A 56,570-nucleotide genomic window follows, 5' to 3' on the forward strand; every position below is an offset into this window, starting at 1 on the left:
AACTTCCCAGTCCCCCAAGGTGTAGGCCTGGGGAACTGGGTAGTGCATGACTGAGCCGGGGTCGTAGTCGGTCTTTACCAGGCCGACGTCGTCACGTGTGCCGATCATTTCCTCCATGACGTGCTGGTGCGTCCAGCCGGGCATCGCGGTGACGCTTTTCAGCACTTCGGGCAGGTTCCAGGGAATGTTTGCGCCAGGGTGCTGATGTTCGTGCTCCGCGCCCAGGGCGTGGCCGAATTCATGCAGCACGACGTGTTCGAAACTTGCCTGCGCCGGTACAACGTTCAGGTTCATGGTTTCGCCCCTGGTTGTCAGCGCGTCTGTGCCCACGAGCGATTCGTTGTGTATCAGCGATGGGTGGGCACGTACACGGATCTGTGCACGTGGGTCGTCATCCAGCGCAAGGTCGAGCGAGAGGTTGGCGTCGGATTCGTCCAGCCATTGGCTGGCCAGGTCGAAGATATCGGTTTTCAGGCGCCGGTCAGTCGAGCCTAGGAACGAGACCCAAAGGGTACGGCCCGGACGCCAGAGCTTGCCATGCACGCCAAGGGCGCGTTTACGGCGGTTGGCCAACGGTGCATTGCCAGCGTTGCGAGGGTTTTCGGCGATCGCCAGGGCATGTGCTTGGCGCATGTCCAGAGGTGCGCGCCGACGAGGAAAGATCAATGAGGTCAAGGGAAAAGCTCCGCTAGGTCAAAGATGCAGAGCTTTTCCTGTTGCCGGTGGCTATGTGCGGTACTTATTGCTCACCGACAGTTCGCTGCCCGACCCGCCGCCTCTCAGCGAGTCAGGAAGGCGCGAATCCGTTCTGCCGCCTCGATGCACTCGGCCAACGGTGCGACCAGCGCCATGCGCACGCGGCCAGCGCCAGGGTTGACCCCGTCCACCTCACGAGACAGATAGGAGCCTGGCACCACAGTCACATGCTCGGCTTCGAACAGGTCGCGGGTGAAGTCGGCATCGCAGCCGGGCACCTTGGCCCACAGGTAGAAGCTGCCGTCGGGACGCTGAACGTCCATCACCGGCTGGAGAATGTCCAGCACCGCGTCGTACTTGGCCCGGTACTGGTCGCGGTTCTCGCGCACGTGGGCTTCGTCCTGCCAGGCCGCCACGCTCGCCAGTTGGGTCTGCACCGGCATGGCACAGCCGTGGTAGGTGCGATAGAGCAGGAATGGCTTGATGATCTTGGCATCGCCCGCCACGAAACCGGAGCGCAGGCCCGGCAGGTTGGAGCGTTTGGACAGGCTGTGGAACACCACGCAGCGGGCGAAGTCGCTGCGGCCCAGCTCGGCACAGGCGCTGAGCAGACCGGGTGGCGGCGCCTCTTCGTCGAAGTACAGCTCGCTGTAGCACTCGTCCGCGGCAATCACGAAGTCATGCTCGTCGGCCAAGGCAATCAGCTTTTTCAGGGTCTCCATTGGCACCAGGGCGCCGGTGGGATTGCCGGGCGAGCACAGGAAGAGGATTTGGCAACGCTTCCAGACCTCGACCGGCACAGCGTCGAAGTCAGGGTTGAAACCGTTGCTTTCCAGGCATGGCAGGTAATGCGGCGTAGCGCCCGCCAGCAGGGCCGCGCCTTCGTAGATCTGGTAGAACGGGTTGGGGCTGACCACCAGGCCGTCATCGGCGCGGTTGACCACGGCTTGGGTGAAGGCGAACAACGCCTCGCGAGTACCATTGACCGGCAGGATATGACGGTCGGCATCGAGCCAGCCGGCCGGTACACCGAAGCGTCGCTCGCACCACTGGCCGATGGCCTGGCGCAGGGCTGGCAGGCCGATCGTACTTGGATACACCGCCAGCTTGTCGAGGTTGTCGGCCATGGCCTGGGCGACGAACGCCGGCGATTCGTGCTTCGGCTCGCCGATCGACAGGGCGATGGCACGCTTGTCCGCCGCAGGCTTCACGCTGCCCAGCAGGGCGCGGAGTTTTTCGAACGGGTAGGGCTGAAGCTGGGTCAGGGCATGGTTCATCGGCGCAAGGTCTCGTCAATCTAATCGTTAAAAGGTCACGCGGGTCGGGCTGGCGTCGCTGGCTTGGCCAGCCTGCAACTGCTTGATGATGGCCTCCTGCAGACGAAGGCACAGTTGCGGGTCGGACAGCGGCTGGTTGTCGGCATCGGTAATGAAGAACACGTCTTCCACGCGTTCGCCCAGTGTGGCGATCTTGGCGTTCTGCAGCGACAGGTCGAACTCCAGGAAGATCCTGCCGACCCTGGCCAGCAGGCCAGGTCGATCGGGCGCGGTGATCTCGAGGATGGTCACCGGCCGCTGGGCGTCATTGTGGATGGTCACCTGGGGAGCGAAGGTGAAGTGCTTGAGTTGTCGTGGCACCCGACGCTGGATGATGGTCGGGTAGTCCTCAGGGTTGCGCAGGGCTTCGGTCAGGCCATCGCGGATCTGCTTGACCCGCTGCGGGTTGTCGCCGATCGAGCCGCCGTCGTTGTCCAGGACGATATAGGTATCGAGGGTGAACTGGCTGCTGGAGGTGATGATCCGCGCATCGTGAATGTTCAAGTTGAGCTGGGACATCGCGGCTACGGTCACGGCGAAGAAGTCGTGCTGGTCCGGCGCATAGATGAAGATTTGCGTGCCGCCTTCGAACTCGCGCTGGGTGGTTTCCTTGATCAGTACCAGGGGGCCGCCATCGGCTGGCTGCTGGAGGATCGCGTCGCTGTGCCAGGCGACGTCTGCGGCGGTGTGGCGCAGGAAGTAGTCGTCGCCCAACTGAGCCCAGAGCTGCTCCACGTCGTCCGGGTCGGTGCCTTCGCGGACCAGGATATCCAACGCCGCGGTCTGCGTCTGGCGGATCTGCTCCTCGCGGTCCAGCGGGTTTTCCAGGCCCCGGCGCAGGGCGCGCTTGGTCTCGGTGTAGAGCTGGCGCAGCAGGCTGGCGCGCCAGGAGTTCCACAGGCTGGGGTTGGTGGCGTTGATATCGGCCACGGTCAGTACGTAGAGGTAATCCAGGCGCGTCTCGTCGCCCACCAGCAGGGCGAAGTCGTTGATCACCTGCGGGTCCGAGAGGTCCTTGCGCTGGGCGGTGGTGGACATCACCAGGTGCTGCTGCACCAGCCAGACGATCAGTTTGCTGTCCCACGCCGGCAATTGGTGGCGCTTGCAGAACGCCTGGGCATCTACCGCGCCCAGCTCTGAATGGTCGCCCTGGCGTCCCTTGCCGATGTCGTGATACAGGCCGGCGAGGTAGATCAGCTCGGGTTTGGGCAGGCGGCCCATGAGCTTGCTGGCCAGCGGGAATTTCTCCGACACCGGGGTGTACTGGAGTTTGCGCAAGTGCTTGATCAGGTTGAGGGTATGGGCATCGACTGTATAGATGTGGAACAGGTCGTGCTGCATCTGCCCGACGATCAGGCCGAATTCCGGCAGGTAGCGGCCCAGAATGCCGTAGCGGTTCATGCGCCGCAGGTTGCGATGGATGCCGATTTCGCACTTGAACAGCTCGATGAACAGGCTGGTGTTGCGGATATCGTTGCGGAACTTGTCATTGATCAGGTGACGGTGTTCGCGCAACTGGCGCACGGTGTCGGCGCGCACGCCCTTGATCTCCGGGTGCTGTGCCATCAGCACGAAGATCTCCAGCATGGCGAACGGCGTGCGTTTGAACACGTTCGGGTTGACCGCTTCGATGTAGCCATCGTGCAGGCGGAAGCGAGCATTGAGCGGCTGGGTGGTGCCGCTGTCTTCGTCAGCGAGGATGACTTCCTCGAAGTGCTGGATGATGAGGTCGCACAGCTGGCTGATGCTCATCACCACCCGGTAGTACTGCTGCATGAACTGTTCGATGGCCCGCTTGGGGTTCTCGTCGCTGTAACCGAGCAGAGCGGCGACGCTGCGCTGATGGTCGAACAGCAGGCGGTCCTCGGCGCGCCCTGCAAGCATGTGCAGGGCATAGCGCACGCGCCACAGGAACGCCTGGGACGAAGCCAGCAGCTCGTTCTCGCTTTCCAGCAGGAAATCTTCGCCGGCCAGGGCATGAAGGTTCAGGGTGCCGTACTGGCGGCGGGCCACCCAGAGGACGGTCTGGATGTCGCGCAGACCGCCCGGAGAGCCTTTGACGTTGGGCTCGAGGTTGTATTCGGTGTCGTTGTACTTGTGGTGACGGGCCTTGAGTTCGGCGCGCTTGGCCAGGAAGAACTCCTTGCTCGGCCACATGTGCTCGGTGCTGGTTACATCCAGCATGCGCTGGCGCAGGGCTTCAGGGCCGGCGATGGTGCGGCTTTCCATCAGGTTGGTGATGACCGTCAGGTCGGCGCGGGCCTGTTCGGCGCATTCATCGACCGTCCGTACGCTCTGGCCGACCTCCAACCCGATGTCCCAGAGCAGCGTCAGGAAGCGCTCGATGGCGTCGCGGTACTGCTCATGCTCGGCGCTGTCGAGCAGGATCAGCAGGTCGATGTCCGACCAGGGGTGCAGCTCGCCACGGCCGTAGCCGCCGACGGCCACCAGGGCGATGCCGGCCTGGTCGCGCCAGTCGAACTGGTTCCAGGCCTGTTGCAGGATGTTGTCGACGAACCAGGCGCGCGCCTCGATGAGAGGGCGGATCTCGCAGCCTTCCCGAAAGCGCCGGTCGAGCACCGTGCCCGCCTGGCGGATGGCCTTCTTGAAGGCAGCGATGGGGCTAGCCTTGAGGGCCAGTTCCGCCTGGAACTGGCCGCGGTCGAACAGCTCGGGATCCACCTGGGTCATCGAGTCGCGTTCCTGTGTGATTGGCCCCGTCAGGCCGAGGTGCGCGGGAGGGTGTCGTCCTTGCGCAGGGTGAAGATCTCGTAGCCGGTAGCGGTCACCAGAATGGTGTGTTCCCACTGTGCCGAGAGCTTGCGGTCCTTGGTGATGGCGGTCCAGCCGTCGCCCAGTACCTTGGTGTCGGCCTTGCCCTGGTTGATCATCGGTTCGATGGTGAAGGTCATGCCTTCCTTGAGTTCCATGCCGGTGCCGGCGCGGCCGTAGTGCAGCACTTGCGGCTCTTCATGGAACACCTTGCCGATGCCATGACCGCAGAACTCGCGGACCACGGAGAAGCCATTCTTCTCGGCGTGCTTCTGGATGACCTCGCCGATGTCGCCCAGGCGGCAACCCGGCTTGACCAGCTCGATGGCCTTGTACATGCACTCCTGGGTCACCTTGGACAGACGCTCGGCCCACGGGGCGACGGTGCCGACATGGAACATACGGCTGGTATCGCCGTGGTAGCCATCCTTGATCACGGTGACGTCGATGTTGATGGTGTCACCGTCCTTGAGCGGCTTCTCGTTGGGGATTCCGTGGCAGACGACGTGATTGATCGAGGTGCAGATCGACTTGGGGAAGCCTTTGTAGTTGAGCGGTGCCGGAATGGCCTGCTGGACATTGACGATGTAGTCGTGGCAGATGCGGTCCAGTTCTTCGGTGGTGACACCGGGCTTGACGTGTTCCTCGATCATCTCGAGGACTTCGGCGGCCAGGCGGCCGGCGATGCGCATCTTCTCGATGTCTTCTGCGGTCTTGATGGTGACGGTCATTACGGGCTCTCTACGGCGCCGCGAGGGCGCGAACAAACGGGAAAGGCCATATTCTATCAGAGGGTGGCTTCAAACCTAGCATTGAGCTGCAAGCTGCAGCCGTCTGCATGCGATTTGCTTTTGCTTGTCGCTTGTCGATTCGAACTGTTCTGACTGGGTTCCGTTCGCTCGCGGTCTGTGGTATAAAATGCGCCGCTTTCGGGGGAGGTCCTCCGGAAGCTCAAACCCACACACGTGTCGACACGATGGCCTGGGTGCTCCGAGTCCGATGGGCTCGTGGGTTGGTCATTGGGATACGTGGAGGCCCAACCCGACTTATCAAGGAACTATCATGTCCCAAGTCAACATGCGCGATATGCTGAAGGCCGGTGTGCACTTCGGCCACCAGACCCGTTACTGGAACCCGAAAATGGGCAAGTTCATTTTCGGCGCGCGTAACAAGATCCACATCATCAACCTGGAAAAAACCCTGCCGATGTTCAACGACGCTCTGTCGTTCGTAGAGCGCCTGGCCCAGGGCAAGAACAAGATCCTGTTCGTCGGCACCAAGCGTTCCGCTGGCAAGATCGTCGCCGAGCAAGCTGCTCGTTGCGGTTCGCCATACGTTGACCACCGCTGGTTGGGCGGCATGCTGACCAACTACAAGACCATCCGCGCTTCGATCAAGCGTCTGCGCGACCTGGAAACCCAGGCCGAAGACGGCACTTTCGCCAAGCTGACCAAGAAAGAAGCCCTGATGCGCTCCCGCGACCTGGAAAAGCTGGATCGCAGCCTGGGCGGCATCAAGGACATGGGCGGTCTGCCTGACGCACTGTTCGTCATCGACGTTGATCACGAGCGCATCGCGATCACCGAAGCCAACAAGCTGGGCATCCCGGTCATCGGCGTTGTCGATACCAACAGCAGCCCTGAAGGTGTTGATTACATCATCCCAGGTAACGATGACGCCATCCGCGCCATCGAGCTGTACATGACTTCGATGGCTGACGCCGTCATCCGTGGCCGCAACAACGTTGCTGGCGGCACCGAAGTCTACGCTGAAGAAGCGGCGGCACCAGCTGCCGAGTAATTGACGCCTGCGTCTACTTGGCACGCAAAAAGGGGGCTTGGCCCCCTTTTTGCCACCTGAAATCCTCCTGTCAGCATCCCGTCGCATCCTGTAGTGCGCTGACATCAAGACAGTGGATTTCCAGAATTGAACGCCCGTGATGAGCGGGTGGAATGGTTGAAAAACTTTCCAAGAGGATTTTGAAATGGCAGCAATTACTGCAGCGCTGGTAAAAGAACTGCGTGAGCGTACTGGCGAAGGCATGATGGATTGCAAGAAGGCCCTGGAAAAGGCCGGCGGCGACATCGAGAAAGCCATTGATGACATGCGCGCTTCGGGCGCCATCAAGGCTGCCAAGAAGGCTGGTAACGTTGCCGCTGAAGGCGCTATCGCCGTCAAGACCGACGGCAAATCCGCCGTCCTGCTGGAAGTGAACTCGCAGACCGACTTCCTGGCTCTGCAAGACGACTTCAAGAACTTCGTTGCTGAAAGCATCGAAGAAGCCTTCGCCCAGAAGCTGACCGACGCAGCCCCGCTGATCGCCTCGCGCGAAGCCGCTCGTGAAGCCCTGGTCGCCAAGTGCGGCGAGAACGTCAACATCCGTCGCCTGGCGCGCGTTGAAGGTGACGTTGTCGGTGCTTACCTGCACGGCAACAAGATCGGTGCCGCTGTCGTCCTGAAAGGCGGCGACGTCGAGCTGGCCAAGAACATCGCCATGCACGTTGCAGCTTCGAACCCAGAGTTCCTGCTGCCGTCGGAAGTCTCGGCCGAAGCCATCGAGCGCGAGAAGGGCGTCTTCCTGCAGCTGAACGCTGACAAGATCGCTGGCAAGCCAGAAAACATCGTCGAGAACATGATCAAAGGTCGTATCTCGAAGTTCCTGGCCGAAGCCTCGCTGGTCGAGCAGGCGTTCGTCATGAACCCGGAAGTCAAAGTCGGCGAGCTGGCCAAGAAGGCCGGTGCTGAAATCGTTTCCTTCACCTACTTCAAGGTCGGCGAAGGCATCGAGAAGCCTGTCGACAACTTCGCTGAAGAAGTTGCCGCCCAGGTAGCTGCCGCCAAGCAGTAAGACGGACTCGTCTGTCGCCCCAAAGAGGCTGCCCGCTCACGCGCGCAGCCTCTTTGTCAAACCGGAGCCGGGTTTATCCGGCCAGGCTCCGCTGGCGCTGAAGCAGTGCCACGCTACAGTTAGCAGGCTGTTACCCAGCCCGCGCAGAATTTACTTAAGACGCCGCAGGAGAGACTCGCAATGGCCCAGCAGGTGAGTGGTCGCCAACCTCGCTATAAACGCATTTTGCTCAAACTTAGCGGCGAGGCCCTGATGGGCTCGGAAGAATTCGGGATCGACCCGAAAGTACTTGATCGCATGGCCCTGGAAGTCGGTCAGCTGGTCGGTATCGGTGTCCAGGTCGGCCTGGTGATCGGTGGGGGCAACCTGTTCCGCGGCGCAGCGCTCAGCGCAGCCGGCATGGACCGCGTCACCGGTGACCACATGGGGATGCTGGCGACCGTGATGAACGCCCTGGCCATGCGCGACGCGCTGGAGCGCTCGAACATCCCGGCCTTGGTCATGTCCGCCATTTCCATGGTCGGTGTCACCGATCATTACGACCGTCGCAAAGCTATTCGTCACCTCAACTCCGGGGATGTGGTAATTTTCTCCGCCGGTACCGGCAACCCGTTCTTCACCACCGACTCCGCAGCCTGCCTGCGTGCCATCGAAATCGATGCTGATGTGGTGCTGAAGGCGACCAAGGTCGATGGTGTCTACACTGCCGATCCATTCAAGGACCCGCACGCCGAGAAGTTCGATCACCTGACCTACGATGAGGTCCTGGATCGCAAGCTCGGTGTCATGGACCTGACCGCAATCTGCCTGTGCCGCGACCACAAGATGCCATTGCGGGTATTCAACATGAACAAGCCTGGCGCCCTGCTGAACATCGTGGTGGGTGGCGCTGAAGGTACTCTGATCGAGGAAGGCGAAGCATGATCAACGACATCAAGAAAGACGCTCAGGAGCGCATGGGCAAGTCCATCGAGGCCCTGGGCCGCAACCTGGCGGCGATCCGCACCGGTCGCGCCCACCCGAGCATCCTGGATAGCGTCAAGGTGCCGGCCTGGGGTAGCGAGATGCCGCTGAACCAGGTGGCTGCTATCACCGTCGAGGACGCCCGTACCCTGAAGATCGTGGCCCACGACAAGAACCTCAGCGCCGCCATCGAGAAGGCCATCCTGACTTCCGACCTGGGCCTGAACCCGTCGAGCGCTGGCACCACCATTCGTGTGCCGATGCCAGCCCTGACCGAGGAAACCCGTAAGGGTTACACCAAACAGGCCCGTGGCGTTGCCGAAGATGCCAAGGTTTCGGTGCGTAACGTGCGTCGCGATGCCCTGGCCGATCTCAAGAAGCTGGCCAAGGACAAGGAAATCAGCGAAGACGAAGAGCGTCGCGCCGCCGACGAGCTGCAGAAGCTGACCGACAAATTCATCGCTGAAGTCGACAAGGCTCTGGAAATCAAGGAGAAGGACCTGATGGCCGTTTGAGGCCAGGGGTTTCTCTCATGGAAAAGACCAAGTCAGCGGCATCGCCTTCGGTGCCGCGTCACGTCGCGATCATCATGGATGGCAACAATCGCTGGGCGAAGCGACGCCTGCTGCCCGGCGTCGCCGGGCACAAGGCTGGCGTGGATGCCGTGCGTGCGGTGATCGAAGTCTGTGCCGAGGCCGGGGTCGAGGTGCTGACCTTGTTCGCTTTCTCCAGTGAGAACTGGCAGCGTCCGGCCGATGAAGTCGGTGCGCTGATGGAGCTGTTCTTCACGGCCCTGCGCCGTGAAGCCAAGCGCCTCAACGAGAACAAGATCAGTTTGCGGATCATTGGCGATCGTTCGCGCTTCCATCCTGAGTTGCAGGCTGCAATGCGCGAAGCCGAGGCCCTGACCGCCGGCAATGACCGCTTCATCCTGCAGGTCGCCGCCAACTACGGCGGCCAGTGGGACATCGCCCAGGCTGCGCAGCGCCTGGCGCGTGAAGTCCAGGCGGGCCATCTGCGCCCCGAGGACATCACGCCCGATCTGCTGCAGACGTGCCTGGCCACCGGTGATCTGCCGCTACCCGACTTGTGCATCCGCACCGGGGGCGAGCATCGCATCAGCAACTTCCTGCTGTGGCAGCTGGCTTATGCCGAGCTGTACTTCTCCGACCTGTACTGGCCGGACTTCAAACACGAGGCCATGCGCAACGCCCTGGCCGATTTCGCTTCGCGCCAGCGCCGCTTCGGTAAGACCAGCGAGCAGGTCGAGGCTGGAGCTCGTGCTTAATGCTTAAACAACGCATCATTACCGCGCTGATCCTGCTGCCGATCGCGCTGGGTGGTTTCTTCCTGCTCAACGGTGGGGAGTTCGCCTTGTTCATCGGCCTGGTGGTGACCATTGGCGCCTGGGAGTGGGCGCGGCTGGCAGGGCTGGTGGCCCAACCGCTGCGCCTGGCTTATGCCGCTGTGGTGGCCGGGGCGTTGATGCTGCTCTATCTGATGCCGGATCTCGCACCCTGGGTCTTGGGGGCGTCGGTGATCTGGTGGGCGCTGGCCACCTGGCTGGTCCTTACCTATCCTCGTACCAGCGACTTGTGGGCCAGTGCCGCCTGTCGCCTGCTGATCGGGCTGCTGGTGTTGTTGCCGGCCTGGCAGGGGTTGGTGCTGCTCAAACATTGGCAGCTGGGCAACTGGCTGATCCTGGCGGTGATGGTTCTGGTCTGGGCGGCTGATATCGGGGCCTACTTCGCCGGGCGTGCTTTCGGCAAGCGCAAGCTGGCGCCGCAGGTCAGTCCGGGCAAGAGCTGGGAAGGTGTCTATGGCGGTATGACCGTCAGCCTGCTGATCGCCCTTGCAGTGGGGCTGGTTCGCGACTGGAGCTTCGGGCAAGTACTGCTTGGGCTGCTGGGCGCCGTCGTCGTGGTGATGTCTTCGGTGATCGGTGATCTGACCGAGAGCATGTTCAAGCGCCGCGAAGGCATCAAGGACAGCAGCAACCTGCTGCCGGGGCACGGTGGCGTGCTTGATCGCATCGATAGCCTGACCGCGGCGATCCCCATGTTCGCCGTGCTGCTCTGGGCGGCCGAATGGGGTGTCATGTGAGTCGTCCGCAACGTATCACAGTGCTGGGAGCCACCGGGTCGATCGGTCTCAGTACACTGGATGTCATCGCGCGTCATCCTCAGCGTTACCAGGTATTCGCCCTGAGCGGCTACTCCCGTCTCGATGAGCTGCTAGCTCTTTGTGTGCGGCATCGCCCGGCCTATGCGGTGGTGCCCAGCGCTGATGCTGCTGCGCGCCTGCGTGATGGTCTGAGCGCTGCCGGTTGCCCCACCGAAGTGTTGGAAGGGGAGGCGGGTCTTTGTCAGGTCGCCTGTGCATCTGAAGTGGATGCCGTGATGGCGGCCATCGTCGGCGCTGCGGGCCTGCGCCCGACCCTGGCTGCCGTGGAGGCGGGCAAGAAGGTATTGCTGGCCAACAAGGAAGCGCTGGTGATGTCCGGTGCGCTGTTCATGGATGCGGTGCGGCGCAGCGGCGCCGTGCTATTGCCGATTGACAGCGAGCACAATGCGATCTTTCAGTGCCTGCCGACCGACCATGGACGGGGCCTGGCCCAAGTGGGCGTGCGTCGTATCCTGCTGACCGCCTCGGGCGGGCCGTTCCGCGAAACGCCGGTCGCCGCGCTGGCGGATGTCACTCCCGAGCAGGCCTGCGCCCATCCCAACTGGTCCATGGGGCGCAAGATCTCTGTCGACTCGGCGAGCATGATGAACAAAGGGCTGGAACTCATCGAAGCCTGCTGGTTGTTCGATGCAGCTCCGGCCAAAGTGGAAGTGGTGGTCCATCCACAGAGCGTCATCCACTCCCTGGTGGATTACGTCGATGGTTCGGTGCTTGCCCAGCTGGGCAATCCGGACATGCGTACGCCGATCGCCAATGCCCTGGCTTGGCCTGAACGTATCGATTCCGGTGTCGCGCCGTTGGATCTGTTCGCGATCGCCCGTCTGGACTTCCAGGCCCCCGACGAACAGCGCTTCCCCTGCCTGCGTCTGGCGCGTCAGGCTGCCGAGGCCGGCAACAGTGCCCCTGCCGTGCTCAATGCCGCCAACGAAGTGGCTGTGGAGGCATTTCTCCAGCGGCGTATCCGCTTCCCCGAGATCGCGGGTATGATCGAACAGGTGCTTGACCAGGAGCCGGTGGTGGCGCTGCCAACGCTGGATGCGGTATTCGCCGCCGACCAGCGGGCCCGGGAGCTTTCCCGGGAATGGTTGAGGCGCCACGGTTACTGATGCTGGTGGCCTGCATGCTCACGCCTTGCAGGCCACGAGTTCCAGGGATGGGCTGAACGTCATTCGGAGATGGTTATGACAGCGCTCTACATGATAATCGGCACCCTGGTAGCCCTGGGTGTATTGGTCACTTTCCATGAATTCGGCCATTTCTGGGTCGCCCGGCGCTGCGGCGTCAAGGTGTTGCGGTTCTCCGTAGGTTTCGGTACGCCGCTGGTGCGCTGGCACGACCGCCATGGCACCGAGTTCGTGGTGGCGGCGATTCCCCTGGGTGGTTACGTCAAGATGCTCGATGAGCGTGAGGGAGAGGTACCCCCTGCGCTGCTTGGTCAATCCTTCAACCGCAAGCCGGTTGGCCAGCGCATCGCTATCGTCGCGGCGGGCCCCATCGCCAACTTCCTCCTGGCGATCCTGTTCTTCTGGGTCGTGGCGCTGCTCGGAACCCAGCAAGTCCGTCCGGTCATCGGTGCGGTGGAGTCGGGCAGCCTGGCGGCTTCCGCTGGGCTGGTCGCGGGCCAGGAAGTGGTGTCGATCGACGGCAAGCCGACCAACGGCTGGTCAGCCGTCAATTTGCAGTTGGTGCGCCGCCTTGGTGAGACCGGCACCTTGCGGGTCGGCGTGCGCGATGAAGGCGCTACCCTCGAGCGTCAGCATGAAATCAATCTCGATCACTGGCTCAAGGGCGTCGACGAGCCGGACCCGATCCAGTCCCTTGGCCTGCGCCCCTGGCGTCCAGCCATCCCTCCCGTTCTCGCCGAGATCGACCCCAAGGGGCCTGCGGCTGCGGCCGGGCTCAAGACCGGCGACACGTTGCTTGCGCTGGACGGAGTTGCTCTGGCGGACTGGCAGCAGGTCGTGGACAGCGTTCGCGCACGTCCCGAGGCCAAGGTGCAGTTGCGCGTCGAGCGTGATGGTGCACAGCTGGAGGTCCCGGTAACCCTTGCGCGGCGCGGGGAAGGGCAGGCCTCTGGGGGTTACCTCGGGGCTGGCGTCAAGGGAGTCGAATGGCCTGCCGAAATGCTGCGCGAAGTGAGCTTCGGGCCGTTGGAGGCGGTGGGCGAGAGCCTCTCTCGCACCTGGAGCATGAGCGTCCTGACCCTTGAATCGCTGAAGAAAATGCTGTTCGGGGAGCTCTCGGTAAAAAACTTGAGCGGACCGATAACCATTGCTAAAGTGGCGGGCGCTTCAGCCCAGTCGGGCGTGGGGGATTTCCTGAATTTCCTGGCCTACCTGAGCATAAGCCTGGGGGTTCTTAACCTGCTGCCCATTCCAGTACTGGATGGGGGGCATTTGCTGTTTTACCTGATCGAGCTGGCGCGCGGTCGTCCGCTCTCGGATCGGGTGCAAGGTTGGGGGGTCCAGATCGGTATCAGTTTGGTCATCGGGGTGATGTTGCTCGCCCTGATCAACGATCTGGGTCGACTATAAAAAGCTTCGCTCAATTGCGAACGAACCTGCCGCCTTATCGCGGCGGGTTGTTTATTGCCAGTTGGAATAAAAGGACTTCATGAAACGTCTGCTGCTAACTGCGGTCCTCTCCGCACTGATGATCGCTGAAGTTCACGCCGAGTCCTTCACCATCTCCGATATTCGCGTCAATGGTCTGCAGCGGGTCTCCGCGGGCAGCGTGTTCGGTGCCTTGCCCTTGAACGTGGGTGACCAGGCCGACGATCGCCGCCTGGTCGAGTCCACGCGCTCCCTGTTCAAGACCGGCTTCTTCCAGGACATCCAGCTGAGCCGCGACGGCAATGTCCTGATCATCAACGTGGTCGAGCGCCCATCGGTTTCGAGCATCGAGATCGAAGGCAACAAGGCGATCAGCACCGAAGACCTGATGAAGGGCCTGAAACAGTCCGGCCTGGCCGAAGGTGAAATCTTCCAGCGCGCCACCCTCGAAGGTGTGCGTAACGAACTGCAGCGCCAGTACGTGGCCCAGGGCCGCTACTCGGCCGAAGTCGACGCTGAAGTGGTACCGCAACCACGCAACCGTGTCGGCCTGAAGATCAAGATCAACGAAGGCACCGTCGCTGCCATCCAGCACATCAACATCGTTGGCAACAATGTCTTCGATGACGAGGAACTGAGCCAGCTGTTCGAGCTCAAGACCACCAACTGGCTGTCCTTCTTCAAGAACGACGACAAGTATGCCCGCGAGAAGCTCTCCGGTGACCTGGAGCGTCTGCGCTCCTACTACCTGGACCGCGGCTACATCAACATGGACATCGCTTCCACCCAGGTGTCCATCACCCCGGACAAGAAGCACGTCTACATCACCGTCAACATCAACGAAGGCGAGAAGTACACCGTACGCGACGTGAAGCTCTCCGGTGACCTCAAGGTGCCGGAAGACCAGGTCAAGTCGCTGTTGCTGGTGCAGCCAGGCCAGGTGTTCTCGCGCAAGGTGATGACCACCACCTCCGACCTGATCACCCGTCGTCTGGGTAACGAAGGCTACACCTTCGCCAACGTCAACGGCGTGCCGCAGCCGCACGACGAAGACCATACCGTCGACATCATGTTCGTGGTCGATCCGGGCAAGCGTGCCTACGTCAACCGTATCAACTACCGCGGCAACACCAAGACCGAAGACGAAGTGCTGCGTCGCGAAATGCGCCAGATGGAAGGCGGCTGGGCCTCGACCTACCTGATCGACCAGTCCAAGACCCGTCTGGAGCGCCTGGGCTTCTTCAAGGAAGTTAACGTCGAGACCCCGCCGGTGCCGGGCACCGACGACCAGGTCGACGTCAACTACAGCGTTGAAGAGCAGGCCTCCGGCTCGATCACCGCCAGCGTCGGTTTCGCCCAGAGCGCAGGCCTGATCCTGGGTGGTTCGATCAGCCAGAGCAACTTCCTGGGTACCGGTAACAAGGTTTCCGTTGGTCTGACCCGTTCGGAATACCAGACCCGCTACAACTTCGGCTTCGTAGACCCCTACTGGACCGCCGACGGCGTCAGCCTGGGTTACAACGCCTTCTACCGCAGCACCGACTATGACGACCTCGATGTCGACGTGGCCAGCTATGCGGTGGACAGCCTGGGCGCTGGCGTCAGCGTCGGTTACCCGATCAGCGAAACCTCGCGCCTGACCTTCGGCCTGAACGTACAGCAGGACAAGATCAAGACCGGCAAGTACACCGTCGACGAGATCTTCGACTTCCTGGATAAGGAAGGCGATGACAGCTTCCTGAACTTCAAGGCTTCGGCGGGCTGGTCGGAATCGACCCTCAACAAGGGCGTGCTGGCGACCCGTGGTCATTCCCAGAGCCTGAGCGCCGAGGTAACCACTCCAGGCAGCGACCTGTCGTTCTTCAAGATCGACTACCGCGGCCAGCTGTTCAAGCCAATCACCAACGACTACACCCTGCGCTTGCACACCGAATTGGGCTATGGTGATGGTTTCGGCTCCACCGACGGCCTGCCGTTCTACGAGAACTACTTCGCGGGTGGCTTCAACTCGGTGCGTGGCTTCAAGGACAGCAGTCTGGGTCCCCGCAGTACGCCGAGCCAGGGCACCAAGCCGGGCACCATCAAGGACCCGGACCAGGATCCGCTGCCATTCGGTGGTAACGTCCTTGTCCAGGGCGGTGCCGAGTTGCTGTTCCCGCTGCCGTTCGTCAAAGACCAGCGCTCCCTGCGTACTTCCGTGTTTTGGGACGTGGGTAACGTGTTCGACACCAATTGCGGCAACAAGCCTGATTGCGAAAAGGTCGGTTTCTCGGGCATGGCAAGCTCTGTCGGTCTGGGCGTCACCTGGATCACTGCGCTGGGTCCGCTGAGCTTCAGCCTGGCGATGCCGGTGAAGAAGCCGGACGACGCCGATACCCAGGTGTTCCAATTCTCTCTGGGCCAGACCTTCTAAGGTCGGCCCTTGCTTAACGACAACGGTTTATCCAGGAGTGCATCGTGCGTAAGTTGACCCAACTGGCCGTGATGGCCGCGGCGCTGGTCGCCACCCCGGCTTTCGCCGAAATGAAGGTCGCCGTGCTGAACTATCAGATGGCGCTGCTCGAATCCGACGCGGCCAAGAAGTACGCCGTCGATGCCGAGAAGAAGTTCGGTCCACAACTGACCAAGCTCAAGAACCTGGAAAGCAGTGCCAAAGGCATCCAGGACCGCCTGATCAAGGGTGGCGACAAGATGCAGCAGCAAGAGCGTGAGCGTCTGGAGCTCGAGTTCAAGCAAAAGGCCCGCGACTTCCAGTTCCAGTCCAAGGAGCTGAACGAAGCCAAGGCCGTTGCTGACCGTGACATGCTCAAGCAGCTCAAGCCCAAGCTGGATGGTGCTGTCGAGGAAGTGATCAAGAAAGGTGGCTATGACCTGGTGCTCGAGCGCGGCGCGGTAATCGATGTCAAGCCGCAGTACGACATCACCCGCCAGGTCATCGAGCGCATGAACCAAGCCCGTTGATATGACCGTGACCATGACGCTCGGCCAATTGGCCGAGGCCCTCGGGGCGCAGCTCAAAGGCCCAGAGGCGCTGCAAATCACCGGATTGGCCACCTTGCAGGAGGCCACCGCCGGGCAGCTGAGCTTCCTTGCCAACAAGCAGTACCGCAAGTACCTGGACGATTCCCAGGCAGGCGCGGTGTTGCTCAAGGCCGAGGACGCCGAAGGCTTCGCCGGCAACGCTCTGATCGTGGCGGACCCATACCTTGCGTATGCCCGCATTTCGCACCTGTTCGATCCAAAGCCCAAGGCTGTGGCGGGAATTCATCCCAGCGCCGTGGTACATGAGAATGCACAGGTCGATGCCAGCGCCAGCATTGGCCCGTTCGCCGTGATCGAAAGCGGCGCGCGGATTGGCGCGAACGTGACGGTCGGCGCCCATTGTTTTATTGGCGCACGTTGCGTGATCGGTGAGGGTGGTTGGCTCGCTCCGCGGGTCACGCTGTACCACGACGTGACCATCGGCGAGCGGGTGGTGATCCAGTCCGGTGCTGTGATCGGTGGGGAAGGCTTTGGCTTTGCCAACGAGAAGGGCGTCTGGCAGAAGATCGCCCAGATCGGCGGTGTGACGCTGGGTGACGACGTTGAGATCGGTGTGAACACCGCCGTTGACCGCGGTGCACTGTCGGACACTCGTATCGGCAATGGCGTCAAGCTCGACAACCAGATCCAGATCGCCCACAACGTGCAGGTCGGTGACCACACGGCAATGGCGGCCTGTGTCGGGATCTCCGGCAGCACGCGCATCGGCAAGCATTGCATGATCGCCGGTGGCGTCGGCATGGTGGGTCACATCGATGTCTGCGACAACGTATTCGTTTCCGGTATGACCATGGTCACCCGTTCGATCACCGAGCCGGGCGGCTATTCTTCCGGCACGGCCATGCAGCCTCTGGCTGAATGGCGCAAGAGCGCCGCGCGTATCCGCCAGTTGGATGAAATGTCCAAGCGTCTCCAGCAGTTGGAAAAACGTGTCGATACCGTGACCTCAGGTGGCCAGCCGACATCAGAAGGCTGATACCATTCCCTGAGCAAGAGTGAACAGACGCTAGCTGGCTCCTCTTTGGATTGCAAAAGGAGCGTGTGGTCAGCACCTGCGCTCCCTATTCTTATTACAGGCTTCCCCCCGAAATGATGGACATCAACGAGATTCGCGAATACCTGCCTCACCGTTACCCGTTCCTGCTGGTGGACCGGGTCACGGATCTGGATTTCGAGGCCCAGAGCATTCGTGCCTACAAGAATGTCAGCATCAACGAGCCGTTCTTCAATGGCCACTTCCCGGCGCATCCAATCATGCCGGGCGTGCTGATCATCGAGGCGATGGCCCAGGCGGCCGGGATTCTCGGATTCAAGATGCTCGATGCCAAGCCGGCGGACGGCACTCTTTACTATTTCGTCGGCTCCGACAAGCTGCGCTTCCGCCAGCCGGTGCTGCCAGGCGACCAGCTGGTGCTGGAAGCCAAGTTCCTCAGCCGTAAGAGCATGATCTGGAAGTTCGAGTGCCGCGCCCTGGTCGACGGCAAGCCGGTCTGCTCGGCAGAGATCACTTGCGCGGAACGCTCCCTATGAGTTCGATTGATCCTCGGGCGATCATCGATCCGTCGGCCAAGATTGCCGACGGTGTCGAGGTGGGCCCCTGGTCGATCGTAGGCCCAGGCGTGGAGATTGGCGAGGGCACCGTCATCGGACCTCATGTGGTGCTCAAAGGTCCGACCCGCATCGGCAAGCACAACCGTATCTTCCAGTTCTCTTCCATCGGCGAAGATACCCCTGACCTCAAGTACAAGGGCGAACCCACGCGTCTGGTGATCGGGGACCACAATGTGATCCGCGAAGGCGTGACCATTCACCGAGGCACCATTCAGGACCGCTCGGAAACCACGCTGGGCGACCACAACCTGATCATGGCCTATGCCCATATCGGGCATGACAGCGTCATCGGCAACCACTGCATCCTGGTCAACAACACTGCGTTGGCCGGCCATGTGCACGTGGGTGACTGGGCGATCCTGTCCGGCTATACCCTGGTCCATCAGTACTGCCATATCGGTGCCCATGCCTTCTCTGGCATGGGGACGGCCATCGGCAAGGACGTGCCAGCTTTCGTCACGGTGTTCGGCAGCCCTGCCGAGGCACGCAGCATGAACTTCGAGGGCATGCGCCGTCGGGGCTTCAGTGACGAAGTCATCCACGCCCTGCGCCGCGCCTACAAGATCGTCTATCGCCACGGCCTGACCGTGGAAGATGCGCTCAACGAGCTGGGCGAGCTTGCTTCCCAATACCCCGAGGTCGAACTGTTCCGTCAGTCGATTCTCAGTTCCGCCCGCGGCATCACCCGCTGACATGGCCCAGCTTTGCGTGGCGCTGGTCGCGGGTGAGGCCAGCGGCGATATTCTCGGCTCCGGTCTGATGCGCGCGCTAAAGGCGCGCCATCCCGATGTTCGTTTCATTGGCGTCGGCGGTCCCTTGATGGAGGCCGAGGGTCTGGTGTCCTACTTCCCCATGGAGCGCCTGGCGGTCATGGGGTTGGTCGAGGTGCTCGGGCGCTTGCGCGAGCTGCTCAAGCGCCGCAAGGAACTGATCAGCACCCTCATCGCCGAAAAGCCCGACGTGTTCATCGGCATCGATGCGCCGGATTTCACTCTCAATATCGAACTGAAGCTGCGTCAGGCCGGGATCAAGACCGTGCATTACGTCAGCCCTTCTGTCTGGGCCTGGCGGCAGAAGCGTGTGCTCAAGATCCGCGAAGGCTGCGACCTGATGCTCACCTTGTTCCCCTTCGAGGCGAAATTCTACGAAGAGAAGGGCGTGCCGGTGCGCTTCGTCGGCCATCCGCTGGCGGACACGATCCCGCTCGAAGCCGACCGTCAGGCCGCCCGTGAGGCCATAGGCGCGGGCGAGGGGCCATTGGTGGCCTTGATGCCGGGCAGTCGTGGTGGTGAAGTCGGCCGGCTGGGCGAGTTGTTCCTCGATACGGCCCAGCGTCTGCGTGAGCTGGTGCCGGGCGTGCGTTTCGTCTCGCCCTGCGCCAACCCGGCGCGACGCGCCCAGCTCGAGCAGATGCTGCAGGGCCGCGACCTGCCGGTGACCCTGCTCGATGGCCGCTCGCACCAGGCCCTGGCAGCCTGCGACGCGGTGCTCATCGCTTCAGGTACCGCGACCCTGGAGGCGCTGCTGTACAAGCGGCCTATGGTGGTCGCCTATCGCCTGGCACCGCTGACCTACTGGATTCTCAAGCGCATGGTGAAGAGCCCCTACGTGTCGCTGCCCAACTTGCTGGCCCAGCGCCTGCTGGTGCCGGAGCTGCTGCAGGACGCCGCCACCAGTGAAGCCTTGGCCCAGACCGTGGCATCGCTGATCAGCAACGGCGCGCAGCAGACCGAAAGTTTCGACCAGATCCACCGCACCCTGCGTCGTGACGCCTCCAACCAGGCGGCCGAGGCGGTGCTGGCCTTGCTGGGAGACCGATAGGATGCAAATGGGGCTGGATTTCAACCTGGTCGAGGAGTTGGTCGCCGGTGTCGATGAAGTTGGTCGCGGCCCGCTCTGCGGGGCGGTGGTCACCGCGGCAGTGATTCTCGATCCGCAGCGGCCGATTCTTGGCCTCAACGATTCGAAGAAGCTCACCGAGGCCAAGCGTGAAGCGCTGTTCGACGAGATCTGCGAAAAAGCCTTGAGCTTTTGCATCGCCCGGGCGGAGGTCGAGGAAATCGACCGACTGAACATTCTCCAGGCCACGATGCTGGCCATGCAACGTGCGGTCGAGGGGCTGAGCATCACGCCCAAGCTCGCCCTGATCGATGGCAACCGCTGCCCCAAGCTGGCGGTGCCGGCGGCGCCTGTGATTCAAGGGGACGCCCAGGTGCCGGCCATCGCGGCTGCCTCGATCCTGGCCAAGGTCACCCGTGATCGTGAGATGAGCGCGTTCGAGCTGATCTATCCGGGCTACGGGATCGGCGGGCACAAAGGGTATCCGACGCCTGTGCACCTTGAGGCGTTGGCGCGTCTGGGGCCGACGCCGATACATCGGCGTTCCTTCGCCCCGGTGCGCGCGGCGTGGGAGGCCCGTGAGGGCATCACCGACTCTTTGATCTGATCGATTGGGGCCGCTTTGCGGCCCCAAACTTTCATGGCTTTTACGCTACAATCCCGCTCTTGTTGTCTGGCACTGCTATAGGATTTTCCATGTCGGTTTCCTTCGTTCACCTTCGCGTGCACTCCGAATTTTCGCTGGTCGACGGCCTGGTGCGGATCAAGCCGCTGGCCAAGGCACTGGCCGGAATGAACATGCCGGCGGTGGCGATTACCGACCAGAGCAACATGTGCTCCCTGGTGAAGTTCTACAAAACCGCCATGGGCGCCGGCATCAAGCCGATCTGTGGTGCCGACCTGTGGCTGGCTGGCAGCGACCCGGAAGCGCCGCTCTCGCGGATCTGCTTCCTGGCCATGAACCCCAAGGGCTATCGCAACCTCACGGAATTGATTTCCCGCGGCTGGACCGAAGGCCAGCGCAACGGCTTGGTGATCATCCAGCGCGAGTGGATCGCCCCCGCCAGCGAAGGGCTGATCGCGCTGTCCGCTGGCAAGGAAGGCGACATCGGCATGGCGCTCATGGCGGGGCGCCAGGACGAGGCTCAGGCGCTGCTTGGCGATTGGATGGGCATGTTCCCCGACCGTTTCTACGTCGAGGTGCAGCGGACCAATCGCAGCGGTGACGAAGAGTACGTGCATGCCGCCGTGGCGCTGGCCGACCGCTTCGGTGCGCCCTTGGTGGCAACCAACGATGTGCGTTTCATCAAGCAGTCCGACTTCGACGCCCACGAGACCCGCGTCTGCATCGGCGAGGGCTGGACCCTCGACGATCCGCGCCGGCCCCGTGCCTACAGCGACCAGCAGTACCTCAAGTCCGCCGAGGAAATGGCCGAGCTGTTCAGCGACCTGCCGGACGCCATCGCCAACACCGTGGAAATCGCCAAGCGCTGCAACATCACCGTGCAGTTGGGCAAGTACTTCCTCCCCGATTTCCCGACGCCCAACGGCATGGGCATCGACGACTACCTGCGTCACGTCTCCCACGAAGGCCTGGAAGAGCGCCTGGCGGTGCTCTGGCCCAAGGAGACCACGCCCAATTACGAAGAGAAGCGCCAGGTCTATCTGGACCGCCTGAAGTTCGAGCTGGATATCATCATCCAGATGGGCTTCCCCGGTTACTTCCTGATCGTTATGGACTTCATTAAGTGGGCCAAGAACAACGGGGTGCCGGTGGGGCCTGGCCGAGGGTCGGGTGCGGGCTCGCTGGTGGCTTATGTGTTGAAGATCACCGACCTCGACCCGCTGGCCTATGACCTGCTGTTCGAGCGCTTCCTCAACCCAGAACGTATTTCCATGCCCGACTTCGACGTCGACTTCTGCATGGATGGCCGCGACCGGGTGATCGACTACGTGGCCGAGGCCTACGGGCGTAATGCAGTCAGCCAGATCATCACCTTCGGCACCATGGCGGCCAAGGCGGTGGTGCGGGACGTGGCCCGGGTCCAGGGCAAGTCCTATGGTCTGGCCGACCGCCTGTCGAAAATGATCCCGTTCGAAGTGGGCATGACTCTGGAGAAGGCCTACGAGCAGGAAGAAATCCTGCGCGACTTCCTCAAGAGCGACGAGGATGCCCGCGAAATCTGGGACATGGCCCTGAAGCTCGAAGGCGTTACCCGAGGCACCGGCAAGCACGCCGGGGGCGTGGTGATCGCGCCGACCAAGCTCACTGATTTCTCACCGATCGCCTGTGATGAAGAGGGTGGCGGCCTGGTGACCCAGTTCGACAAGGATGACGTCGAGGCTGCGGGCCTGGTGAAGTTCGACTTCCTCGGCCTGCGTACCCTGACCATCATCAAGTGGGCGATGGAGACGATCAACCGCGAGCAGGCCAAGAAGAACCTGCCCGACGTCAACATCGACTTCATCCCGCTGGACGACAAGAAGACCTACGAGCTTTTGCAAAAGGCCGAGACCACGGCCGTGTTCCAGCTCGAATCGCGCGGTATGAAGGAGCTGATCAAGAAGCTCAAGCCCGACTGCCTGGAAGACCTCATCGCACTCGTGGCGCTGTTCCGCCCCGGCCCGCTGCAATCGGGCATGGTGGATGACTTCATCAACCGTAAGCACGGCCGCGCCGAGCTGGCCTACCCGCACCCGGACTACCAGTACGAAGGCCTCAAGCCGGTACTGGCGCCGACCTACGGCATCATCCTGTACCAGGAACAGGTGATGCAGATCGCCCAGGTCATGGCCGGCTATACCTTGGGCGGCGCCGACATGCTGCGTCGCGCCATGGGTAAGAAAAAGCCCGAGGAAATGGCCAAGCAGCGCGGCGGCTTCATCGAAGGTTGCGCCAACAACGGTATCGATGCAGACCTGGCGGGCAACATCTTCGACCTGGTGGAGAAATTCGCAGGTTACGGTTTCAACAAGTCCCACTCGGCCGCCTATGGCCTGGTGTCCTATCAGACAGCCTGGCTCAAGACCCACTACCCGGCGCCTTTCATGGCTGCGGTCCTGTCGGCGGATATGCACAACACCGACAAGGTGGTGGTGCTGATCGAAGAAGTGCGCAGCATGAAGCTGCGCCTGGACGCGCCGGATGTGAACAACTCCGACTTCAAGTTCACGGTCAACGACGATGGCCGCATCGTTTATGGGCTCGGGGCGATCAAGGGCGTCGGTGAGGGCCCGGTCGAGGCCATCGTCGAAGCGCGTGCCGAGGGCGGGCCATTCAAGGACCTGTTCGACTTCTGCGAGCGCGTCGATCTCAAGCGTATCAACAAGCGAACGCTCGATGCGCTGATCCGCAGTGGCGCGCTTGACCGCCTGGGCCCGTACTTCCACGACGAAATCAAGGCTTATCAGGCCAACATCGACCGCAACCGTGCGGTGCTGCTTTCGGCCTTGGAGGAGGCGATCAAGGCTGCCGAGCAGATCGCTCGTACTGCCGACAGCGGTCACGTGGATCTGTTCGGCGGCCTGTTCGTCGAACAGGACTCCGACGTCTACGCCAACCACCGCAAGGTGCGCGAGCTGACCCTGAAGGAGCGTCTGCGGGGCGAGAAGGACACCTTGGGCCTGTACCTGACCGGCCACCCGATCGACGAGTACGAGACCGAGATTCGCCGCTTCGCGCGCCAGCGCATCATTGATCTCAAGCCGTCCCGCGACACCCAGACCGTGGCAGGCATGATCATTGCGCTGCGGGTGATGAAGAACAAGAAAGGCGACAAGATGGGCTTCGTCACCCTCGACGACCGTTCCGGGCGTATCGAGGCTTCTTTGTTTGCCGATGCGTTCATGGCGGCTCAGGCCCTGTTGCAGACGGATGCGATGGTGGTGGTGGAAGGAGAGGTCAGTCACGACGACTTTTCCGGCGGCCTGCGCCTGCGGGTCAAGCAGGTGATGACCATGGAGGATGCCCGCACCAAGCTGGCCGAGAGTCTGCGCCTGAAGGTGGCCCACGAGGCCCTCAAGGGCGACCGACTGGCCTGGCTGGGCGAGCTGATCACCCGTCATCGCGGTGGCTGCCCGATCACCTTGGAGTACACCGGGAGCGAGGCGCGGGCGATGCTGCAGTTTGGCGACGAGTGGTCGATCGATCCCGCCGACGGCCTGATTCAAGCGCTGCGTGACCAGTTCGGACGTGAGAACGTCTTCCTGCAATACCGCTGAACCGACGAATTTTAATCTCGACCTGAATGCGCCTGATCCCTTAAGGTAGGGCGCCAAACGGATCAACCGGCCGGCCGCCTGGCCGTAGACCCAAGACGGATGCCTATGAACCCGAATTTCCTCGATTTCGAACAGCCGATTGCCGACCTGCAAGCCAAGATCGAAGGGCTGCGCCTGGTGGGCAACGACAATTCGCTGAACATCAGCGATGAAATTGCCCGTCTGCAAGACAAGAGCAATACCCTGACCGAAAGCATCTTCGGCAACCTGACCAGCTGGCAAATCGCCCGTCTGGCCCGTCACCCTCGTCGTCCCTATACCCTGGACTACATCGACCACATCTTCACCGAGTTCGAAGAGCTGCACGGCGACCGTCACTTCGCTGACGATGCTGCGATCGTCGGCGGTACCGCGCGCCTGGACGGCAAGCCGGTCATGGTCATCGGTCACCAGAAGGGCCGTGAAGTGCGTGAAAAGGTGCGCCGCAACTTTGGCATGCCGCGTCCGGAAGGCTACCGCAAGGCCTGCCGCCTGATGGAAATGGCCGAGCGCTTCAAGATGCCTATCCTGACCTTCATCGATACTCCGGGTGCCTACCCTGGTATCGACGCCGAGGAGCGCAACCAGAGCGAGGCCATCGCCTGGAACCTGCGGGTAATGGCACGCCTGAAGACCCCGATCATCGCCACCGTCATCGGTGAGGGCGGTTCCGGTGGTGCGCTGGCCATCGGCGTGTGCGACCAATTGAACATGCTGCAGTATTCCACCTACTCGGTGATCTCGCCGGAAGGCTGCGCCTCGATCCTGTGGAAGACCGCCGACAAGGCCGCCGATGCTGCCGAGGCAATGGGCATCACCGCCGAGCGCCTGAAGAGCCTGAACATCGTCGACAAGGTAATCAGCGAGCCTCTGGGCGGCGCCCACCGTGACCCTGCGAAGATGTCCGAAAGCATCCGTGCCGACCTGGTCGAGCAGCTCGAGATGCTGGGCAAGTTCGATCACGATGCGCTGCTGGCCCGTCGTTACGATCGCCTGATGAGCTACGGCGTCTGACCCATTCGGGGGCGTCGCGCCTATCTTCGGATAAACCCGCTCCTTCCACGACGGCATTGCCCTAGATCGCAGTGCTATTGTGGGAGCGGGTTCACTCGCGAAAGGGGCGCGAAGCATCTGCGATGATCCTCCGTCATGTGAGGTCCTGATGATCAACCTCACCGCTCAACTTTCCCCCTGGCTCAATGCCCCCGCCTGGTACGTCGCTTTCTCCGGCGGCCTCGACTCCACCGTCCTGCTGCAGCTGCTGGCCGATTACGCCCGTCGTCATCGCGCCCCGCCACTGCGCGCCGTGCACATCCATCATGGCCTGCAAGCCGCTGCTGATGATTGGCCGCAACATTGCCAGTCGATCTGTGATGGGCTGGGTCTCGAGCTCCAGGTCATCCATGTTCAGGTCACGCCCGGTGCCAGCCTGGAACAGGCGGCCCGGGATGCCCGCTATGCCGCATTCGCGCAAGTGCTCGGGGCTGGGGAGGTGCTGTTCACAGGTCAGCACCGCGAGGACCAGGCCGAGACCTTGCTCTTTCGTCTGTTGCGCGGTGCCGGACTGCGCGGGCTGGCGGCCATGCCGGCAGCACGCCCCCTGGGGCAGGGGTGGCTGGCCCGGCCCCTGCTGGCGGTCGGGCGGGCGCAGTTGCTCGCGCAGGCCAATGCACAGGGGCTTTGCTGGATCGAGGATCCCTCCAACGCCAATACCACCTATGCCCGAAACTACCTGCGCGGCGAGGTATTCCCTGTGCTGAATCATCGTTGGCCTCAGGCCGCGAGCAATCTTGCCCGCAGTGCTGGGCATTTGGGCGAGGCCCTGGGCTTGCTGGACGAGCTGGCGGCAGATGATCTGGCGGGAGCCGCACAAGGGGCACCGTTTGCCTGGCTCGGCCTGGACTCTCTCGATCTGGCCGCGCTTGAGGCATTATCGCCAGCGCGCCAGCGAAATGCCCTGCAATATTGGTTGAGCCGTCGGACTCGGTTACCCGACGCCCGTCATTGGGCCGGCTGGGACAGCCTGCGTGACGCAGTCGTCGATGCCCAGCCGGTGTGGCGGCTGGGCGATGGTGAGTTGCAGCGCAGTCATGGGCGCATCTGGTGGTTGAAGGGTCAGTGGCTGGTGCCGGTCCAGGGCGTTCTGGCCTGGGCGGACCCAAGCGTGCCTCTGACGTTACCCGGTAATGGTTGCGTGTCCGTGCAGGGTGATTGTCCGCCAGGTGAGGTGCAGGTGCGCTACCGTCAGGGCGGCGAGATGCTCGAGGTGCCAGGACGGGGCCGTCGTGACCTCAAACGCTTGCTGAACGAGCTGCAAGTCCCGCATTTCGTGCGCTCGCGTTTACCACTGCTGTGGCAGGGCGAGCGCCTGCTGGCAGTGGCCAACCTGCCGCTGGCAGGGCAGGGCGGTATCCAGTTGCATTGGCGGCCGCCGACGAGCGTGCAAGGTTTGAGCTGAAGGGTACATTCCGGTAGACTACCCTCCCTTCTTGATACAGCTTCTGTGGGTTCCTCGAAAACACAGCAGTTGCCGATTACCAAGCAGTTTTTTGCTGGGCTGATTCTTAAAATGACGAGCGAGCTCCATGCCGGGGATATCCCTGGTTTGTACAGACGCGGCAGTTGTTCGAGATGCACTGTGATTGACGCAGGTGATCGGGGGCTTCGGCCTTCCTTCGCTTTCTCCGGCGGCGCTGACCGCTTTAACGCAGACTTCTAGGGTTTTTCATGACGCGCTACATATTCGTCACGGGCGGTGTTGTTTCTTCATTGGGGAAAGGCATTGCCTCGGCTTCCTTGGCGGCCATCCTGGAGGCGCGGGGGCTCAAGGTCACCATGCTCAAGCTGGATCCGTACATCAACGTCGACCCCGGCACCATGAGCCCGTTCCAGCATGGTGAAGTGTTCGTCACCCACGATGGCGCCGAGACCGACCTCGACCTGGGCCACTACGAGCGGTTCATCCGCACCACCATGACCCAGAACAACAACTTCACCACCGGCCGTATCTACGAGCATGTGCTGCGCAAGGAGCGCCGTGGCGACTACCTGGGCGCGACCATCCAGGTCATCCCGCACATCACCGACGAGATCAAGCGTCGCATCATCAAGGGCGCCGGCGATGCCGACGTTGCCCTGGTCGAGATCGGTGGCACCGTCGGCGACATCGAGTCGCAGCCGTTCCTCGAGGCGATCCGCCAGCTGCGCGTCGAAGTGGGTTCCAAGCGCGCCATGCTGATGCACCTGACCCTGGTTCCTTACATCGCCACTGCCGGCGAGACCAAGACCAAACCGACCCAGCATTCGGTCAAGGAACTGCGCTCCATCGGCCTGCAGCCGGACGTGCTGATCTGCCGTTCCGACCACCCGGTCGACGCGTCGTCGCGCCGCAAGATCGCCCTGTTCACCAACGTCGAAGAGCGTGCGGTGATCTCTCTGCAAGACGTCGATACCATCTACAAGATCCCAGGTGTATTGCATGCCCAGGGCCTGGACGACTTCGTCGTCGAGCGCTTCGGCCTGCAGTGCAGCAGCGCCGATTTGTCCGAGTGGGACCAGGTCGTCGATGCCAAGCTGAACCCTGAGCATGAAGTCACCATCGCCATGGTCGGCAAGTACATGGAACTGCTGGATGCGTACAAGTCGCTGATCGAGGCCATGAGCCACGCGGGCATCAAGAACCGCACCAAGGTCAACCTGCGCTACATCGACTCCGAAGACATCGAGAACCAGGGCACCAGCCTGCTCGAAGGCGCCGATGCCATTCTCGTCCCGGGCGGTTTCGGTCTGCGCGGCGTCGAAGGCAAGATCACCGCTGTCCAGTACGCGCGCGAAAACAAGGTGCCGTACCTGGGCATCTGTCTGGGCATGCAGGTCGCGGTCATCGAGTTCGCACGTAACGTGATGGGCTGGAAAGACGCGAACTCCACCGAGTTCGACCGCAACAGCGGCCACCCGGTCGTCGGCCTGATCACCGAATGGGCCGATGCCACCGGCGCGGTCGAGACCCGTTCCGAAGCTTCCGACCTGGGCGGCACCATGCGCCTGGGTGCTCAGGACTGCCAGCTGGCGGCCGGCTCCAAGGTCCATGACTGCTATGGCAAGGATGTGATCACCGAGCGTCACCGCCACCGCTACGAAGTGAACAACAACCTGCTGCCACAGCTGGTCGAGGCAGGCTTGGTGGTATCCGGTCGTTCCGAGGACGGTGCGCTGGTTGAAGTGGTCGAGTCCAAGGACCACCCATGGTTCGTCGCTTGCCAGTTCCACCCCGAGTTCACCTCGACCCCACGTGACGGCCACCCGCTGTTCAGTGGTTTCGTCAAGGCGGCCCTGGCCCAGAAGAACAAGGCCTGATCCATGACCCAGAAGATCATTCGCGTCGGTAGCATCGAGATCGCCAACGACAAGCCGTTCGTCCTGTTCGGCGGCATGAACGTCCTGGAGTCCCGTGACCTGGCCCTGAAGGTCTGCGAAGCCTACGTGCGGGTCACCGAGAAGCTCGGTATCCCTTACGTGTTCAAGGCCAGCTTCGACAAGGCCAACCGTTCGTCGATCAACTCCTATCGTGGTCCGGGCATGGAAGAAGGGCTGAAGATCTTCGAAGAGATCAAGCAGACCTTCAAGGTGCCGGTGATCACCGACGTGCACGAGCCCTACCAAGCCGAGCCCGTCGCCAAGGTGTGCGACATCATCCAGCTGCCAGCCTTCCTGTCGCGCCAGACCGACCTGGTCGTGGCGATGGCCAAGACCGGCGCCGTGATCAACATCAAGAAGGCTCAGTTCCTCGCGCCTCAGGAAATGAAGCACATCCTGACCAAGTGCGAAGAAGCCGGTAACGACCAGTTGATCCTCTGCGAGCGTGGTTCGAGCTTCGGCTACAACAACCTCGTCGTGGACATGCTCGGCTTCGGCATCATGAAGCAGTTCGAGTATCCGGTGTTCTTCGATGTGACCCATGCCCTGCAGATGCCGGGCGGTCGCTCCGATTCCGCCGGTGGTCGTCGCGCCCAGGTCACCGACCTGGCCAAGGCCGGCATGAGCCAAGGCTTGGCCGGGCTGTTCCTGGAAGCCCACCCGGACCCGGACAACGCCAAGTGCGATGGTCCTTGCGCCCTGCGCCTGGACAAGCTGGAGCCGTTCCTGGCCCAGCTCAAGCAACTGGACGACCTGGTGAAAAGTTTTCCGACGGTAGAGACCGCGTAAAGCTCATTTCTCCGGTAAAGTACCGCCCTCACCCCTGACCGAACGGTCAGGGGTCGCCTTCGCCAGGCCTGCCCGTTTCCGAACTGCCTGGCGAACGCCCAGATTTCCTTAGCTGCGTTGTTTTCGTCAATTCTGGAGTGCTTACAACAATGGCAAAAATCGTCGACATCAAAGGTCGTGAAGTTCTCGATTCGCGTGGCAACCCCACCGTGGAAGCCGATGTTCTGCTCGACAACGGCATCATCGGCAGCGCCTGCGCGCCGTCCGGTGCTTCCACCGGCTCGCGTGAAGCGCTGGAGCTGCGTGATGGCGACAAGAGCCGTTACCTGGGCAAGGGCGTGCTGAAGGCTGTTGCCAACATCAACGGCCCGATCCGCGACCTGCTGCTGGGCAAGGACCCGGCCGACCAGAAGGCCCTGGACCGCGCCATGATCGAACTGGACGGTACCGAGAACAAGGCCAAGCTGGGCGCCAACGCCATCCTGGCCGTCTCCCTGGCTGCCGCCAAGGCTGCTGCCCAGGATCAGGACCTGCCGCTGTACGCACACATCGCCAACCTCAATGGCACCCCAGGCCAGTACTCCATGCCGGTTCCGATGATGAACATCATCAACGGCGGCGAGCACGCCGACAACAACGTCGACATCCAGGAGTTCATGGTTCAGCCGGTTGGCGCCAAGACCTTCTCCGATGCCCTGCGCATGGGTACCGAAATCTTCCACCACCTCAAAGCCGTGCTCAAGGCTCGTGGCCTGAACACCGCTGTGGGTGACGAAGGTGGTTTCGCGCCAAACCTGACCTCCAACGAAGACGCCCTGGGCGCCATCGCCGAGGCAGTCGAGAAGGCCGGCTACAAGCTGGGCACCGACGTGACCCTGGCCTTGGACTGCGCGGCTTCTGAGTTCTACGAAGACGGCAAGTACAACCTGTCTGGCGAAGGCAAGTCGTTCGATGCCGAAGGCTTTGCCGATTACCTCAAGGGCTTGACCGAGCGCTTCCCGATCATCTCGATCGAAGATGGCCTGGACGAGTCCGACTGGGCTGGCTGGAAGATCCTCACCGACAAGATCGGTGCCAAGGTACAGCTGGTCGGCGACGACCTGTTCGTGACCAACACCAAGATCCTCAAGGAAGGCATCGAGAAGGGCATCGGTAACTCGATCCTGATCAAGTTCAACCAGATCGGCTCGCTGACCGAAACCCTGGAAGCCATCCAGATGGCCAAGGCTGCCGGCTACACCGCGGTCATCTCCCACCGTTCGGGTGAAACCGAGGACTCCACCATCGCCGATCTGGCCGTCGGTACCGCTGCTGGCCAGATCAAGACCGGTTCGCTGTGCCGTTCCGACCGCGTCTCGAAGTACAACCAGCTGCTGCGTATCGAAGAGCAACTGGGCGCCAAGGCCGTGTACCGCGGTCGTGCCGAGTTTCGCGGCTGAGCAAGAGATGGTAAAAAGGCAGCAGCCGAGGCCGTCTGAACGTTCGTACTGAGCTGTCAGACGCCTCTTACGGGTTTCTGTCGACGAAGCCTGGCCTCGGCCAGGCTTCGTGCTATTGGAAGCTCGCTGCGGCGGCCTTTTACCTCTGGATATCTTGATGCGCAGTCCCTATTGGTTGTTTCTCGTCCTGCTCCTGCTGCTCGGCGGCCTGCAGTACCGCCTTTGGGTGGGTAACGGCAGCCTGGCGCAAGTGGCCGAGCTCAAGCAGCAGATCGCCGAACAGCATGCCGAGAACGAGCGGCTGCTCGAGCGTAATCGCGTGCTGGATGCTGAAGTTCTGGAGTTGAAAAAAGGTATGGAGACCGTCGAAGAGCGGGCTCGTCACGAATTGGGGATGGTCAAGGAGGGTGAAACCCTCTACCAGTTGCCGCAGAAATGACGCAGACGCTACCGGCTTTCTGGGCCGTGATTCCCGCCGCGGGCGTCGGTGCCCGCATGGCTGCCGATCGTCCCAAGCAGTATCTGCAATTGGGCGGGCAGACCCTTCTCGAGCATAGCCTCGACTGTTTTCTCGGCCATCCCTCGCTCAAGGGCGTGGTGGTCAGCATTGCCGCCGATGATCCCTACTGGCCTGGCCTACGCTGTGCCAACGACCCACGCATACAGCGTGCGGCCGGGGGGCGTGAGCGGGCCGACTCGGTGCTCAATGCATTATTGCTTTTGCATGCCCAAGGGGCGGCGGACAGCGACTGGGTGCTGGTGCATGACGCGGCGCGACCGAACCTGGCACGCAGTGATCTGGATCGGTTGCTGTCGGAGTTGGCCGACGATCCTGTCGGAGGTTTACTTGCGGTGCCTGCTCGCGACACGCTCAAGCGTGCCGATGCCAATGGACGGGTCAGTGCCACGGTGGATCGCAGCACCATCTGGCAGGCCTACACGCCGCAGATGTTCCGCCTGGGGGCCTTGCACCGGGCCCTGGCCGAGTGCCTGGTCTCCGATGTGGTGATCACGGACGAGGCCTCGGCCATCGAATGGTCCGGTCAGGCGCCGCGCTTGATTGAAGGGCGCAGCGACAACATAAAGGTCACCCGTCCGGAAGACCTGGAATGGTTGCGCCAGCGCTGGGCCGCCCGTCGCTGAAACCGAACACCTGCGTCCACCTCTTCGCAAGTGCCCCCGTGAAGAGGTCATCGGAATCCTCAGTTTTGCCGATACTCTGGCAGCCCCGCCAGCCCTTCCTTCAGAAAGTCCACCAGCCGCCGCACTTTCGGTGACAAGTGCCTTTGCTGCGGGTACAACGCCCATACAGCCGTGTTCGGTGGCTGGTGCGCTTCGAGCAGCGATACCAGCGCACCGCTGTTGAGGTGCTCAAGTACGTAATAGTCCGGCAACTGGCACAACCCCATGCCCAACAATGCTGCATCCAGCACTGCCTGCCCGCTGTTGCAGCGCCAGTTGCCCTGCACCCGCTGACTCAACTCCCGCCCATCCTGCTGCAATACCCAGAGGTCGGAACTGCCGATCAGGCAGTTGTGCCGAGTCAGTTCCGACAGGCTGTGGGGGCGACCATAGCGCTCAAGGTAGGCGGGGGAGGCGCACAGGTACATGCGCCGGGGAGCCAAGCGCGTAGCCACCAGGCGTGAGTCCTGCAGACGCCCGAGGCGTATCGCCAGGTCCATTCCCTCATGCACCAAGTCCAAGGTGCGGTTGCTCAGTTCCACCTCAACGCGCAGTTGCGGATACAGGGCCATGAAGCGCGTCACCAAGGGGACGATGAAGCGTTCTCCATAAGCCACCGCGCAGGTCATGCGCAACAGCCCTTTGGGCTCGCTGGCAAGGTCGCCCATGGCGCGCAGGGCTTCTTCGCGTCCGTCCTGCAAGCGCTGGCAATGTTGCAGGAAGGTCTGCCCTGCCTCGCTCAGGGTCACCCGGCGGGTACTGCGGTACAGAAGCCGTGTCTGCAAGCGCTCTTCCAGACGAGCGATTTGTCGACTGATGTGCGAGGACGAAACACCCAGACGTTCGGCGGCGGCGGTGAACTGGCCTGACTCGGCCACCGCGACGAATTCGTCGATGCCTTCCCAGCGACTGCTCATTGATTATCCCTGCATGGCAATAATGTTTTTACTTGCGCCGGATTATTCATCAAAAGTGCTTGAATTACACTGAGCCGAAGCAATCATCCCTTGTCTGGAGTTCCGTTGATGATCAAGTCCCGCGCCGCTGTTGCCTTCGAGGCCAAGAAACCCCTGGAAATCGTCGAAGTCGACGTGGCCATGCCCAAAGCGGGTGAAGTGCTCCTGCGTGTGGTGGCCAGCGGTGTCTGCCATACCGATGCCTACACCCTGTCGGGCGCCGACCCGGAAGGTATCTTCCCCTCGATCCTGGGCCACGAGGGCGGTGCGATCGTCGAAGCCGTGGGCGAGGGTGTCACCTCGGTCGCTGTCGGCGACCACGTGATCCCGCTGTACACCCCCGAATGCGGCCAGTGCAAATTCTGCCGCTCGGGCAAGACCAACCTGTGCCAGGCCATCCGCGCCACTCAGGGCAAGGGCCTGATGCCGGACGGCACCACCCGTTTTTCCTATAAAGGCCAGCAACTGTTCCACTACATGGGCACCTCGACGTTCTCCGAGTACACCGTGTTGCCGGAAATCTCCGTGGCCAAGATCGCCAAGGATGCGCCGCTGGAGAAGGTCTGCCTGCTCGGATGCGGTGTCACCACCGGTATTGGTGCCGTGCTCAACACCGCTAAGGTCAAGGCTGGCGACACCGTCGCCATCTTCGGTCTGGGCGGCATCGGTCTGTCGGCGATCATCGGTGCGGTGAAGGCAAAGGCTTCGCGCATCATCGCCGTGGACATCAACCCGGCCAAGTTCGAGATCGCTCGCCAGCTTGGCGCCACCGACTGCGTGAACCCGAAGGACTATGACCGTCCGATCCAAGAAGTCATCGTCGATCTCACCGACGGTGGTGTGGACTACTCCTTCGAATGCGTAGGCAACGTCCAGCTGATGCGTGCGGCGCTGGAGTGCTGCCACAAAGGTTGGGGTGAGTCGGTGATCATCGGTGTCGCCGGCGCCGGGCAGGAAATCTCCACCCGTCCGTTCCAGCTGGTGACCGGCCGAGTCTGGCGTGGTTCGGCATTCGGCGGTGTGCGTGGTCGCAGCGAGCTGCCAAGCTACGTGGAAATGTCGCAGAAAGGCGAGATCCCGCTGGATACCTTCATCACCCACACCATGGGCCTGGAGGACATCAACAAAGCCTTCGACCTGATGCATGAAGGCAAGAGCATCCGCAGCGTGATCCATTTCTGAGGTTTGCCCATGAGCCTGGAAAACATCTCCTGCCAGAAAAGCTTCGGCGGCTGGCACAAGCGCTACCGGCACGCCTCCAAGGTCCTGGGTTGCGACATGGTGTTCGCCGTCTACCTGCCGCCGCAGGCCGAGCAGGGCGAGAAACTGCCGGTGTTGTACTGGCTCAGTGGCCTGACGTGCACGGACGAGAACTTCATGCAAAAGGCCGGCGCCCAGCGCCTGGCCGCAGAGCTTGGCCTGATCATCGTTGCCCCCGACACCAGCCCGCGCGGCGAGCAGGTGCCGGGTGACCCGGATGGCGCCTGGGACTTTGGTCTGGGCGCAGGTTTCTACCTCAACGCCACCCAGCAGCCCTGGGCTCAGCACTACCGCATGCACGACTACGTGGTGCAGGAGCTGCCCGCCTTGGTCGAGGCGCATTTTCCGGCCTCCGACCTGCGCAGTATCAGCGGCCACTCCATGGGTGGGCACGGTGCCTTGGTTTGCGCCCTGCGCAACCCTGGGTGCTATCGCTCGGTGTCGGCCTTTTCGCCGATCAGCAATCCGATGGATTGCCCGTGGGGGGAAAAGGCTTTCTCCCGTTACCTGGGGGACGACCGGGCGCGCTGGCGCGAGTGGGATGCCAGCGTACTGCTGGCCGAGACAGCCGCCGGGCAATGCCCGCCGCTGCTGATCGACCAGGGTGACCGGGATGACTTTCTCGAGAAGCAGCTCAAGCCCCAGGCGCTGGAGCAGGCGGCGCGCAAGGGAGGGCATGAGCTGACGCTGCGTTTGCAGCCTGGCTATGACCACAGCTACTACTTCATCGCCAGCTTCATCGATGAACACCTGCGCCATCACGCGGTGGCGTTGGGCAGGGTCTGATCCAGGGGTTTCTTTGCAGCCGCTTCGCACCAGCGGGGTCGCTGCGGTAAAGGGGCTGCAAAGCAGCCCCAATATCCAGCAAAGCAGGTAGAATCCAGCCCTGACTCATTCAGGGCTTTTTCTTATGCGTATTGGCCACGGCTACGATGTGCACCGTTTCGGCGACGGTGATTTCATTACCCTGGGCGGGGTGCGTATACCCCACAAATACGGCCTGCTGGCCCATTCCGACGGCGATGTGCTGCTGCATGCGCTCAGCGATGCCCTGCTTGGCGCTGCGGCGTTGGGCGACATCGGCAAACATTTCCCCGATACCGACCCTCAGTTCAAAGGGGCCGACAGCCGGGCGCTGCTGCGCCATGTGGTCGGCATCGTTCAGGCCAAGGGCTGGAAGGTCGGCAACGTCGACACCACCATCGTCGCCCAGGCACCCAAGATGGCACCGCATATCCCGACCATGCGCCAGTTGATCGCCGAAGACCTGCAGGTCGAACTCGACCAAGTCAACGTCAAGGCCACCACCACCGAGAAGCTGGGTTTCACCGGCCGTGAGGAGGGCATCGCCGTGCATGCGGTGGCCCTGTTGCTGCCAGCATGACCGAACTGGAACTGCTGGGCCCACGGGCCTGGGGGGGCTCCTTGGGCCAGGCGGTGCTCAAGGCAGTGGCTGAGGACTTTCAGGTCGACGAAGTGCTGGACATTCCACTTTCTGGCCAGGGCGAGCACCTCTGGCTGTGGGTCGAAAAACGTGACCTGAACACCGAGGAAGCGGCCCGTCGCCTGGCGCGTGCCGCCGGCGTGCCGGTTCGCTCGATCAGCTATGCCGGCCTCAAGGACCGACAGGCCCTGACCCGTCAGTGGTTCAGTCTGCACCTGCCGGGCAAGGCCGACCCTGACCTGTCCCGTGCCGAAGATGCAAGCCTGCGCGTACTCAAGCAGGTGCGTCACCAGCGCAAGCTCCAGCGCGGGGCCCATTCGGCTAACGGCTTCACCTTGCGCCTCACGGCCCTTGCGGCCGATCACCAAGCCCTCGATGCGCGCCTGGAACAACTCAAGCAGCACGGGGTACCCAATTACTTCGGCAGCCAACGGTTCGGCCACGAGGGCGGCAACGTGCATGACGCCCGCCAGTGGGCCGAGCGAAACGCGTTGCCGGAGCAGCGCAATGTCCGCTCGCGGCTGTTGTCCGCCGCGCGCAGCTACGTGTTCAACCAGGTACTGGCCGCGCGTGTCGCCGATGGCAGCTGGAACACAGCGCAGGTCGGTGATTTGCTGGCCTTCACAGAAAGCCGCAGTTTCTTCCCGGCGGGTGAGCAGGAATGTACCGATCCACGACTGGCGATTCTTGACTTGCATCCCACCGGGCCGCTCTGGGGCGAAGGCGTCTCACCGACCCGCGGCGATACGTCTATGCTGGAAACAGCCATCGGCGATCGGCATCTGGCGCTGTGCCAGTGGTTGGCACGAGCAGGCATGAATCACGAACGACGCATCCTGCGGCTCCCTATTGGCGGGCTGACGTGGCATTATCCCGAGCCTGATATCCTGCAACTGGAATTCGTCCTTCCGGCCGGATGCTTCGCCACCGTGGTGGTGCGCGAGCTCGTCGATCTGGTGCCGGCAGGGCAGACGGACAGCCCATGCGTATTCTGATTTCGAATGACGACGGTGTTACCGCACCCGGCCTTGCCGCGCTGCATGCTGCGCTGGCGGACTACGCCGAGTGCGTGGTGATTGCCCCGGATCAAGACAAAAGCGGTGCGAGCAGTTCACTGACACTGGACCGGCCGCTGCATCCGCAGACCTTGGCCAACGGCTTCATCAGCCTGAACGGCACGCCCACCGACTGCGTGCATTTAGGGCTCAACGGGTTGTTGCCCGAGACGCCCGATATGGTCGTGTCCGGTATCAACCTGGGAGCCAACCTCGGGGATGACGTGCTCTATTCCGGCACGGTCGCCGCGGCACTGGAGGGGCGCTTCCTGGGCGGCACATCGCTGGCGTTCTCGCTGTTGTCGCGCCTGCCGGACAACCTGCCGACCGCGGCCTACATCGCCCGCCGCCTGGTTGAAGCCCAGTCGCGCCTGGAGCTGCCGCCTCGCACCGTGCTCAACGTGAACATCCCAAACCTGCCTCTGGAACACATTCGTGGCATCCAGCTCACCCGGCTCGGCCATCGGGCGCGGGCAGCGGCGCCGACCAAGGTGGTCAACCCGCGTGGCAAGGAAGGCTACTGGATCGCCGTGGCCGGTGACGCCGAGGACGGCGGGCCGGGGACCGACTTTCACGCGGTGATGCAGGGGTACGTGTCGATCACCCCGCTGCAACTGGACCGCACCTTCAACGAAGCCTTCGAGCGTCTCGATGGCTGGGTGGAGGATCTGCTCTGATGCGTGAACAGGACGATCTGCTGCGCCGAGGCATCGGCATGACCTCCCAGCGTACCCGGGAGCGGTTGATCCAGCGTCTGTACGAGGAAGGCGTCTCGAACACCCAGGTGCTCGAGGTCATCCGTCGCACCCCGCGTCATCTGTTTGTCGACGAGGCCTTGGCGCACCGGGCCTACGAGGACACCGCGCTGCCGATCGGGCATAACCAGACCATTTCCCAGCCGTTCATGGTGGCGCACATGAGTGAGCTGCTGCTGGAGGCCGGGCCGTTGGACAAGGTCCTGGAGATCGGCACGGGGTCGGGTTACCAGACCGCCATTCTCGCGCAACTGGTGGAGCGGGTGTTCTCGGTGGAGCGGATCAAGGTCCTGCAGGACCGGGCCAAGGAGCGCCTGGTCGAGCTCAACCTGCGCAACGTGGTGTTTCGTTGGGGCGACGGCTGTGAAGGATGGCCGGCGCTGGCGCCTTACAACGGCATCATCGTGACAGCCGTGGCGCCGGAGGTTCCCCAAGCCTTGCTGGACCAGCTGGCGCCGGGTGGACGCATGGTGATTCCAGTGGGCGCTGCCGGCGAGTCCCAACAGTTGATGTTGATCGTACGCGAGGAACATGGGTTCTCCCGTCGTGTGCTGGGCGCCGTGCGTTTCGTACCGCTGCTCAACGGTCCGGTGGCGTGAGGGCGCGCTGAATATTTGCGTCGTCGACGAATTCTTCAGCCACGAACCTGTCTATCGTGCGGGGTTTCGTCGCGCTTGCCGCGGCACCTGAGCCAGCCACCCAAGCCGGTCTGTCTCGTTTATAATTGCAACAATATTGCATTTCGTATCGTCATATCGTTTTTCGGCACCATGAGGGGAGCGCGGGTGGGTCACACAATCATGCGGCAACGCAAGGATCGGTCGGTTTTCAAGCTTCTGGTGATTGCGCTGGCCATGGCGACATCGCTGGCGGGCTGCTCCAGCACCGGTTCGAGTGGCGCTCGCGTGGTGGATCGCAACAACACCGTGCCCAAGCGCCCGACCGTTACCTCAGGCCAATATGTGGTCAAGCCCGGCGATACCTTGTACTCCATCGCCTTCCGCTACGGTTGGGACTACAAAGAACTGGCCGCGCGCAACGGCATCGCGGCGCCCTATACCATTCGCCCCGGCCAGCCGATCCGCTTCAGCAGCGGCAGCGGTGGCAGCACCACGGTAGTGTCCAGCCCGTCCTCCTCGAGCAAGACCACGGTCACCCGCCGCCCGGTGGCAAGCACCTCCACGCCGCCTGCCAGCAATGGCGGTAAACCGGTCACCCCACCTGCGACGACGACTGCCCCAGTGATTACCCAGGTACCTGCCGCCGAGCGTTCGGTAGGGGGCTGGAGCTGGCCTGCCAATGGTGTGCTGATTGGAAAATTCGCTTCAAACGGTAGTTTGAATAAAGGCATTGATATCGCCGGTGATTTGGGACAGCCTGTTTTTGCTGCGTCTGGTGGTTCAGTGGTGTATGCCGGAAGTGGCTTGAGGGGCTACGGCGAGCTGATCATCATCAAGCACAACGATACCTACGTCAGTGCCTACGGTCATAACCGCAGGCTTTTGGTTCGGGAGGGGCAGCAGGTCAAGGCAGGGCAGACGATCGCTGAAATGGGGTCCACGGGCACTGATCGGGTGAAGCTGCATTTCGAGATTCGCCGCCAGGGCAAACCCGTCGATCCGCTCCAGTTCTTGCCACGTCGTTGATCTTTGCACCCAGCCTGTTCCTGCTGACGTAGAGGGGACAGGCTCCAGCGCTGCCAGGGAAACAGGTGCCGCTCGAGTCTGAGTTCGAACTCAGCAAAGGACTATAACAATGGCTCTCAGCAAAGAAGTGCCGGAGTTTGACATCGACGATGACCTCCTGTTGATGGAGACGGGCATCGTTTTGGAAACGGATGTGGTGTCAGACGAACCTGCTGTACCTTCGGTTCGGACCAAGGCCAAACAAGGCTCATCGCTCAAACAGCACAAGTACATCGATTACAGCCGGGCGCTCGACGCCACCCAGCTGTATCTCAACGAAATCGGCTTTTCTCCGCTGCTCTCCCCCGAAGAGGAAGTGCATTACGCACGCCTGTCGCAAAAAGGCGATCCGGCTGGCCGTAAGCGCATGATCGAGAGCAACCTGCGCCTGGTGGTCAAGATTGCGCGCCGCTACGTCAATCGTGGCCTGTCGCTGCTCGACCTGATCGAAGAGGGCAACCTCGGTCTGATCCGCGCGGTAGAAAAGTTCGATCCGGAGCGCGGTTTCCGTTTCTCGACCTATGCGACCTGGTGGATTCGCCAGACCATCGAACGGGCGATCATGAACCAGACCCGCACCATCCGCCTGCCGATCCACGTGGTCAAGGAGCTCAACGTCTACCTGCGTGCCGCGCGGGAGCTGACCCAGAAGCTCGACCACGAGCCTTCCCCGGAAGAAATCGCCGGGCTTTTGGAAAAACCCGTGGCCGAGGTCAAGCGCATGCTTGGGCTCAACGAGCGTGTCTCTTCGGTGGACGTTTCTCTCGGCCCGGACTCCGACAAGACCCTGCTCGACACGCTGACGGACGATCGCCCGACCGACCCGTGCGAGCTGCTGCAGGACGACGACCTCTCCCAGAGCATCGACCAATGGCTGGGTGAGTTGACCGACAAGCAGCGTGAGGTGGTGGTGCGTCGGTTCGGCTTGCGGGGCCACGAAAGCAGCACCCTTGAGGATGTAGGCCTGGAAATCGGCCTGACCCGAGAGCGCGTGCGGCAGATCCAGGTCGAGGGGCTCAAGCGTCTACGTGAAATCCTTGAAAAGAACGGCCTCTCGAGTGAGTCGCTGTTCCAGTAAGCGCAACCGCAACACAAAACGCCCCGATAATCTCGGGGCGTTTTTGTATCTGAGAGGATTGTTTATTTCGCTACCTACGTTGCTTTGCGTGTAAGAGATCGCTTACTCGTGGTGTAAGACTTCCCCGTAAGGATCAGTAAATCATTGTCGTTTCTAAGCTATCTATTTATGTAAGTATCTGAAAAATAACGCCTTTTTAGGCATTAAAAGATGTGTCAGCTGTAGCGTTTTGAGAGGTTTAGCCCTTGCTCGCCGTGCTGGAGTGGCTAGTATTCGAACTGTGTCGACGGACCGGCACAGCCTTCACGGATGAAGGTCATGGACATCGCAAGATGCGATTCATCAGGATGATGTTTAGGACAAGCAGGGACTACGGAAAAAATGTGGGCGGGTCAAACCGCCCCTTTTTTTTGCCTTGAATTCAATGGCAGAGGCTGCGCTTCATGTGGCGTGCAGGGGCTATCCGCTTGGCCTCGAACGAAGTGGTCCTGTCCCTTGGGCTGCTTTGCAGTCCATCGCCGGCTTTGGCAGTTTGTATGGCGCATTTCCAGAAATGAAAAAGGCCCCGTTTGGGGCCTTTTCGTATCCGGACGCTATCAGCGTTCCAGATCTGCAATCTTGCCAGGCTTGCCATCCCACTCTTCAGCATCAGGGAGGGGATCCTTACGCTCAGTGATGTTCGGCCAGATCTCCGCCAGTTCGGCGTTGAGCTCGATGAAGTTCTCCATGCCGGCAGGCACTTCGTCTTCCGAGAAAATGGCTTGAGCTGGGCATTCCGGTTCGCACAGGGCGCAGTCGATGCACTCGTCCGGGTGGATGACCAGGAAGTTCGGGCCTTCGTAGAAGCAGTCCACCGGACAGACTTCCACGCAGTCGGTGTACTTGCATTTGATGCAGTTGTCGGTGACGACGAAGGTCATTTCTAATTCTCTCCTCAGGCGACGGCGGCGGCCCTTCCTCATCAGGGCCGCGCGGTTTACAGGCATTGGCTGCAGGCCAGGCTAATAACCTGCAGCACCAGCAAACCGCGGCGGATTCTACCAGTTTGTAGTGGGCGCCGTTATAACAGGTTTTTCAGTTGATATAGCGTTTCGATAGCTTGGCGCGGCGTCATGTTGTCCAGGTCCAGCTTGCCCAGCTTCTCGATGGCCGGATGTGGCAGGCTGGCGAATAGGTCGCTCTGATGCGGCACTTGCGGCTCGCCCTTGGCAGCCTTGATCAGCTGCTCATGGGGCAGGCTGGTGGTTTCCAGGCGGCCCAGGTGTTCACGGGCACGCTGGATCACCGGGGAAGGCACGCCAGCCAACTGCGCCACGGCCAGGCCGTAACTCTGACTGGCAGGGCCCGGGAGGACGTGGTGCAGGAAGACGATCCGCTCGTTGTGCTCGGTGGCGTTCAGGTGCACGTTGGCCACCAGCGGCTCACTCTCCGGCAGCACGGTCAGCTCGAAGTAATGCGTGGCGAACAGGGTATAGGCACGCAATTGGGCCAGGCGCTCGGCCGCAGCCCAGGCCAGGGAAAGCCCGTCGAAGGTACTGGTGCCACGGCCCACTTCGTCCATCAGCACCAGGCTGCGGTCGGTGGCGTTGTGCAGGATGTTCGCGGTTTCGCTCATCTCGACCATGAAGGTCGAGCGGCCGCCGGCCAGGTCGTCGCTGGAGCCGATGCGGGTGAAGATGCGGTCGACCAGCGACAGCTCGCAGCGCGCCGCCGGCACGAAGCTGCCGATGTGCGCCATCAGCACGATCAACGCGGTCTGGCGCATGTAGGTGGATTTACCACCCATGTTCGGGCCGGTGATGATCAGCATGCGTGTGCTGTTGTCCAGCGCCAGGTCGTTGGCCACGAATGGTGTGGTGAGTACCTGTTCGACGACCGGATGGCGACCCTGCTCGATGCGCAGGCACGGCTCGTCGACAAAGCTTGGGCAGTTCAGGTCCAGGTTCAGGGCGCGTTCGGCCAGGTTGCTCAGCACGTCCAGCTCGGCCAGGGCGGCGGCGCTGTCCTGCAGCGGTGCCAGGTGGCCGATCAAAGTCTCGAGCAAGGCGTCATAGAGCATCTTTTCCCGGGCCAGGGCGCGGCTCTTGGCCGACAGCGCCTTGTCCTCGAAGGCCTTGAGCTCGGGTGTGATGAAGCGCTCTGCGCCTTTGAGGGTCTGGCGGCGGATGTAGTCGGCTGGCGCCTGCTCGGCTTGCTTGGTGGGCAGCTCGATGAAGTAGCCGTGCACGCGGTTGTAACCGACCTTGAGGTTGGCCAGGCCGGTGCGGGCCTTCTCACGGGCTTCCAGATCGATGAGGAACTGGCCGGCGTTCTCGCTCATGGCCAGCAGCTCGTCCAGCTCGGTGTCGTAGCCGGTCTTGAGCACGCCGCCGTCGCGGATCACCGCTGGCGGGTTGTCCAGGATTGCCCGTTCCAACAGGCTGGCGAGCTCCGGGTAGGTGCCGGCGATGGCGGCCAGGCGTGCCAGGTGCGGCGCTTCGAGCTCGGCCATGGCGTTCTGCAGCTCGGGCAGGGCGCCGAGGGCATCGCGCAGGCGCGCCAGATCTCGTGGGCGGGCGTTACGCAGGCCGATGCGGGCGAGGATCCGTTCGATATCGCCGATTTCCTTGAGCTGCGGTTGCAGCTTCTCGAAGCGGTAGCCGTCGAGCAGGCAGCGGATCGAATCCTGGCGAGCCTTGAGCACCTTGAGGTCGCGCAGCGGGCGGTTCAGCCAACGGGTCAACAGGCGACTGGCCATGGCGGTCTGGCAACGGTCGATCACCGATTGCAGGGTATTTTCGCGCCCCCCGGCCAGGTTGATGTCCAGCTCCAGGTTGCGACGGCTGGCGCCATCCAGGATTACGGTGTCATCCATGCGCTCATGACGCAGGCTGCGCAGGTGAGGCAGGGTGGTGCGTTGGGTTTCCTTCGCGTAGGTCAGCAGGCAGCCGGCGGCGCCGATGGCCAGGGTCAGCTTGTCGCAGCCAAAGCCTTTGAGGTCCTGGGTCGCGAATTGCTGGCACAGGCTCTTGCGCGCCGAGTCGCGGTCGAAGTCCCAGGGCGCGCGGCGGCGGCAGCCCGGGCGTTTCTCGGCCGGCAGGCCTTGCGGCCAGTCGTCGGGGATCAACAGTTCCACCGGGTTGATGCGTTCGAGTTCGGCCAGGAGGTTTTCCCAGCCTTTGATCTCCTGCACGGTGAAGTTGCCGCTGGTGATATCCAGCACGGCCAGGCCGAACAGACGCTCGTCCCCGAGCAGCGCGGCGATCAAGTTGTCGCGGCGCTCGTCGAGCAGCGCTTCGTCGCTGACCGTGCCGGGGGTGATGATCCGCACCACTTGGCGTTCCACCGGGCCCTTGCTGGTGGCCGGGTCGCCGATCTGCTCGCAGATCACCACCGACTCGCCCAGCTTGACCAGCTTGGCCAGATAGCCTTCCAGCGAGTGGAAGGGAATCCCGCACATGGGGATCGACTGGCCGGCGGACTGGCCACGGGCGGTCAGGGTGATATCCAGCAGTTTGGCGGCCTTCTTGGCATCTTCGTAGAAGATCTCGTAGAAGTCGCCCATGCGGTAGAACATCAGCTGGTCTGGGTGCTGGTTTTTCAGCTTCCAGTACTGCTGCATCATCGGTGTGTGTGCGGAAAGGTCAGACATTCAAGGCCTTGAAGCTGTCTCAGACAAAATGCGAAACGCCCAAGTCTACAGGTTCTTGTCAGCCGGGCACAGGCCGCTTTGGCCACTTCGGCCTTGTTGAAAGCGCTCAAGCCCCGCGTAGCAAGGCGCGGGGCTTGAGCGTGTCAGGTAGGGGTCAGCGGCGCTGCCAGACCACCGGGAACCAGTCCTCGCGCATGCGTTCGCCGTCGCTCAAATTGATGCCAGGGAAGGGTGGCGAAGTGCGCCCCGGACGCTGCACGTAGCGTACGTCATCTCCCAAAAAGCGTGTGGAAAAGGCGCGGCGCCGGTTCGTGCCTGTGTTGCCGGCGGCGCCATGCACGGTGCGGAAATCGAAGACGATGGCATCGCCAGGTTCCATTTCCGGGGAAAGGATCTGGTACTCGCCGTTCTCGACGTCCGGCATGTCCATGAACAGGTTCTGGCCATCGGCGTCGGTGGCACCATAGAAGTCCTGATTGCTGGCCCAGCGTTTGGGGCGTACGGGCTTGGGCCAGCGGTGCGAGCCGAGCACCACGCTCAAGGTATTGTGACGGGTAACCGGGTCCAGCGGGATCCAGTAACTGGCGGTCTGCAGGCCCTGGACACAGTAGTAGGGCAGGTCCTGGTGCCAAGGGGTGGGCTTGGCGGTGCCGGGCTCCTTCACCAGGATGTGGTCGTGGAACACCTGTACCTGCTGCGAGCCCATCAACTCGCCGGCGAGCCCTGCGGCCGGGGAGTTCAGCACGAAGTCAGTGAATGCCGGGATGCGCTGCCAGTTGCAATAGTCTTCGAAGAATCGGCCGCTCTCGCCGGAGCCGACGTTCTCGATGGCGAAGGCACTGGGTTCGGCCAGGTTCTGCTCGAAGCCTTCGCGCAGGCGTTCGATCCAGTCCTTGAACACGCCGCGCAGGATCACCGCGCCGTCTCGCTGGAAATCTTCGATGTGGGGATTCATGGGGCAGCCCTCTCGTTGTTGTTGTCGTGGCACCAGCATCGGGTGCCGCCGAGGGCCGGGTAAATCACAGAATTCCTATGCGCCACTATAGCTATTCTGTATGCCCCACCTTGTTGTCTTGCCCTGCGATTGGCCGGTTAATAGCCCTGCGCCCTGTGTTTTCCGGGCCTTGCGAGAACCCTTCAACGGCAGCGCGACTGCCGGCCAAGAACAAGAACAATGAGGAGTCCCTGGGATGAACGATCACAACAACTTGCGACGAGGCCTGAGTACCCGGCATATCCGCTTCATGGCATTGGGATCGGCGATCGGCACCGGGCTGTTCTACGGCTCGGCGTCGGCGATCAAGCTGGCCGGGCCGTCGGTACTGCTGGCCTACCTGATCGGCGGCGCGGCGATCTACATGATGATGCGTGCCCTCGGTGAAATGGCGGTGCGCAACCCGGTGTCCGGCTCCTTCGGGCAGTACACCAGCCAATACCTGGGGCGCTACCTGGGCTTTCTGACCGGCTGGAGCTATGCATTCTCCATGCTGGTGGTGTGCCTGGCGGATGTCACGGCATTCGGGGTGTACATGGGCTTGTGGTTCCCCGACACACCGCGCTGGATCTGGGTACTGGGGATCGTCTGCTTCATCGGCGCGCTGAACCTGTGCAGCGTGAAGGTGTTCGGCGAGATGGAATTCTGGCTCTCGTTGCTCAAGGTCACCGCAATCATCGCGATGATCGCGGCCGGTGGCGCGGTATTGTTGTTCGGCATCCAGCTGGGTAACGGCGCCGAGACGGTCACGGGGGTGTCCAACCTGTGGAGTCATGGCGGGTTCTTCCCCAATGGGATCGGCGGCATGATCGCCTCCTTCACGGTCGTGATGTTCGCCTTCGGCGGCGTCGAAATGATCGGTATCACCGCCGGCGAAGCCAAGGACCCCAAGCGCGTGCTGCCCAAGGCGATCAACTCGGTGCCGCTGCGTATCCTGCTGTTCTATGTGCTCACGCTGGTTGTGCTGATGGCGATTTACCCCTGGACCAACATCGGCAGCCAGGGCAGCCCGTTCGTGCAGATCTTCAGTGGTCTGGGCATAGATTCAGCGGCAACCCTGCTCAACATCGTGGTGATTTCAGCGGCGGTATCTGCGATCAACAGCGACATCTTCAGCGCCGGACGCATGATGTACGGCATGGCCCAGAACGGCCAGGCACCGGTCGGCTTCTCCCGCTTGTCGCGCTTCGGCGTGCCCTGGATGACCGTGCTGGTGATGGGCGTCGCACTGTTGCTGGGCGTGGTGCTGAACTACCTGGCGCCGGAGAACTTGTTCCTGATCCTTGCCGCCGTGGTGACCTTCTCGATCGTCTGGGTGTGGTTGATGATCCTGCTGTCTCAGGTGGCGATGCGTCGTGGCATGAGCCGCGAGGAAATCGCCGCGCTGGACTTCCCGGTGCCGCTGTGGCCCGTCGGGCCGGCCCTGGCGATCGTGTTCATGTTGTTCATCTTCGGCGTGCTGGGCTGGTTCCCGGATACGCGCACCGCGATGTATGTCGGCCTGGGCTGGTTGGCCCTGCTGTCGGTCGGCTACTGGCTGTGGGTGGCGCGCCAGCCACGCCAGGCGCCGGTCAACGCCTGAGTCAGACGGAAAACAGCTCGCTGGCCCAGCGCAGGAATGCCTGGGCCGCAGGGGAGGGGCGCATGGCGCTCGATTGCGCCAGTACCACCGACTGCGGGCTGACGGCTTCACGCAGAGGCCGGCACGCCAGTGGCCGGCCATCGTAGCTCTGGTCGCCCGCAGGCCGTGTGCATGAGAGCGCCACGCCATAGCCATGGGCGACCAGCCCGCGCTGCATCTCGAAGGTCTGGGTCAGTTGCTGGGCGCGTGGCTGCAGGTCGTGGGCCCAGAACAGCGAGAGGAAGTACTCGCGGGTTCGCGCGATGTCTTCGAGGATCAGGCACTCCTCGGCCAGGTCGGCCAACGATACCTGCTCCTGGCGGGCCAAAGGATGGTCCGCCGGCAATAGGGCATACGGCGCCACCTGTGCCAGAACTCGGCGCTCGATCTGTGGGTCCAGGCCCACGTCATAAGTCAGCGCCAATTCTGCCTTGCCCTCGTTCAAGCGCCGGTTGACCCCGGCAAGGTCGGTTTCGAACAAAGTCATGGCGACTTCCGGGTGGCGCTGGCGAAAGCCACTGAGCAGGCGCGGCGCGTACCACGGGCCCAGGTCTTGGAAGCAGATCAGGCTGAGATTGCCGCGCAGCACTTGTGGCTCATCCCCCGCACTGCGTATGCCGGCCGCCATGGCCAGGATCTCGCGTGCCTGCTCCAGTAGTTGCCGCCCCGCCGGGCTCAGCTCCAGGCCCCGGCTGGCCTGACGCAGGAACAGTTTTTCGCCCAGGATGGCCTCGAGCTGCGAGATCGCCAGCGACACCGAGGGCTGGGAGATGTGCTTGGCTCGCGCCGCGGCGCTGACGCTGCCCTGTTCGGCGGTGGCGACGAAGTACTCGAGCTGGCGAAAGGTAAAGCCGATCATTGTTGTCTTGACCTCGCTATCGCGGGGAGTCTTCCCGCGGTGTAGGGCTCATGAGAGTACAAGGAAATCCCCACGGTCGGGCGATGGGTATAAGAGAAAGCACGCGCACGGATTGCATTTGCGCTGCGGCACATCCATTATGCACGGTATGCAAAAACGCAACGTAGCCACCGTACTCAAAGCACTGCTCGACCGCCACGGCCTGTCACCGACGGAGCTGCACCGGCGCACGGGCGTTCCCCAATCCACGTTGTCGCGCATCCTCAGCGAGAAGATCGTCGACCCGTCCGACAAGCATGTGTCGAAGATCGCCGAGTACTTCGGCGTCAGTACCGACCAACTGCGCGGGCGCGTCGAGCTGGGCGAGTCCCGCGAGGCGGCGCAGCCGGCCCATGGCCATGCGGACCTGAGCGACATCAGCCTGTGGGACGACGAAACCCCCGTCGAGGATGACGAGGTGTCCGTTCCTTTTCTTCGAGAGGTTGAATTGGCAGCAGGATCAGGAAGATTCGTCATCGAGGAAAGCGAGAAGGCCCGCCTGCGCTTCGGCAAGCGCAGCCTGCGCCACAATGGCGTCCAGTTCGACCAGGCCAAGTGTGTGACCGTGCGCGGCAACAGTATGTTGCCGGTACTGCGTGATGGCGCGACGGTCGGGGTCAACACCGGAAAATGCGCGATCGGCGACATCATCGATGGTGACCTCTACGCCATCAACCACAATGGCCAGTTACGTGTGAAACAGGTATACCGTCTGCCCACCGGTATTCGTTTGCGCAGCTTCAATCGCGATGAACACCCTGACGAGGACTACAGCTTCCAGCAGATGCAGGAAGAGCAGATCAGCCTGTTGGGCCATGTGTTCTGGTGGGGCATGTACGCTCGCTGAGGCATCTCCTTTTCAAGAAAACCCGCTTCGGCGGGTTTTTTTTCGTCCGCAGAAAATCCCTACAAGCCACGTCGTGCATAGCCTCCATGCATTTCAGCAAATTTTATTCGTTAGAAATATGAATTTATGCATTGACTGGATATGCATCAGTGCATAATCTGTGTCTCAAGCCGGTCGACACCGGTTGTTACACAGGCAGCGATGAACAGGCCTCGACTGTTCAGAGGGTTGGCAACTGGCCCGGGTGTGCAGCGTAAAGCACCACGAACAGTTATCCGGCGGGCAGGTGGCCGCGGTCGGAGACACCAATTCGAAGCGGAACCGCCAGGCGTCACCAGATGTGGCCGGCGGTTCGACAACGCATTACTGAAAAGCCTGGCAGCCCGGGCTTTTTGGAATGCCGAGTTCATACACAACCGTCCCGCCGGTAGCACCGGCGGGCATTCATACAGGAGGCAGGACAGTGACGAACGAGCAACAGACGTTGCTGGAGATACCGCTCTGGCTGGTGATCGTCCTGGCATTGCTGGGCGGCCTGAGCGGTGAGATGTGGCGTGCCGACAAGGCTGGCGCGCGAGGATGGGCGCTGGTGCGCCGGCTGGCGTTGCGATCCGGGGCTTGCATGGTCTGCGGGGTCTCGACGGTGATGCTGCTGTACGCCAGCGGCATGTCGATCTGGAGCGCCAGCGCCTTTGGCTGCATGACTGCCATGGCAGGCGCCGACGTAGCTATCGGGCTCTACGAGCGCTGGGCGGCCAAACGCCTGGGGTTGCGTGATGTACCCCAGGCCGATGAGCGATAGGAGGCATTGAAATGAGCGAACTGGCCACTTTGCATGCGGCCCTGACCGCAACGATTCGTGAGGCGATTCCTGAACTTGCGTCAGTCGATATCGCTTCTGATGTCGAGAGCAGCACCGTCCTGCCGTCGCTGCGCCATGGCATCGTGCGCATGACCGCGGACGCCGCGCCACGGGATGGGCGCTCGGTGCTGGTCACCACCTTCGAGGCGGATATCACCCCCGACCTCGGCGACCCCGATGCACGCCTGCAGGGAAGCCTGCTGGCCGCACAACTGATGGACCTGCTGCGCCAGCAGTATTGGGGCCTGGATTTTGTCGAGGCCAGCCGCAATGCGCTGGCACAGTTCGAGGGTGGCCACTGGATTGTCCGTTGGGAGCAGCCGGTGCTGTTGGGCGAGCCCCAGTGGCACTGGCCTGATCAGCCGCCCGGCATGCTGATGTTGGGCATCGACCCGGACACCGGGTCGGGCAACGAGCACCGTTATATCGCTGCAGAGGACATCCCATGAGCTACGCCAGCGCGATGCATGATCGGATGCTGGCCAGCCTGGTCATCCCTTGCCGCGTTGTTGCGGTAGACCTGGCCGCAGCTCGGGTGCGGGTATCCGATGGAGCCTGGACCAGTGCCTGGTTGCGCTGGCATTGCCTGGCCGCCGGTAAGGCACGCCACTGGCGGGCACCAAGCCTGGGCGAGCAGGGCGTGTTGATCAGCCCCAGCGGTGAGCCGGCCCTGGGCACTTTCGTGCCGGGCCTTTACGGCAATGCCGGCAGCGCGCCGGACAACCGCGACCATGTGGAGGTGTGGCGGTTCGAGGACGGCGGCTCGCTCGCCTATGACTGGCAGGCCAAGCGCTACGACATCCACCTGCCTGCCGGCAACGCCAGCATCAAGGTAGGCGCCAGCACCCTACGCGTCAGCGAGGGTGCCATCGAGCTCGACGCCACGGCTATCACCCTGACCGGCCAGGTCGCCATCAACGGGCCGCTGACCGTCAGCGGCGACATCAACGGCGGCGGCAGGATCATCGACACCGCTGGCAACACCGCTAACCACAAGCATTGATTGAGGCCCCCCTGCATCGGAAATGCCGGCGCTGACAAGCAGGTTTCCTGCTCCGTGGCGTCTGTATCGCGGGTTTAGCCGCGAACAGGTGCAGGCCTTAACCAGGAGAGACTCTTAAATGCGATTCCACCAACGGACCTCGCACCTTGCAACAGGAGGCGCACCATGATCGGCATGGACCGCCGCACCGGCCAACCTTTGGCCGGCATCGCCCACCTTCGTCAGTCCATCGAGGACATCCTTTCCACCCCGCAAGGCAGCCGGCGCATGCGCCCCGAGTACGGTAGCCAGTTGCGTCGCTACGTCGACTTGCCCGTCAACGACGGCTGGAAGAGCGCCGTGCAAGCGGAAGTCGCCCGCGCCTTGGGGCGTTGGGAGCCGCGTCTGAAGCTTGAGCGGGTGCGTGTGCTGTCGGTGCTCGACGGCCAGGTCAACCTCGCCCTCAGCGGCCGTTACCTGGGCGATGACGCCCTGGTGGAGGTCAGCATATGAGCCAGGTGGACTTGTCGAAACTCCCTGCGCCTCAGTTGCTCGAAGACCTTGACTACGAGGCGCTGTACCAAGCCGACCTGGAGACCTTCCGCGCCCAGATGGGCGAGAGCTGGGCCGCCCAGTTGGAAAGCGACCCGGTAACCAAGTTGCTGGAGGTCGGGGCCTACCGCAAGCTGCTCAACCGCGCCCGTATCAACGACGCGGCCAAGGCGCTGCTGCTGGCCTACGCCCAAGGGAGCGACCTCGACCAACTGGCGGCCAACGTCAATCTCCAGCGCCTGGTGGTCCAGGCCGAGGACCTGCAGGCGGTGCCGCCGCTGGCGCAGGTGTTGGAAGCCGACGACGCCCTGCGCGAGCGGGTGCAACTGGTCTACGAAGGTCTGACCACCGCCGGCCCGCGCAACAGCTACATCCTGCATGCCCGCAACGCTTCGGGGCTGGTCGCTGACGCGACCGCTGAAAGTCCGGCGCCGGCAGAGGTGGTGGTGACGGTGCTGGCACTGGATGGCAATGGCGAGGCCCCACCGGCGCTGCTGGAGGTTGTGCGCCAGTACCTCAACGATGACGACGTACGCCCCGTGGCGGACCGGTTGACGGTGCAGTCCGCGCAGATCCTGCCGTACCGTATCGATGCGGTGGTGCACATGGCCGGGACCGGGCCTGAGAACGAGGCGCTGCTGGTCGAGTGCGAGCGACGCCTGGCTGCCTGGATCAACCCACGGCGCAGGCTGGGGATGGAGGTTTCCCGTTCAGGCGTCGATGCCCAGTTGCATATCAACGGGGTGAGCCGCGTGGAGCTGGCGAACTGGGTCGACATTCGCCCGAGCAAAGCCCAGGCCGCCTGGTGCGAAGGGTTCACCGTGGTGCGGGGGGACTGACATGACAGGCCTTCTGCCTATCAACAGCACGGCGTTGGAGCGCGCGCTCGATGGCACCAGCGCCGAGGACCTCAAGCCTGCCCTGCGCACGCTCTACAACCCCGACACCTGCCCGCCGCACCTGCTGTACCAACTGGCCTGGGCCTGGTCGGTCGATCGCTGGGACGACAGTTGGAGCGAGGCGGTCAAGCGCTCGGTGATCCGCGCGGCGTTTTCCGTGCATGCCCACAAAGGCACTGTCGGTGCGCTCCGTCGGGTGGTCGACCCCTCCGAATCACCAGAGCCTACGCCGAAACCGACACAGACAGCCCTGGTACGCCAGGTACTGCGGGCGCAACTCAATGCCTTGTACCCCTCGCCAGCCGACCCGGCCGTGCTGGTCGCCGAACTGGTACTTCCACCGGAAGTCGGCGGTTGGTGGATTCGAGAGCTGGCCCTGGAGGACGCAAACGGCAACTTCGTCGCGGTAGCCAAGCCTGCGCCCAGCTACAAGCCGCTGCTCGCCCAGCCTGGCCCAGCGACTAGGCAATACCCCCGAGGCTGATGGTGATGGTCAGCTCTATCGCGGCCGTGGCCTGATCCAGGTGACCGGTCGCAATAACTATCAGGCCTGCAGTCGGGCGCTGTTTGGTGACGAACGCCTGCTGGCGCAGCCGCAGATGCTTGAACAACCCCGCTGGGCCTGTGAATCGGCGGCGTGGTTCTGGCATTCACGCGGGCTCAATGCGCTGGCGGACCGGGGTGAGTTCAATCGCATCACCCGTCACATCAATGGTGGGCTCAATGGGCTGGAAGATCGTCTGGCCTTGTGGGCACGGGCGCGGGAGGTGCTGTGTTGAGCCGCCTATGGCTGGGGCTGTGTCTGGTGCTCGTGCTGTTGTCTTCGGCATTGACCTGGCAGGTCCAGGCCTGGCGCTACGGCCGGCTGTTCGCGCAGCAGGCCGAGGCTCAAGCCCATGAGGCCCAGGCGCGTGCAGAGGAAGCAGCGCGAGCGCTGCTCGCCGAGCGCGAGGGACGCCAGCAACTCGAACAACGCCTGCAAGGCAGTGAAACACGACATTTCCAGGAGCTCGCCCATGCCCAACAGACTCAAGCTCGCCTGCGTGACCGCCTGGCTACTGCTGACCTGCGGTTGTCAGTCTTGGTCGAACAGGGCGCCAACTGCCCCGCAGTGCCTGCCCCCTCCAGCGCCAGCGGCGTGGATCATGGCCCCGTACGCGCCCGACTTGACCCAGCGGATGCTCGACGCATTATCGCCATCACCGACACCGGAGACCGGGGACTGATCGCCCTGCGCGCCTGCCAGGATTACATTCGGGCATTGGCGCGCTGAGCGCTTGCCTGGCCAAGCGAGGGTGGTAGGGTAGAGCGCAGTTTTCAAGGAGCCCAGCCATGGACCCGATCACCGTTCTTTCTACCCGTCTTGGTGAGCACTTGCGGCGCCTCAATGCGCAGGTGAGCACTGCCGAGTCCTGCACCGGTGGCGGCATCGCCGAGGCCATCACCCGCATTCCCGGCAGCTCGGCGTGGTTCGAGGCCGGTTACGTGACTTATTCCAATACCCAGAAGACCCGCCAGCTGGGTGTCCCTGAAGTGTTGTTCGGCCAGGTGGGCGCGGTGAGCCAGGAAGTGGTCGAGGCCATGGTCCGTGGCGCTCAAGCTGCCAGCGGGGCGCGTTTTGCCGTGGCGGTCAGTGGTGTGGCCGGGCCCGATGGCGGTTCACCTGCCAAACCGGTGGGTACCGTGTGGCTGGCATGGGCCGATGGCAACCATGTGATCAGCGAGCGCCGGCACTTCGACGGCGACCGCGAAGCGGTGCGCCGACAGACGGTGATCACCGCGTTAGACGGCTTGTTACAGCTTGGTGCGGAGTAAATCACCCGACGGGGGTTTGCCAAAGCGAATCCCTGTGGAATAATACTGGCTACTTATACAGTTATTCCCGGCCGCAGGGCCGCCCGTCGAACACGTGAGGATTTCAATGGACGACAACAAGAAGCGCGCCTTGGCTGCTGCCCTGGGTCAGATCGAACGCCAATTCGGCAAGGGCGCGGTCATGCGCATGGGCGACCACGAGCGTCAGGCCATCCCGGCCATTTCCACTGGCTCCCTGGGTCTGGACATCGCCCTTGGCATCGGCGGCTTGCCTAAAGGCCGTATCGTTGAAATCTACGGTCCGGAATCCTCGGGTAAGACCACACTGACCCTGTCGGTTATCGCCGAAGCCCAGAAAAACGGCGCCACCTGCGCCTTCGTCGATGCCGAGCACGCCCTTGATCCCGAGTACGCCGGCAAGCTGGGCGTCAATGTCGATGACCTGTTGGTCTCCCAGCCAGACACCGGCGAGCAAGCCCTGGAAATCACCGACATGCTGGTGCGTTCCAACGCCGTTGACGTGATCATTGTCGACTCCGTGGCCGCGCTGGTCCCGAAGGCCGAAATCGAAGGCGAAATGGGTGACATGCACGTGGGCCTGCAGGCTCGCCTGATGTCCCAAGCGCTGCGCAAGATCACCGGTAACATCAAGAACGCCAACTGCCTGGTCATCTTCATCAACCAGATCCGTATGAAGATCGGTGTGATGTTCGGTAGCCCGGAAACCACCACCGGTGGTAACGCATTGAAGTTCTACGCCTCCGTGCGTCTGGACATCCGTCGTACCGGCGCTGTCAAGGAAGGCGACGAGGTGGTGGGTAGCGAGACCCGCGTCAAGATCGTCAAGAACAAGGTCTCGCCGCCGTTCCGCCAGGCCGAGTTCCAGATCCTCTATGGCAAGGGTATCTACCGCAACGGTGAGATCATCGACCTGGGTGTATCCCAAGGCCTGGTGGAAAAATCCGGTGCCTGGTACAGCTACCAAGGCAACAAGATCGGTCAGGGCAAGGCCAACGCTGCCAAGTTCCTGCAAGACAACCCAGCTGTAGGGGCGGAGATCGAGAAACAAATCCGCGAAAAACTGCTCAACGCAGGTGCCGTCGCCGCTGCTGGCAAGGCCGCCGCTGCTGAAGCCGATGCCCACGACATGGCTGACGCCGACGCCGGTTATTGATTGGCCCATGTCCGTCGTACTCGACAACCCCGTCGCCGTTCGGCGGACAGCCATGGACCTGCTCGCACGCCGCGAGCATGGTCGTGTCGAGCTGACACGTAAGCTGCGTCAGCGCGGCGCACCGGATGAGTTGATCGAGCCTGCGCTCGATCGGCTTGCCGAAGAGGGGCTCCTAAGTGAGGCACGCTACCTCGAAAGCTTCATTTCCTATCGTTCCAATGCCGGCTACGGCCCAGCGCGTATTCGCGAAGAGTTGGGGCAACGCGGCCTGAACCGTGGTGACATCGACCAGGCTCTGCGTGAAAGCGGAGTGGACTGGGCGGCCCGGCTGCAGGAAGTCTGGCAACGCAAGTTCGCCGGGCAACGTCCCCATGATCCCCGAAGCCGTGCCCAGCAGACCCGATTTCTTGCCTACCGTGGATTCCCCATGGAACTGATCGGCCGCCTGCTCAGCGGCCGCAATCTTGACGACTGATTCTTCAGTTTCCCGCTGTCCCCTTTCTCAATCGACCTTCAAGGCTTCCCTTGCTCGCTGTGTGGTGTGCATGGGCTGGGGCTTGGCCCAGTTTTCCGGCAGATTGATGAAGTCCACCAGTTCGCGTAGGCGGCCCTGATCACGGCCATTGAAGGCAAAGGTCAATCGGGTCAGGTGGTTGAAGTTGCCTATCTCGTGCTCGAGGCCGCTGTCTGGTTGTTGATGGTACTTGCCGCTCAGGCGTAGATCGGCGAATCCTTCCTGGATGTCGTAGAGCGCTGCATCGCTCAAGGGATGATGCATGCGAATCACGAACTGGTTCTTCAACCAGCGGCTGGAGTGGTAGTTGCTGTAGAACTGGTTGATCTCCTCCACCGCTTCGTCGGCGCTGTGGACCAGGCGCACCAGCTTCATGTCGCTGGGCAGAATGTAGCGGTTTTCCTCCAGTTGCTTGCTGATGAACGCCAGCGCGTCGCGCCAGAAGGTTCCGCCTGGTGAGTCCAGCAGTACCACTGGCACCAGAGGGCTTTTGCCTGTCTGGATCAAGGTGAGTACCTCGAGAGCTTCATCCAGAGTGCCGAACCCACCTGGGCAGAGCACCAGGGCATCGGCTTCCTTGACGAAGAACAGTTTGCGAATGAAGAAGAAATGGAAGGGCAGTAACTGGTCAGTGCCATCCACTGTGGCATTGGCATGTTGCTCGAAAGGCAGGGTGATGTTGAATCCCAGGCTGTGCCCGGTGCCGGCGCCTTCATGGGCTGCGGCCATGATGCCTCCGCCGGCACCGGTAATGACCATCAGGTCGGAGCGTGCCAGGGTTGCGCCCAGTTCACGGGCAAGCGCATACATGGGGTGTTCCAATGGCGTACGCGCCGAGCCGAAAACGGTGACCTTCCGTCGTCCCTTGTAGCGTTCCAGGGTGCGGAAGGAATGGTCGAGTTCGCGCAGGGCCTGCAGCGTGATCTTGGCGTTCCAGCGGTTGGTGTCGTCGTGGGCCATGCGCAGGATGGTCAGCATCATGTCGCGGTACAGCGGCAGGTTGGGGCTGTTGGGCGCGACCAGTTGCAGCTGTTCATCAATCTTGCTCAGGTCGATGCCGTTGTCCCTGAAATGATTGAACAAGAGTTCGTTCGGTTGGTAAGGCATTCAACGTCTCCTTCTGCAGCAGAACCTCTGACCGGGACGATGGGGTATCCCGGCCGCGACACTGCGTGTGTCGCTGGCTGCCGTTGCTCGAGTATGCAACCCGAGCATTGCAGTGGGCCTTCAAGGCCATGATGCAGTGACAAATGTCCATCACATTGTTGTTATCGCAGTGCAAGAGCGCCGCGCCTGGGCAGTCTCCTCGGTGCCGGAAATGCGCGGGTATTTGCTATCAATCTAGACCCAAGCGTTAGATCGTGCCGATTGAAGACAGTGCGATGTCCGATAACAGCGCAGTTTTCCCGCTCGTCGGGAGGGGGCCAGCTGTAACGCAGCTCTGGTTAACTGGAAACGCAACGTCTCGATGCAGGAGGTCGCGGTATGCATCGGTTGATCATCGAGGTGGATAGGCAGCTATATCTGCTGCTGGAGCGGGCTGCCCAGGCCCATCAAGTGAGCCTGGAAGCCGAGTGCTTGCGCAGGTTGGAAGTCGCAGAGCGGCACTCGCGTTATCTCCAGGCTCTGCTGGCGGAGT

The 56,570-nt window shown here is 62.3% G+C and carries 54 protein-coding genes and 1 pseudogene (2 of these 55 running past the window's edge); 45 read left to right on the top strand and 10 right to left on the bottom strand.

The annotated features are described in order from the left end of the window. From BLS27_RS17875 to map, 4 genes are all read right to left on the bottom strand, one after another. Window positions 1-675, bottom strand: the 5' portion of a protein-coding gene (locus tag BLS27_RS17875) for a zinc metalloprotease (protein ID WP_139205759.1). It extends 66 nt beyond the left edge of the window; 675 of the gene's 741 nt are visible here — the first part of the coding sequence; it begins with the start codon at window positions 673-675; the stop codon falls past the left edge of the window. Window positions 676-779: 104 nt separating this feature from the next. Then, complete coding sequence (gene dapC / locus BLS27_RS17880; protein WP_070572373.1) at window positions 780-1,973, bottom strand: succinyldiaminopimelate transaminase; 1,194 nt, start codon at window positions 1,971-1,973, stop codon at window positions 780-782. Window positions 1,974-2,000: 27 nt separating this feature from the next. Next, window positions 2,001-4,703 carry a [protein-PII] uridylyltransferase gene (locus BLS27_RS17885; protein ID WP_043208884.1) on the bottom strand — a complete coding sequence of 901 codons (2,703 nt, stop codon included), beginning with the start codon at window positions 4,701-4,703 and terminating at the stop codon, window positions 2,001-2,003. Window positions 4,704-4,732: 29 nt separating this feature from the next. Beyond that, window positions 4,733-5,515: a type I methionyl aminopeptidase gene (gene map, locus BLS27_RS17890; protein ID WP_043208882.1), complete on the bottom strand. Its 783-nt coding sequence runs from the start codon at window positions 5,513-5,515 to the stop codon at window positions 4,733-4,735. A 331-nt stretch (window positions 5,516-5,846) separates the two neighbouring features. On the opposite strand from map, the gene rpsB reads away from it, so the two are divergent. The 23 genes from rpsB to ispD all read left to right on the top strand — a co-directional run bounded on the left by rpsB (window position 5,847) and on the right by ispD (window position 31,870). Beyond that, on the top strand, window positions 5,847-6,584 hold the full coding sequence (rpsB, locus tag BLS27_RS17895; RefSeq protein ID WP_043208878.1) for a 30S ribosomal protein S2: 738 nt from the start codon (window positions 5,847-5,849) through the stop codon (window positions 6,582-6,584). 184 nt (window positions 6,585-6,768) lie between these two features. Next, a complete protein-coding gene (gene tsf, locus BLS27_RS17900) occupies window positions 6,769-7,632 on the top strand; it encodes a translation elongation factor Ts (protein ID WP_043208875.1) in 864 nt (287 codons plus the stop codon). A gap of 180 nt (window positions 7,633-7,812) precedes the next feature. Continuing rightward, on the top strand, window positions 7,813-8,556 hold the full coding sequence (gene pyrH / locus BLS27_RS17905; protein WP_043208871.1) for a UMP kinase: 744 nt from the start codon (window positions 7,813-7,815) through the stop codon (window positions 8,554-8,556). Next, the gene (gene frr / locus BLS27_RS17910; RefSeq protein ID WP_043208868.1) at window positions 8,553-9,110 is read left to right on the top strand and encodes a ribosome recycling factor; all 558 of its coding nucleotides are present in this window, start codon (window positions 8,553-8,555) and stop codon (window positions 9,108-9,110) included. Before pyrH ends, frr begins: the two co-directional genes overlap by 4 nt. 17 nt (window positions 9,111-9,127) lie before the next feature. Continuing rightward, a complete protein-coding gene (gene uppS / locus BLS27_RS17915) occupies window positions 9,128-9,883 on the top strand; it encodes a polyprenyl diphosphate synthase (RefSeq protein WP_043208866.1) in 756 nt (251 codons plus the stop codon). Continuing rightward, the gene (locus BLS27_RS17920; RefSeq protein ID WP_043208863.1) at window positions 9,883-10,698 is read left to right on the top strand and encodes a phosphatidate cytidylyltransferase; all 816 of its coding nucleotides are present in this window, start codon (window positions 9,883-9,885) and stop codon (window positions 10,696-10,698) included. The genes uppS and BLS27_RS17920 overlap by 1 nt, the downstream gene beginning before the upstream one ends. Continuing rightward, window positions 10,695-11,885: a 1-deoxy-D-xylulose-5-phosphate reductoisomerase gene (gene ispC, locus BLS27_RS17925; RefSeq protein WP_043208860.1), complete on the top strand. Its 1,191-nt coding sequence runs from the start codon at window positions 10,695-10,697 to the stop codon at window positions 11,883-11,885. The genes BLS27_RS17920 and ispC overlap by 4 nt, the downstream gene beginning before the upstream one ends. A gap of 75 nt (window positions 11,886-11,960) precedes the next feature. Beyond that, window positions 11,961-13,313, top strand: a complete 1,353-nt coding sequence (rseP, locus tag BLS27_RS17930) for an RIP metalloprotease RseP (RefSeq protein WP_090346076.1) — start codon at window positions 11,961-11,963, stop codon at window positions 13,311-13,313. Window positions 13,314-13,392: 79 nt separating this feature from the next. Then, window positions 13,393-15,744, top strand: a complete 2,352-nt coding sequence (gene bamA, locus BLS27_RS17935) for an outer membrane protein assembly factor BamA (RefSeq protein WP_043208857.1) — start codon at window positions 13,393-13,395, stop codon at window positions 15,742-15,744. Window positions 15,745-15,788: 44 nt separating this feature from the next. Then, the gene (locus BLS27_RS17940; RefSeq protein WP_043208855.1) at window positions 15,789-16,292 is read left to right on the top strand and encodes an OmpH/Skp family outer membrane protein; all 504 of its coding nucleotides are present in this window, start codon (window positions 15,789-15,791) and stop codon (window positions 16,290-16,292) included. Between the two features lies 1 nt (window position 16,293). After that, complete coding sequence (gene lpxD, locus BLS27_RS17945) at window positions 16,294-17,349, top strand: UDP-3-O-(3-hydroxymyristoyl)glucosamine N-acyltransferase (protein WP_090346079.1); 1,056 nt, start codon at window positions 16,294-16,296, stop codon at window positions 17,347-17,349. Between the two features lie 113 nt (window positions 17,350-17,462). Beyond that, entirely contained in the window at window positions 17,463-17,903 is a 441-nt protein-coding gene (fabZ, locus tag BLS27_RS17950; protein WP_003252314.1) for a 3-hydroxyacyl-ACP dehydratase FabZ, read from the top strand. Then, complete coding sequence (gene lpxA, locus BLS27_RS17955; RefSeq protein WP_043208850.1) at window positions 17,900-18,676, top strand: acyl-ACP--UDP-N-acetylglucosamine O-acyltransferase; 777 nt, start codon at window positions 17,900-17,902, stop codon at window positions 18,674-18,676. Before fabZ ends, lpxA begins: the two co-directional genes overlap by 4 nt. A gap of 1 nt (window position 18,677) precedes the next feature. Further along, window positions 18,678-19,805, top strand: a complete 1,128-nt coding sequence (gene lpxB, locus BLS27_RS17960) for a lipid-A-disaccharide synthase (protein ID WP_090346082.1) — start codon at window positions 18,678-18,680, stop codon at window positions 19,803-19,805. A 1-nt stretch (window position 19,806) separates the two neighbouring features. Next, complete coding sequence (gene rnhB, locus BLS27_RS17965) at window positions 19,807-20,430, top strand: ribonuclease HII (RefSeq protein ID WP_043208846.1); 624 nt, start codon at window positions 19,807-19,809, stop codon at window positions 20,428-20,430. Between the two features lie 89 nt (window positions 20,431-20,519). Next, window positions 20,520-24,044, top strand: coding sequence for a DNA polymerase III subunit alpha (gene dnaE / locus BLS27_RS17970; protein ID WP_043208844.1), 3,525 nt, complete (start codon window positions 20,520-20,522; stop codon window positions 24,042-24,044). Window positions 24,045-24,149: 105 nt separating this feature from the next. Continuing rightward, window positions 24,150-25,097: an acetyl-CoA carboxylase carboxyltransferase subunit alpha gene (locus BLS27_RS17975; RefSeq protein ID WP_043208841.1), complete on the top strand. Its 948-nt coding sequence runs from the start codon at window positions 24,150-24,152 to the stop codon at window positions 25,095-25,097. Between the two features lie 148 nt (window positions 25,098-25,245). Then, a complete protein-coding gene (gene tilS, locus BLS27_RS17980; protein ID WP_090346085.1) occupies window positions 25,246-26,541 on the top strand; it encodes a tRNA lysidine(34) synthetase TilS in 1,296 nt (431 codons plus the stop codon). 269 nt (window positions 26,542-26,810) lie between these two features. Then, window positions 26,811-28,439, top strand: coding sequence for a CTP synthase (locus tag BLS27_RS17985; RefSeq protein WP_043208837.1), 1,629 nt, complete (start codon window positions 26,811-26,813; stop codon window positions 28,437-28,439). Between the two features lie 3 nt (window positions 28,440-28,442). Continuing rightward, window positions 28,443-29,288 carry a 3-deoxy-8-phosphooctulonate synthase gene (gene kdsA, locus BLS27_RS17990; protein WP_043208834.1) on the top strand — a complete coding sequence of 282 codons (846 nt, stop codon included), beginning with the start codon at window positions 28,443-28,445 and terminating at the stop codon, window positions 29,286-29,288. A 149-nt stretch (window positions 29,289-29,437) separates the two neighbouring features. Further along, complete coding sequence (eno, locus tag BLS27_RS17995) at window positions 29,438-30,727, top strand: phosphopyruvate hydratase (protein WP_043208831.1); 1,290 nt, start codon at window positions 29,438-29,440, stop codon at window positions 30,725-30,727. 157 nt (window positions 30,728-30,884) lie between these two features. Continuing rightward, window positions 30,885-31,166, top strand: coding sequence for a cell division protein FtsB (gene ftsB / locus BLS27_RS18000; protein ID WP_043208829.1), 282 nt, complete (start codon window positions 30,885-30,887; stop codon window positions 31,164-31,166). Beyond that, window positions 31,163-31,870: a 2-C-methyl-D-erythritol 4-phosphate cytidylyltransferase gene (gene ispD, locus BLS27_RS18005; RefSeq protein ID WP_090346087.1), complete on the top strand. Its 708-nt coding sequence runs from the start codon at window positions 31,163-31,165 to the stop codon at window positions 31,868-31,870. Before ftsB ends, ispD begins: the two co-directional genes overlap by 4 nt. Window positions 31,871-31,929: 59 nt before the next feature. On the opposite strand, the gene BLS27_RS18010 is transcribed toward ispD, so the two are convergent. Next, window positions 31,930-32,826, bottom strand: a complete 897-nt coding sequence (locus BLS27_RS18010; RefSeq protein WP_043208825.1) for a LysR substrate-binding domain-containing protein — start codon at window positions 32,824-32,826, stop codon at window positions 31,930-31,932. A gap of 108 nt (window positions 32,827-32,934) precedes the next feature. Here BLS27_RS18010 and BLS27_RS18015 point away from each other — a divergent pair, with 108 nt between their 5' ends. From BLS27_RS18015 to rpoS, 8 genes are all read left to right on the top strand, one after another. Then, window positions 32,935-34,047: an S-(hydroxymethyl)glutathione dehydrogenase/class III alcohol dehydrogenase gene (locus BLS27_RS18015; RefSeq protein ID WP_043208823.1), complete on the top strand. Its 1,113-nt coding sequence runs from the start codon at window positions 32,935-32,937 to the stop codon at window positions 34,045-34,047. Between the two features lie 9 nt (window positions 34,048-34,056). Continuing rightward, entirely contained in the window at window positions 34,057-34,911 is an 855-nt protein-coding gene (gene fghA / locus BLS27_RS18020) for an S-formylglutathione hydrolase (protein ID WP_090346090.1), read from the top strand. 124 nt (window positions 34,912-35,035) lie between these two features. Next, on the top strand, window positions 35,036-35,509 hold the full coding sequence (ispF, locus tag BLS27_RS18025; protein WP_043208819.1) for a 2-C-methyl-D-erythritol 2,4-cyclodiphosphate synthase: 474 nt from the start codon (window positions 35,036-35,038) through the stop codon (window positions 35,507-35,509). After that, the gene (gene truD / locus BLS27_RS18030) at window positions 35,506-36,564 is read left to right on the top strand and encodes a tRNA pseudouridine(13) synthase TruD (protein ID WP_090346093.1); all 1,059 of its coding nucleotides are present in this window, start codon (window positions 35,506-35,508) and stop codon (window positions 36,562-36,564) included. The genes ispF and truD overlap by 4 nt, the downstream gene beginning before the upstream one ends. Beyond that, window positions 36,552-37,301, top strand: coding sequence for a 5'/3'-nucleotidase SurE (gene surE, locus BLS27_RS18035; protein WP_043208815.1), 750 nt, complete (start codon window positions 36,552-36,554; stop codon window positions 37,299-37,301). Before truD ends, surE begins: the two co-directional genes overlap by 13 nt. Window positions 37,302-37,339: 38 nt before the next feature. After that, entirely contained in the window at window positions 37,340-37,978 is a 639-nt protein-coding gene (locus tag BLS27_RS18040; protein ID WP_167358117.1) for a protein-L-isoaspartate(D-aspartate) O-methyltransferase, read from the top strand. 186 nt (window positions 37,979-38,164) lie between these two features. Further along, window positions 38,165-39,025, top strand: coding sequence for a peptidoglycan DD-metalloendopeptidase family protein (locus BLS27_RS18045; RefSeq protein ID WP_043208810.1), 861 nt, complete (start codon window positions 38,165-38,167; stop codon window positions 39,023-39,025). Window positions 39,026-39,134: 109 nt separating this feature from the next. Then, entirely contained in the window at window positions 39,135-40,142 is a 1,008-nt protein-coding gene (gene rpoS, locus BLS27_RS18050) for an RNA polymerase sigma factor RpoS (protein ID WP_043208809.1), read from the top strand. Between the two features lie 596 nt (window positions 40,143-40,738). Here rpoS and fdxA read toward each other — a convergent pair. From fdxA to BLS27_RS18065, 3 genes are all read right to left on the bottom strand, one after another. Beyond that, complete coding sequence (gene fdxA, locus BLS27_RS18055) at window positions 40,739-41,062, bottom strand: ferredoxin FdxA (protein WP_043208808.1); 324 nt, start codon at window positions 41,060-41,062, stop codon at window positions 40,739-40,741. A 140-nt stretch (window positions 41,063-41,202) separates the two neighbouring features. Continuing rightward, window positions 41,203-43,773 carry a DNA mismatch repair protein MutS gene (gene mutS, locus BLS27_RS18060; RefSeq protein ID WP_090346095.1) on the bottom strand — a complete coding sequence of 857 codons (2,571 nt, stop codon included), beginning with the start codon at window positions 43,771-43,773 and terminating at the stop codon, window positions 41,203-41,205. 154 nt (window positions 43,774-43,927) lie between these two features. After that, a complete protein-coding gene (locus BLS27_RS18065; RefSeq protein WP_043208804.1) occupies window positions 43,928-44,728 on the bottom strand; it encodes a phytanoyl-CoA dioxygenase family protein in 801 nt (266 codons plus the stop codon). A gap of 235 nt (window positions 44,729-44,963) precedes the next feature. On the opposite strand from BLS27_RS18065, the gene BLS27_RS18070 reads away from it, so the two are divergent. Continuing rightward, the gene (locus BLS27_RS18070; protein WP_090346098.1) at window positions 44,964-46,349 is read left to right on the top strand and encodes an amino acid permease; all 1,386 of its coding nucleotides are present in this window, start codon (window positions 44,964-44,966) and stop codon (window positions 46,347-46,349) included. A 1-nt stretch (window position 46,350) separates the two neighbouring features. Here BLS27_RS18070 and BLS27_RS18075 read toward each other — a convergent pair whose 3' ends face one another. Beyond that, entirely contained in the window at window positions 46,351-47,247 is an 897-nt protein-coding gene (locus BLS27_RS18075) for a LysR substrate-binding domain-containing protein (RefSeq protein WP_043208800.1), read from the bottom strand. Window positions 47,248-47,386: 139 nt separating this feature from the next. On the opposite strand from BLS27_RS18075, the gene BLS27_RS18080 reads away from it, so the two are divergent. The 12 genes and pseudogenes from BLS27_RS18080 to recX all read left to right on the top strand — a co-directional run bounded on the left by BLS27_RS18080 (window position 47,387) and on the right by recX (window position 54,892). Then, window positions 47,387-48,133, top strand: coding sequence for a LexA family transcriptional regulator (locus tag BLS27_RS18080; protein WP_043208797.1), 747 nt, complete (start codon window positions 47,387-47,389; stop codon window positions 48,131-48,133). Window positions 48,134-48,596: 463 nt separating this feature from the next. Then, a complete protein-coding gene (locus BLS27_RS18085; RefSeq protein WP_043208794.1) occupies window positions 48,597-48,935 on the top strand; it encodes a phage holin family protein in 339 nt (112 codons plus the stop codon). A gap of 11 nt (window positions 48,936-48,946) precedes the next feature. Then, window positions 48,947-49,444 carry a hypothetical protein gene (locus tag BLS27_RS18090; protein ID WP_043208792.1) on the top strand — a complete coding sequence of 166 codons (498 nt, stop codon included), beginning with the start codon at window positions 48,947-48,949 and terminating at the stop codon, window positions 49,442-49,444. Then, on the top strand, window positions 49,441-49,998 hold the full coding sequence (locus BLS27_RS18095) for a phage baseplate assembly protein V (protein WP_090346100.1): 558 nt from the start codon (window positions 49,441-49,443) through the stop codon (window positions 49,996-49,998). Before BLS27_RS18090 ends, BLS27_RS18095 begins: the two co-directional genes overlap by 4 nt. A gap of 165 nt (window positions 49,999-50,163) precedes the next feature. Further along, window positions 50,164-50,490 carry a GPW/gp25 family protein gene (locus BLS27_RS18100; RefSeq protein ID WP_043208788.1) on the top strand — a complete coding sequence of 109 codons (327 nt, stop codon included), beginning with the start codon at window positions 50,164-50,166 and terminating at the stop codon, window positions 50,488-50,490. Beyond that, window positions 50,487-51,368 (top strand): baseplate J/gp47 family protein, encoded by an 882-nt coding sequence (locus BLS27_RS18105; protein ID WP_090346102.1) that lies wholly within the window; start codon window positions 50,487-50,489, stop codon window positions 51,366-51,368. Before BLS27_RS18100 ends, BLS27_RS18105 begins: the two co-directional genes overlap by 4 nt. 1 nt (window position 51,369) lies before the next feature. Beyond that, complete coding sequence (locus tag BLS27_RS24005; RefSeq protein WP_244155253.1) at window positions 51,370-51,912, top strand: phage tail protein I; 543 nt, start codon at window positions 51,370-51,372, stop codon at window positions 51,910-51,912. Then, window positions 51,875-52,207: pseudogene (locus BLS27_RS18115) on the top strand (glycoside hydrolase family 19 protein); the annotation flags it as partial. The gene BLS27_RS24005 and the pseudogene BLS27_RS18115, both read left to right, overlap by 38 nt. Next, window positions 52,204-52,701 (top strand): lysis system i-spanin subunit Rz, encoded by a 498-nt coding sequence (locus BLS27_RS18120; protein WP_043208905.1) that lies wholly within the window; start codon window positions 52,204-52,206, stop codon window positions 52,699-52,701. The pseudogene BLS27_RS18115 and the gene BLS27_RS18120, both read left to right, overlap by 4 nt. 59 nt (window positions 52,702-52,760) lie before the next feature. After that, on the top strand, window positions 52,761-53,243 hold the full coding sequence (locus BLS27_RS18125) for a CinA family protein (RefSeq protein WP_043208761.1): 483 nt from the start codon (window positions 52,761-52,763) through the stop codon (window positions 53,241-53,243). 106 nt (window positions 53,244-53,349) lie between these two features. Then, window positions 53,350-54,417, top strand: a complete 1,068-nt coding sequence (gene recA / locus BLS27_RS18130) for a recombinase RecA (protein WP_090346105.1) — start codon at window positions 53,350-53,352, stop codon at window positions 54,415-54,417. A 7-nt stretch (window positions 54,418-54,424) separates the two neighbouring features. Then, entirely contained in the window at window positions 54,425-54,892 is a 468-nt protein-coding gene (gene recX, locus BLS27_RS18135; protein ID WP_043208758.1) for a recombination regulator RecX, read from the top strand. 27 nt (window positions 54,893-54,919) lie between these two features. On the opposite strand, the gene BLS27_RS18140 is transcribed toward recX, so the two are convergent. Continuing rightward, window positions 54,920-56,038, bottom strand: coding sequence for an LOG family protein (locus BLS27_RS18140; RefSeq protein ID WP_043208756.1), 1,119 nt, complete (start codon window positions 56,036-56,038; stop codon window positions 54,920-54,922). A gap of 378 nt (window positions 56,039-56,416) precedes the next feature. Here BLS27_RS18140 and BLS27_RS18145 point away from each other — a divergent pair, with 378 nt between their 5' ends. After that, on the top strand, window positions 56,417-56,570 hold the 5' portion of the coding sequence (locus BLS27_RS18145) for a hypothetical protein (RefSeq protein WP_090346107.1). The gene runs 53 nt beyond the window's last position; the window shows 154 of its 207 coding nt (coding positions 1-154); its start codon is at window positions 56,417-56,419; its stop codon lies beyond the right edge, outside the window.

Origin of the sequence: Pseudomonas guariconensis, from assembly GCF_900102675.1 — a bacterium.
Lineage (GTDB): Bacteria > Pseudomonadota > Gammaproteobacteria > Pseudomonadales > Pseudomonadaceae > Aquipseudomonas > Aquipseudomonas guariconensis.

Bases quoted from the DNA above. Each gene is read 5' to 3' on its own strand.
- rnhB (WP_043208846.1), top strand. From the start codon at position 19,807: ATGCAAATGGGGCTGGATTTCAACCTGGTCGAGGAGTTGGTCGCCGGT.
- rpoS (WP_043208809.1), top strand. From the start codon at position 39,135: ATGGCTCTCAGCAAAGAAGTGCCGGAGTTTGACATCGACGATGACCTC.
- BLS27_RS17975 (WP_043208841.1), top strand. From the start codon at position 24,150: ATGAACCCGAATTTCCTCGATTTCGAACAGCCGATTGCCGACCTGCAA.
- ftsB (WP_043208829.1), top strand. From the start codon at position 30,885: ATGCGCAGTCCCTATTGGTTGTTTCTCGTCCTGCTCCTGCTGCTCGGC.
- BLS27_RS18075 (WP_043208800.1), bottom strand. From the start codon at position 47,247: ATGATCGGCTTTACCTTTCGCCAGCTCGAGTACTTCGTCGCCACCGCC.
- fabZ (WP_003252314.1), top strand. From the start codon at position 17,463: ATGATGGACATCAACGAGATTCGCGAATACCTGCCTCACCGTTACCCG.
- BLS27_RS17920 (WP_043208863.1), top strand. From the start codon at position 9,883: ATGCTTAAACAACGCATCATTACCGCGCTGATCCTGCTGCCGATCGCG.
- tsf (WP_043208875.1), top strand. From the start codon at position 6,769: ATGGCAGCAATTACTGCAGCGCTGGTAAAAGAACTGCGTGAGCGTACT.
- mutS (WP_090346095.1), bottom strand. From the start codon at position 43,773: ATGTCTGACCTTTCCGCACACACACCGATGATGCAGCAGTACTGGAAG.
- BLS27_RS18015 (WP_043208823.1), top strand. From the start codon at position 32,935: ATGATCAAGTCCCGCGCCGCTGTTGCCTTCGAGGCCAAGAAACCCCTG.
- truD (WP_090346093.1), top strand. From the start codon at position 35,506: ATGACCGAACTGGAACTGCTGGGCCCACGGGCCTGGGGGGGCTCCTTG.
- rseP (WP_090346076.1), top strand. From the start codon at position 11,961: ATGACAGCGCTCTACATGATAATCGGCACCCTGGTAGCCCTGGGTGTA.
- tilS (WP_090346085.1), top strand. From the start codon at position 25,246: ATGATCAACCTCACCGCTCAACTTTCCCCCTGGCTCAATGCCCCCGCC.
- uppS (WP_043208866.1), top strand. From the start codon at position 9,128: ATGGAAAAGACCAAGTCAGCGGCATCGCCTTCGGTGCCGCGTCACGTC.
- kdsA (WP_043208834.1), top strand. From the start codon at position 28,443: ATGACCCAGAAGATCATTCGCGTCGGTAGCATCGAGATCGCCAACGAC.
- BLS27_RS18065 (WP_043208804.1), bottom strand. From the start codon at position 44,728: ATGAATCCCCACATCGAAGATTTCCAGCGAGACGGCGCGGTGATCCTG.
- fghA (WP_090346090.1), top strand. From the start codon at position 34,057: ATGAGCCTGGAAAACATCTCCTGCCAGAAAAGCTTCGGCGGCTGGCAC.
- BLS27_RS18100 (WP_043208788.1), top strand. From the start codon at position 50,164: ATGATCGGCATGGACCGCCGCACCGGCCAACCTTTGGCCGGCATCGCC.
- BLS27_RS18010 (WP_043208825.1), bottom strand. From the start codon at position 32,826: ATGAGCAGTCGCTGGGAAGGCATCGACGAATTCGTCGCGGTGGCCGAG.
- rpsB (WP_043208878.1), top strand. From the start codon at position 5,847: ATGTCCCAAGTCAACATGCGCGATATGCTGAAGGCCGGTGTGCACTTC.
- map (WP_043208882.1), bottom strand. From the start codon at position 5,515: ATGACCGTCACCATCAAGACCGCAGAAGACATCGAGAAGATGCGCATC.
- BLS27_RS18125 (WP_043208761.1), top strand. From the start codon at position 52,761: ATGGACCCGATCACCGTTCTTTCTACCCGTCTTGGTGAGCACTTGCGG.
- BLS27_RS18095 (WP_090346100.1), top strand. From the start codon at position 49,441: ATGAGCTACGCCAGCGCGATGCATGATCGGATGCTGGCCAGCCTGGTC.
- BLS27_RS17885 (WP_043208884.1), bottom strand. From the start codon at position 4,703: ATGACCCAGGTGGATCCCGAGCTGTTCGACCGCGGCCAGTTCCAGGCG.
- bamA (WP_043208857.1), top strand. From the start codon at position 13,393: ATGAAACGTCTGCTGCTAACTGCGGTCCTCTCCGCACTGATGATCGCT.
- lpxB (WP_090346082.1), top strand. From the start codon at position 18,678: ATGGCCCAGCTTTGCGTGGCGCTGGTCGCGGGTGAGGCCAGCGGCGAT.
- ispF (WP_043208819.1), top strand. From the start codon at position 35,036: ATGCGTATTGGCCACGGCTACGATGTGCACCGTTTCGGCGACGGTGAT.
- lpxD (WP_090346079.1), top strand. From the start codon at position 16,294: ATGACCGTGACCATGACGCTCGGCCAATTGGCCGAGGCCCTCGGGGCG.
- dnaE (WP_043208844.1), top strand. From the start codon at position 20,520: ATGTCGGTTTCCTTCGTTCACCTTCGCGTGCACTCCGAATTTTCGCTG.
- BLS27_RS18080 (WP_043208797.1), top strand. From the start codon at position 47,387: ATGCACGGTATGCAAAAACGCAACGTAGCCACCGTACTCAAAGCACTG.
- BLS27_RS18040 (WP_167358117.1), top strand. From the start codon at position 37,340: ATGACCTCCCAGCGTACCCGGGAGCGGTTGATCCAGCGTCTGTACGAG.
- ispD (WP_090346087.1), top strand. From the start codon at position 31,163: ATGACGCAGACGCTACCGGCTTTCTGGGCCGTGATTCCCGCCGCGGGC.
- pyrH (WP_043208871.1), top strand. From the start codon at position 7,813: ATGGCCCAGCAGGTGAGTGGTCGCCAACCTCGCTATAAACGCATTTTG.
- dapC (WP_070572373.1), bottom strand. From the start codon at position 1,973: ATGAACCATGCCCTGACCCAGCTTCAGCCCTACCCGTTCGAAAAACTC.
- surE (WP_043208815.1), top strand. From the start codon at position 36,552: ATGCGTATTCTGATTTCGAATGACGACGGTGTTACCGCACCCGGCCTT.
- recA (WP_090346105.1), top strand. From the start codon at position 53,350: ATGGACGACAACAAGAAGCGCGCCTTGGCTGCTGCCCTGGGTCAGATC.
- lpxA (WP_043208850.1), top strand. From the start codon at position 17,900: ATGAGTTCGATTGATCCTCGGGCGATCATCGATCCGTCGGCCAAGATT.
- BLS27_RS18105 (WP_090346102.1), top strand. From the start codon at position 50,487: ATGAGCCAGGTGGACTTGTCGAAACTCCCTGCGCCTCAGTTGCTCGAA.
- frr (WP_043208868.1), top strand. From the start codon at position 8,553: ATGATCAACGACATCAAGAAAGACGCTCAGGAGCGCATGGGCAAGTCC.
- recX (WP_043208758.1), top strand. From the start codon at position 54,425: ATGTCCGTCGTACTCGACAACCCCGTCGCCGTTCGGCGGACAGCCATG.
- BLS27_RS18090 (WP_043208792.1), top strand. From the start codon at position 48,947: ATGAGCGAACTGGCCACTTTGCATGCGGCCCTGACCGCAACGATTCGT.
- BLS27_RS17985 (WP_043208837.1), top strand. From the start codon at position 26,811: ATGACGCGCTACATATTCGTCACGGGCGGTGTTGTTTCTTCATTGGGG.
- BLS27_RS18140 (WP_043208756.1), bottom strand. From the start codon at position 56,038: ATGCCTTACCAACCGAACGAACTCTTGTTCAATCATTTCAGGGACAAC.
- fdxA (WP_043208808.1), bottom strand. From the start codon at position 41,062: ATGACCTTCGTCGTCACCGACAACTGCATCAAATGCAAGTACACCGAC.
- BLS27_RS24005 (WP_244155253.1), top strand. From the start codon at position 51,370: ATGACAGGCCTTCTGCCTATCAACAGCACGGCGTTGGAGCGCGCGCTC.
- BLS27_RS18070 (WP_090346098.1), top strand. From the start codon at position 44,964: ATGAACGATCACAACAACTTGCGACGAGGCCTGAGTACCCGGCATATC.
- eno (WP_043208831.1), top strand. From the start codon at position 29,438: ATGGCAAAAATCGTCGACATCAAAGGTCGTGAAGTTCTCGATTCGCGT.